Source organism: Vibrio mimicus CAIM 602, assembly GCF_000338875.1.
In the GTDB taxonomy this organism is placed as follows: Bacteria; Pseudomonadota; Gammaproteobacteria; order Enterobacterales; family Vibrionaceae; genus Vibrio; species Vibrio mimicus.
Genome location: NZ_AOMO01000048.1, coordinates 1 through 53,807, shown reverse-complemented (window position 1 = coordinate 53,807; position 53,807 = coordinate 1). Strand labels below are relative to the sequence as shown.

The 53,807-nt window shown below is 47.0% G+C and carries 42 protein-coding genes and 5 pseudogenes; 33 read left to right on the top strand and 14 right to left on the bottom strand.

Translation table 11 applies throughout. The annotated features are described in order from the left end of the window. The 3 genes and pseudogenes from D908_RS04550 to D908_RS04555 all read right to left on the bottom strand — a co-directional run. The coding region (locus D908_RS04550; RefSeq protein ID WP_005526201.1) for an Hsp70 family protein at positions 1–1,944 on the bottom strand (1,944 nt) is incomplete at its 3' end. A gap of 59 nt (positions 1,945–2,003) precedes the next feature. Beyond that, a pseudogene (locus D908_RS0119780) lies at positions 2,004–3,898 on the bottom strand (Hsp70 family protein). Further along, positions 3,898–4,530, bottom strand: coding sequence for a DUF2760 domain-containing protein (locus D908_RS04555; RefSeq protein ID WP_001017930.1), 633 nt, complete (start codon positions 4,528–4,530; stop codon positions 3,898–3,900). The pseudogene D908_RS0119780 and the gene D908_RS04555 overlap by 1 nt, the downstream one beginning before the upstream one ends. A 415-nt stretch (positions 4,531–4,945) precedes the next feature. Between D908_RS04555 and D908_RS04560 the strand changes: the two genes are divergently transcribed. Continuing rightward, the gene (locus D908_RS04560; RefSeq protein ID WP_005526198.1) at positions 4,946–6,523 is read left to right on the top strand and encodes a sensor domain-containing diguanylate cyclase; all 1,578 of its coding nucleotides are present in this window, start codon (positions 4,946–4,948) and stop codon (positions 6,521–6,523) included. Between the two features lie 17 nt (positions 6,524–6,540). After that, a complete protein-coding gene (locus D908_RS04565) occupies positions 6,541–7,071 on the top strand; it encodes a 3'-5' exonuclease (RefSeq protein WP_001108810.1) in 531 nt (176 codons plus the stop codon). 292 nt (positions 7,072–7,363) lie between these two features. Here D908_RS04565 and D908_RS04570 read toward each other — a convergent pair whose 3' ends face one another. Together D908_RS04570 and D908_RS04575 are read right to left on the bottom strand one after the other, a co-directional pair. Continuing rightward, a complete protein-coding gene (locus tag D908_RS04570) occupies positions 7,364–7,822 on the bottom strand; it encodes a tellurite resistance TerB family protein (protein WP_000481242.1) in 459 nt (152 codons plus the stop codon). Between the two features lie 42 nt (positions 7,823–7,864). Continuing rightward, positions 7,865–8,224, bottom strand: a complete 360-nt coding sequence (locus tag D908_RS04575) for a VC1380 family protein (protein WP_005518551.1) — start codon at positions 8,222–8,224, stop codon at positions 7,865–7,867. 212 nt (positions 8,225–8,436) lie between these two features. Between D908_RS04575 and hrpA the strand changes: the two genes are divergently transcribed. The 6 genes from hrpA (at position 8,437) to yegD (ending at position 18,844) form a co-directional block, all read left to right on the top strand. Further along, positions 8,437–12,366 carry an ATP-dependent RNA helicase HrpA gene (gene hrpA / locus D908_RS04580; protein ID WP_005526195.1) on the top strand — a complete coding sequence of 1,310 codons (3,930 nt, stop codon included), beginning with the start codon at positions 8,437–8,439 and terminating at the stop codon, positions 12,364–12,366. Positions 12,367–12,467: 101 nt separating this feature from the next. Continuing rightward, the gene (locus D908_RS04585) at positions 12,468–12,950 is read left to right on the top strand and encodes an outer membrane beta-barrel protein (protein WP_000751966.1); all 483 of its coding nucleotides are present in this window, start codon (positions 12,468–12,470) and stop codon (positions 12,948–12,950) included. 195 nt (positions 12,951–13,145) lie between these two features. Continuing rightward, complete coding sequence (locus D908_RS04590; RefSeq protein WP_005526192.1) at positions 13,146–15,551, top strand: beta-mannosidase; 2,406 nt, start codon at positions 13,146–13,148, stop codon at positions 15,549–15,551. 75 nt (positions 15,552–15,626) lie between these two features. Further along, positions 15,627–15,782, top strand: a complete 156-nt coding sequence (locus D908_RS04595; protein ID WP_005526190.1) for a DUF2256 domain-containing protein — start codon at positions 15,627–15,629, stop codon at positions 15,780–15,782. 200 nt (positions 15,783–15,982) lie between these two features. After that, a complete protein-coding gene (locus tag D908_RS04600; protein WP_005526188.1) occupies positions 15,983–17,389 on the top strand; it encodes an amidohydrolase in 1,407 nt (468 codons plus the stop codon). 102 nt (positions 17,390–17,491) lie between these two features. Continuing rightward, positions 17,492–18,844 carry a molecular chaperone gene (gene yegD, locus D908_RS04605; RefSeq protein WP_005526187.1) on the top strand — a complete coding sequence of 451 codons (1,353 nt, stop codon included), beginning with the start codon at positions 17,492–17,494 and terminating at the stop codon, positions 18,842–18,844. A gap of 47 nt (positions 18,845–18,891) precedes the next feature. On the opposite strand, the gene D908_RS04610 is transcribed toward yegD, so the two are convergent. After that, the gene (locus tag D908_RS04610; RefSeq protein WP_005526184.1) at positions 18,892–19,827 is read right to left on the bottom strand and encodes a LysR family transcriptional regulator; all 936 of its coding nucleotides are present in this window, start codon (positions 19,825–19,827) and stop codon (positions 18,892–18,894) included. An 87-nt stretch (positions 19,828–19,914) separates the two neighbouring features. Here D908_RS04610 and D908_RS04615 point away from each other — a divergent pair, with 87 nt between their 5' ends. The 5 genes and pseudogenes from D908_RS04615 (at position 19,915) to D908_RS04630 (ending at position 26,655) form a co-directional block, all read left to right on the top strand. Further along, on the top strand, positions 19,915–21,318 hold the full coding sequence (locus tag D908_RS04615; protein WP_005526182.1) for an MDR family MFS transporter: 1,404 nt from the start codon (positions 19,915–19,917) through the stop codon (positions 21,316–21,318). 122 nt (positions 21,319–21,440) lie between these two features. Next, positions 21,441–21,755 carry a DMT family transporter gene (locus D908_RS04620; protein WP_000312410.1) on the top strand — a complete coding sequence of 105 codons (315 nt, stop codon included), beginning with the start codon at positions 21,441–21,443 and terminating at the stop codon, positions 21,753–21,755. A gap of 436 nt (positions 21,756–22,191) precedes the next feature. After that, positions 22,192–23,879, top strand: a pseudogene (locus D908_RS0119765) (methyl-accepting chemotaxis protein). 108 nt (positions 23,880–23,987) lie between these two features. Further along, entirely contained in the window at positions 23,988–25,289 is a 1,302-nt protein-coding gene (locus tag D908_RS22980; protein ID WP_005526180.1) for a methyl-accepting chemotaxis protein, read from the top strand. A gap of 169 nt (positions 25,290–25,458) precedes the next feature. Then, positions 25,459–26,655 carry a DEAD/DEAH box helicase gene (locus D908_RS04630; RefSeq protein ID WP_005526178.1) on the top strand — a complete coding sequence of 399 codons (1,197 nt, stop codon included), beginning with the start codon at positions 25,459–25,461 and terminating at the stop codon, positions 26,653–26,655. A 142-nt stretch (positions 26,656–26,797) separates the two neighbouring features. Here the strand turns inward: D908_RS04630 and D908_RS04635 are convergent, their stop codons facing one another. Further along, the gene (locus tag D908_RS04635) at positions 26,798–27,616 is read right to left on the bottom strand and encodes a helix-turn-helix domain-containing protein (RefSeq protein WP_005511532.1); all 819 of its coding nucleotides are present in this window, start codon (positions 27,614–27,616) and stop codon (positions 26,798–26,800) included. Between the two features lie 238 nt (positions 27,617–27,854). Between D908_RS04635 and D908_RS04640 the strand changes: the two genes are divergently transcribed. The 8 genes and pseudogenes from D908_RS04640 to D908_RS04675 all read left to right on the top strand — a co-directional run bounded on the left by D908_RS04640 (position 27,855) and on the right by D908_RS04675 (position 35,913). Further along, the gene (locus D908_RS04640) at positions 27,855–28,994 is read left to right on the top strand and encodes an ornithine cyclodeaminase family protein (protein WP_005526175.1); all 1,140 of its coding nucleotides are present in this window, start codon (positions 27,855–27,857) and stop codon (positions 28,992–28,994) included. 42 nt (positions 28,995–29,036) lie between these two features. Further along, entirely contained in the window at positions 29,037–29,459 is a 423-nt protein-coding gene (locus tag D908_RS04645) for a RidA family protein (RefSeq protein WP_000196962.1), read from the top strand. Positions 29,460–29,496: 37 nt separating this feature from the next. Further along, positions 29,497–30,789 (top strand): NAD(P)/FAD-dependent oxidoreductase, encoded by a 1,293-nt coding sequence (locus tag D908_RS04650; protein ID WP_005526170.1) that lies wholly within the window; start codon positions 29,497–29,499, stop codon positions 30,787–30,789. A gap of 59 nt (positions 30,790–30,848) precedes the next feature. Beyond that, entirely contained in the window at positions 30,849–31,334 is a 486-nt protein-coding gene (locus D908_RS04655) for a universal stress protein (protein WP_005526168.1), read from the top strand. Between the two features lie 40 nt (positions 31,335–31,374). Further along, positions 31,375–32,316 (top strand): tripartite tricarboxylate transporter substrate binding protein, encoded by a 942-nt coding sequence (locus D908_RS04660; RefSeq protein WP_005521219.1) that lies wholly within the window; start codon positions 31,375–31,377, stop codon positions 32,314–32,316. 61 nt (positions 32,317–32,377) lie between these two features. Then, positions 32,378–32,971, top strand: coding sequence for a hypothetical protein (locus D908_RS04665; RefSeq protein WP_172462032.1), 594 nt, complete (start codon positions 32,378–32,380; stop codon positions 32,969–32,971). A 21-nt stretch (positions 32,972–32,992) separates the two neighbouring features. After that, positions 32,993–34,480, top strand: a complete 1,488-nt coding sequence (locus D908_RS04670) for a tripartite tricarboxylate transporter permease (protein WP_032467686.1) — start codon at positions 32,993–32,995, stop codon at positions 34,478–34,480. 27 nt (positions 34,481–34,507) lie between these two features. Then, positions 34,508–35,913, top strand: a pseudogene (locus D908_RS04675) (aldehyde dehydrogenase family protein). A 145-nt stretch (positions 35,914–36,058) separates the two neighbouring features. On the opposite strand, the gene D908_RS04680 reads toward D908_RS04675, so the two are convergent. Then, positions 36,059–36,304, bottom strand: a complete 246-nt coding sequence (locus tag D908_RS04680) for a DUF2798 domain-containing protein (protein WP_005526158.1) — start codon at positions 36,302–36,304, stop codon at positions 36,059–36,061. 151 nt (positions 36,305–36,455) lie between these two features. On the opposite strand from D908_RS04680, the gene hpaC reads away from it, so the two are divergent. Continuing rightward, a complete protein-coding gene (gene hpaC / locus D908_RS04685; RefSeq protein ID WP_000058237.1) occupies positions 36,456–36,962 on the top strand; it encodes a 4-hydroxyphenylacetate 3-monooxygenase, reductase component in 507 nt (168 codons plus the stop codon). A 56-nt stretch (positions 36,963–37,018) separates the two neighbouring features. On the opposite strand, the gene hpaR is transcribed toward hpaC, so the two are convergent. From hpaR to D908_RS04705, 4 genes are all read right to left on the bottom strand, one after another. After that, on the bottom strand, positions 37,019–37,444 hold the full coding sequence (hpaR, locus tag D908_RS04690) for a homoprotocatechuate degradation operon regulator HpaR (protein WP_001884743.1): 426 nt from the start codon (positions 37,442–37,444) through the stop codon (positions 37,019–37,021). 165 nt (positions 37,445–37,609) lie between these two features. Beyond that, positions 37,610–38,908: a TRAP transporter large permease gene (locus D908_RS04695; protein WP_000572964.1), complete on the bottom strand. Its 1,299-nt coding sequence runs from the start codon at positions 38,906–38,908 to the stop codon at positions 37,610–37,612. Then, the gene (locus D908_RS04700) at positions 38,909–39,436 is read right to left on the bottom strand and encodes a TRAP transporter small permease (protein WP_000012791.1); all 528 of its coding nucleotides are present in this window, start codon (positions 39,434–39,436) and stop codon (positions 38,909–38,911) included. 4 nt (positions 39,437–39,440) lie between these two features. Further along, positions 39,441–40,466 carry a TRAP transporter substrate-binding protein gene (locus D908_RS04705; RefSeq protein ID WP_005526154.1) on the bottom strand — a complete coding sequence of 342 codons (1,026 nt, stop codon included), beginning with the start codon at positions 40,464–40,466 and terminating at the stop codon, positions 39,441–39,443. Between the two features lie 476 nt (positions 40,467–40,942). Here D908_RS04705 and hpaH point away from each other — a divergent pair, with 476 nt between their 5' ends. The 9 genes and pseudogenes from hpaH to D908_RS04745 all read left to right on the top strand — a co-directional run bounded on the left by hpaH (position 40,943) and on the right by D908_RS04745 (position 49,388). Further along, positions 40,943–41,746 (top strand): 2-oxo-hept-4-ene-1,7-dioate hydratase, encoded by an 804-nt coding sequence (gene hpaH / locus D908_RS04710; protein ID WP_005526152.1) that lies wholly within the window; start codon positions 40,943–40,945, stop codon positions 41,744–41,746. Between the two features lie 8 nt (positions 41,747–41,754). After that, complete coding sequence (hpaI, locus tag D908_RS04715) at positions 41,755–42,558, top strand: 4-hydroxy-2-oxoheptanedioate aldolase (RefSeq protein WP_005526150.1); 804 nt, start codon at positions 41,755–41,757, stop codon at positions 42,556–42,558. A 31-nt stretch (positions 42,559–42,589) separates the two neighbouring features. Next, positions 42,590–43,237 carry a fumarylacetoacetate hydrolase family protein gene (locus D908_RS04720; protein WP_005526148.1) on the top strand — a complete coding sequence of 216 codons (648 nt, stop codon included), beginning with the start codon at positions 42,590–42,592 and terminating at the stop codon, positions 43,235–43,237. Continuing rightward, a pseudogene (locus D908_RS0119760) lies at positions 43,234–44,012 on the top strand (fumarylacetoacetate hydrolase family protein). Before D908_RS04720 ends, D908_RS0119760 begins: the two are co-directional and overlap by 4 nt. A 9-nt stretch (positions 44,013–44,021) precedes the next feature. Next, entirely contained in the window at positions 44,022–45,542 is a 1,521-nt protein-coding gene (gene hpaE / locus D908_RS04725) for a 5-carboxymethyl-2-hydroxymuconate semialdehyde dehydrogenase (RefSeq protein ID WP_005526146.1), read from the top strand. 68 nt (positions 45,543–45,610) lie between these two features. After that, positions 45,611–46,006, top strand: coding sequence for a 5-carboxymethyl-2-hydroxymuconate Delta-isomerase (locus D908_RS04730; RefSeq protein ID WP_005526145.1), 396 nt, complete (start codon positions 45,611–45,613; stop codon positions 46,004–46,006). A 30-nt stretch (positions 46,007–46,036) separates the two neighbouring features. Then, positions 46,037–46,936, top strand: coding sequence for an AEC family transporter (locus D908_RS04735; protein WP_005526143.1), 900 nt, complete (start codon positions 46,037–46,039; stop codon positions 46,934–46,936). 139 nt (positions 46,937–47,075) lie between these two features. After that, positions 47,076–47,933: a 3,4-dihydroxyphenylacetate 2,3-dioxygenase gene (gene hpaD / locus D908_RS04740; RefSeq protein WP_005526141.1), complete on the top strand. Its 858-nt coding sequence runs from the start codon at positions 47,076–47,078 to the stop codon at positions 47,931–47,933. Between the two features lie 3 nt (positions 47,934–47,936). Continuing rightward, complete coding sequence (locus D908_RS04745) at positions 47,937–49,388, top strand: NAD-dependent succinate-semialdehyde dehydrogenase (RefSeq protein ID WP_005526139.1); 1,452 nt, start codon at positions 47,937–47,939, stop codon at positions 49,386–49,388. On the opposite strand, the gene hpaA is transcribed toward D908_RS04745, so the two are convergent. Next, positions 49,385–50,311 carry a 4-hydroxyphenylacetate catabolism regulatory protein HpaA gene (gene hpaA, locus D908_RS04750; protein ID WP_005526137.1) on the bottom strand — a complete coding sequence of 309 codons (927 nt, stop codon included), beginning with the start codon at positions 50,309–50,311 and terminating at the stop codon, positions 49,385–49,387. The genes D908_RS04745 and hpaA overlap by 4 nt on opposite strands. A gap of 187 nt (positions 50,312–50,498) precedes the next feature. On the opposite strand from hpaA, the gene D908_RS0119755 reads away from it, so the two are divergent. Then, positions 50,499–51,539 (top strand): flavin-dependent monooxygenase, encoded by a 1,041-nt coding sequence (locus D908_RS0119755; protein WP_235047373.1) that lies wholly within the window; start codon positions 50,499–50,501, stop codon positions 51,537–51,539. 224 nt (positions 51,540–51,763) lie between these two features. Here the strand turns inward: D908_RS0119755 and D908_RS04755 are convergent, their stop codons facing one another. Beyond that, positions 51,764–53,251 (bottom strand): carboxypeptidase M32, encoded by a 1,488-nt coding sequence (locus D908_RS04755; protein ID WP_005526135.1) that lies wholly within the window; start codon positions 53,249–53,251, stop codon positions 51,764–51,766. A gap of 302 nt (positions 53,252–53,553) precedes the next feature. Between D908_RS04755 and hcp-2 the strand changes: the two are divergent. After that, positions 53,554–53,807, top strand: a pseudogene (hcp-2, locus tag D908_RS04760) (type VI secretion system effector Hcp-2); the annotation flags it as partial.

The following is a 53,807-nucleotide window of genomic DNA, read 5'->3' as shown; positions in this document are numbered from 1 at the left end:
TTGTTGGTCGGCATTGGTTTTGTTGGCGCTGTAGATCTTGCTGATCAGCGCTTTGGCTTCCTGCAACTTGGGAGAAATCGACGAGTTCTCACTCAATCCGTCTTCATTCGTCAAGTTCTGGCGAATCTCAAACTCCACTTGCCAACGCTGATTTTCATCCTCTGGGTTCACACACACCATTTGCAGAGTACCGACTTCGGTTAACTGACAAGCCAGTTGCACCTCGACTCGCTGCTTCTGATTGGCGGCGAGTGGGGCTGCATCGAGAGCGGGCAAGGTGAGTACATAAGGCGGTAAGGGCTGGAATTTATCGGGATCGATAGGCAGCAGCGTACCATTTTGTACCTTCTGTTCGGGCACGATGTGATCGTGAGTTGAAGTTAGCAGATTAAAACGAACAGGCTCACCCACCGTCAGTGAAAAACGGCGACTGGTTAAGCGGATCTCTTGTCCTTCTTCGCTGCCTTTGGCCAATAAACACAAGGCTTTACCGAGCTTGTTTTTTTCCTGCAAATGCAAGAAATAAGAACGAGCAGAACCGCCACCAATTTTAAGCTGAGCACCACGCCTTGCTTTGGCATACGCCACCGCGCCCAAAGCGACAGACCAATCTGGATGAGGGTTATCGAGCAAAGTAATGGGTCGCCCTAACCAGTCGCTCAGCAGTGTGATCAGCCGTTGAGTAATCAACTCGCTATTAAACACACCACCATTGAGCAGCAACCCCGTCGGTAATGCTGAGTTATTTTTTTCAGTAGCTAACGAACCTTGTGCAGCCCCTTGGTGATGGCTGAGAAATTCTGCAATGTGTTTGCTGACAGCGGGATCGGCCGCATAGGGCAGGCCAAACTCAACGACAGCTCGGCGACGTTTCTCTGGTAGCACGTCTTGTTCAGTCAGCGGGAAAAATCCGTCAAGTGCAATACGGTGTACTTCATCACGATGTAACGCCACACTTTGGGTTCCGCCCAGTAACTTCGAACCACTGCCCAACAAGGTGATTTTCATCTGTTCAGGTGCATTTGCCGAAAGCAGGCTCTCTTTGGCTTGGCGCGTTTGTTGGATGAGCTTGGATAAACCCGCAGCGCTGAGTTTTTTATTTTGATTGAAACGGCTTTCGGCTACGTGAGCCAAAGCAAGGTCGATGTTGTCGCCACCCAGCATAAGATGATCGCCCACGCCAATCCGGTTGAGTTGCAGCGTTTCTTGCTCATCAAATTGCGCGGCAATCAGGCTTAAATCGGTGGTACCGCCGCCCACGTCACACACCAATATCAGCGGTACGTCTTGCAAGATATCGTTCGCTTGAGTTTGGTGACGATGATGCCAGTCATAACAAACCGCTTGCGGCTCTTCGAGCAGCATGATTTTTGGCAATCCGGCCAGCTGAGCGGCTTCAAGAGTCAGTTTACGCGCACCTTCATCAAATGAAGCAGGAACGGTGACAACCACTTCTTGTTGTTCTAACGGGTTTAAAGGATGGCGATGATTCCACGCTTGGCGGATATGGTTGAGATAGCTGGCGCTGGCAATGATAGGAGAAACTTTTTCGACATCCTGCGCTCCCGCCCACGGCAAAATGGGTTGGCTGCGATCCACGTTCGGATGTGAAAGCCAGCTTTTGGCACTAGAAACTTGTCGGCCTTCTACTTTTGCGCCTAACTCGCGAGCCCATTCGCCAATAATCACTTGGGGCAGATCGCCATTTACCCGTTGTGATTCCCAAGGCAGGGTTAAATCAGAATCGGTGAATTGTCCGTGTGAAGGGTGGTAGCGGAAAGAAGGAAGAAGTGGGCGGCGAACCACTTCGCCAGGGCCAACCAATTGATCAACAGGGAAAATCTCAACCGGAGATTGTTCAAGCGCATCATTGAGTTCACAAAAGGCGACCACGGTATTGGTCGTGCCCAAATCAATGCCAACCAGAAAACGTGGTGATGACATGCGATACCTCGTATTCATAAAGGATGAGCGGCACCCCGAAGGATGCCGCTGTAGTCTTGTTAATGTTGCTGTGGTGCAGGCTCGTCTTGTGGGTTGTCACGCACATCAAATTCCACATGCCATTTCTGACCATTATCGGCGGCGATCGCTTCGAGATAGAGCGTACCGACTTCCGTAACACGTGATGCCAGCGTAACCGGAACCACTTCACCTGCACGGCGACCTTCAGAAACAGGCAAGGTGATCTGAATGGTGGGCAGATCTTCCAGCTCATCATTTGCCCAATCGACAAGGTGAGTACCCGCGACATCATCACGGCGTACGGTTGAACCATAGAATTGGAAGTGCACAGGCTCACCAATCACTAGGCCAAACTGGCGATCCGCGACTTGCGCGCTTGAGCTTCTTCCATACCAAATGGAGCAACACAGAGCGCTTCCATTGGCGGTGACATGCCTGGAATGGCAGGCATCGCACTTTCAATCCCGACATAGTAAGCCGAAGCTATACCACCACGGATGCGTACACCTTGACCTTGACGCACAACACCGTAGTAAGCAGCGCCGCGTGCCACTGCCAGATCCAAATCCACTCCAGTGAGGAATTTGGCAGGAGACGCATTCGCCTGAGTTAGCCAAGCATTGATGGTTTCTAGCAAACGATCGGCAAGCAAAGTGGATTTCAGCACACCGCCGTTAAGCAAAATGGCGCTTGGCTTAATGAAATCGGCTTGTGGTGCGGCCATACCCGGAATGCCGGCCATCGCGAAAGGCAGACTTTCGGTTTGGCCTTGCGCGTTGGCTTGTTTGCTTAAAAATGCGGCGATATGGCGAGTAATGCCGGCATCTTGCGCGTAAGGCAAACTCATCTGAGTCAGTGCGCCGCGCATTTTTTGTTGAGGGTGTTCATTGATAGACACCGCAGGGAAGAAACCATCGACCAGCGTTTGCTGAACTTCTTCACGAGTCAGTTCAGTTTTCAGTGTTGCGCCGAGCAGTTTAGAACCACGGCTTGGTACCACGATTGGTACTGCAGCCAAATCCGGTTGGCTGAGTAGTGCTTCTTTCGCATCACGACAAGCGTGCGTCATGGCTTGCACTTGCCACATTTGCAGCTCTTTACCTTCCTGCGCCAATTTCATTTTCAGACGATAGGCGAGGGCGAGATCCATGTTATCGCCACCGAGCAGAATATGTTCGCCAACGGCAATACGTTTGAGGGCAAGGTTACCTTCTTCTTCGGTCACTTCGACCAGTGAAAGGTCAGTGGTGCCGCCACCGATATCGATCACTAAGACCACATCGCCTACGTTTACTTCATTGCGCCATTGCTCATGGCGGTTATCAATCCAACTGTAGAGTGCTGCTTGTGGCTCTTCGAGCAGCGTAAATTGCTGCAAACCGACATTGCGTGCCGCTTCGGCGGTTAAATCACGGGCAGCAGGATCAAACGAAGCTGGGACGGTAATGGTGACATCTTGCTCTGCCAATGGAGCATCAGGATGAGCGTGATCCCACGCAGCTTGCAAGTGCTCTAAATAAAGCTCTGTTGCGCGCAGTGGAGAAATTTTGCTGACGTCTTCAGGACTGCCCGATGGCAAAAAGGCTTCGCGACGATTCACGCCTGCATGGCATAACCATGATTTGGCGCTTGCGACTAAACGAATCGGGGTTTTGGAGCCCAAATTACGCGCAATCGCGCCTACCAATGCGGTCGGTTCACTGCTCCAAGGCAAACGGCGTGAAGCGGTAGCCATTTCATGTTCATGCGGCTGATAAACGAAAGAACCAAGCTGGTTGAGGTTTTCTACTGTGCCCGGCGCCGTCATTTGCGCAATCGACATCACTTCAACACGACTCTCTTCACTCTGTACATCTTGATAAGCTAGTACGCAGTGGGTAGTACCAAGGTCGATGCCCACACTGTATTTGGCTGAATGAATTGGCATCTCCATTACAGTTCTACCTCCGCAGGAGCAAGAATCGAGGTGTCGTAATTGTCAGCCAGTTTTGGCAGGGTGATGGAATCCGCGCGCCAACCTTTGTGGATCAGAGTGCCAACGAATGGCGCTTGGCCGGTAACTTGTCCTGTCAGGCGAATTTCTTGCGCATTGAAGCCAGCTTCAACGTTAATGCGGCTCTCTTCTTGTTCGCTACGAATTGGCGATAGAGTGAGGTATTCGCGCAGCACTTTTTGGCCGCCGCTATGAATCACGCGAGCTGCTGCGCCCACTTCTTCATCCGAAAACTGGCTGACTTCTTCTTGTAAGAAGTCGATTAAACGAGCTTCTTTTTGCAGCAGCGCTAAAAGTTGCAGTGCTGAATCGGTCGAGGCGGTCGCGAGTTTTGATTCCACCTCAACGACTTTTTCCACCACTTTCTCAACTTCAATGATTTTTTCCACTTCGATAATTTTTTCTACAGGCTTTTCAACCGTCACAATCTTTTCGACCGGTTTTTCTACGATCTTTTCCGTCACTGTGCCTTTGCGAGCAACAGCAACAATCAATAGCAGGAGAGAAGAAGCCGCCAGCCCCGCATGGAGCATATCAAAGGTGGTTGGAATCAGGTTTAAGTCGATATTCATGATGAATTCTCTTGTGTAAACCGAGCGTGGCAGAGGCACGACACCGGAAAAATATAATGTTATTGAGGTCAGAGATATGAACTACTTTTTGGTTTATGGTGTTTGAGAGATCTTTTTTCTACTCAAAGTACCTGATAGACCCAATAACTGTGGTGATAGACTAAGCTCAAAATAGGGGCGGATGTTACCATATTCAAGCGTAATGCGAGGAAGATAAGCCCTTTTAAAATAAGATTTGTGGTTTAACTGCCCATGTTTTGAGCGAAGTTCGTACTCATAATGTGTGATCTGGCAAATAACGTGCTAGATGTTTTAGAAATGCGACACATAGTGTCTAAGTTGTTGTACCGAATGGTTGACGATAACCGAATTACACGATAAACAAAGGGCTGAATTTTGACTTAGGAAGGACTGAATGCCGCATCGATTTCGTGAAATACTGCCGCATGTTGTACTACTTTCCTCATTGTTGATGGCGACTTTGATTGTTTACACTGCGTATTCACTACAAAAACGCTACAACGTCACGATTTTTGAGAACTTAGCGGATAGACAAACTCAGGCGTTACAACAGGTTGTTGAGAGTGACGTTCATTTTATTGGTTCGGTGGCCAATTTTTTTCAATCCACCTCGATGGATGATTGGGAGCACTTCCAATCTTTTGCTGCGCAAACGGTAAAAGACTCAAATAGTTTGATCGGCTTGCAATGGATGGCCAAAGTTGAGGCCAGTCAGTTACCTAAATATACCCAGAAAATCCGCACTTTATTCCCTGAGTTCACTCTGTATACGGTGCCGGAAGATGGCAAAAAAACCTACGGTTACATCCTGAATGGTGAGCCAGTTTATGTGCTTTCCGATATTTTCCCTTTAACGCCAGCGAATCGAGATTTGCTTGGTTTCTATTCCTCTCGTGAACGTTTTCAACATGTGATCGACAACATCACAAACACAGGCAAAGCCAACCTCTCTGATAAAGTCCGGTTATTGCAAGATGGTATCGACCGATCAATCAAAAAAGATGGAATGTTGGTTTATCACCCCGTGTTTGATAAAGGAAATCAAGAGCTGCTTGGTGTGATGATTGGGGTAGTTCGCCTTTCTGTGTATTTTGACAATTTAGTTCTAAAAACCGCTATGGAGCAGCAGCTACGTATTCAAGTGGTGGATAATGGATTTGATGCTGAGGACGATCCAATACTTTATCAAAGTGAAGGTTGGCAAGAAGGCAAAGGTGTACCCATGCAAAAGCGGGTACATTTGTCTAACCGTGACTGGACGATCAAATTTTGCTTGTTAGAGCCATTAACCCAAAATGACAAATGGATTCTGTTTGGTATGAGTTTGGGGGGCGTGATTATTTCGCTTTTATTGGGCTACATTACCCGGTTATTACTTGAAGAAAAAATTCGTTTAGAAGTGATGCTGGATGAGCGTACTGCAGAACTGCGTTATTTAGCCGAGCATGATAGCTTGACTGGAATTTACAATCGTCGCTCTTTCAACAACTTGCTCTCTAGCATGCTCAACTCAGGGCAACCCTTTACCTTGGTGAGTTTTGATATTGACTGCTTTAAACAGATTAACGATTCTCATGGACATTTGGTTGGAGATGATGCACTGGTTCATGTAGTGAATCTGGTGACGCAGAAATTATTACCTAACGATCATTTTGTGCGCATGGGCGGGGATGAATTTGCCATATTGTCTAACGTGGCAGAGCGTGAAACCTTATCGAGCTATCTGGAATCCATTCGTGCCACGGTCGAGCGAAATCCGCTGGCGATAAATCAAGGCAGCGTCGCTTTGACAGTCAGTATTGGAGCGAGCATCAACGAAGGCCTCAATGAATCCGAATTGCTTCATAGTGTGGATGCACAGCTTTATCTTAGTAAAACTTTAGGGCGAAACCGGGTGTCGATTGCGGAACAATGCAGCAAGGCAGAATCGAATTTTGCCGTGAAATCAGGTAGGATGTTCAACTTTATGTAAGCAGAAAAAGGCCAAGAATGAATTACAACCGTGTTGTGTGCTTCGATTTAGAAATGTGTTGTTGGAACGAAAACGGAGTGGGAACCACGGGTGAAATCATTGAAGTTGGTTTAGCGGAAATCGATCTGTCAGCCGGAAAAATCGTCAAACGTGCGCAATATTTCGTCAAACCTGAAAAAGATGAAATCTCACTGTTTTGTGCCGAACTCACCGGAATTACACCGCGTAAAATTGAGAAGCAGGGTCGACCACTGGTTGAAGTGCTGCAATCCATGGTTAAGAACTTTGGCGGCTCGAATAAGATTTATGCTTCTTGGGGACGTGATGATCTTATTTTGATCAACGAGTGCCGAGAAAAAGGCATTCCAGTTCCTTTTCAAGAGTTTCTCAACCTCGCCACTTTGTACCGAATTCAACATCGTTTAAAAGACAAACGTATTGGCCATCGCGCAGCTCAGGAATCGCAAGGTATTGAATGGGAAGGGCGTCAGCATTCAGGTTACGTGGATGCCTACAACTTGGCTAAATTAGCGTTAACCATGCTGTAATGTGATATTCAGCAAATTGTTATGCAACGCTATGGTTTTTGTTCTAGGCTTTTGTTTGGTTGTCCACAAAGCCGAGTACACGAATGGAAAACTTCCTTTATGTCTGCTGGCTGGTGAATGCGCTCAGTTGTATCGCTGCTGTGCTGTATTGGCGAATGACACCACCACTCTAGTGCCTTTTTTCGAGCCGTAAACTAGATGAAAGCCTCAAGCAAACTCTAATAGAAAAGCGCGAAATTCGCGCTTTTTGTCTTTCTGTAAGAGTGACTTTGGGGAAGAGGTAACTGGTGCGTTATTCCGCTTGTGGGTCTTTGTCCGCAGCCATTAATTTGGCGCGAATGAATTGACTATGGTCGACATACAACAGCTCGGCGGCTTTGCGAATCACGGCATCTTCCAATGGGTCAATTGTGCCATCAGCGTTGGCTACTTCCCACATCGCTTTGACGAGTTCAAACCGTTGTGTTTGGGAAAGATTACGTAGCTGCGAAGTGAAATCGTACAAAGACGCGGACTGCTTCACCTGTTGTTCAGCACGAGCCAATAGAGCAGCCGCTTCTTCATCATCAATACTCAATAGATGCTTTAGAAGGGCAGATTTAGCTTGCTGCTCAGGCTGTGAGATTTGGTGATCTGCACCTGCCACTTCAGTCAGTAAACAAGCGATCGCCAGCTCGGGAGAAGCTGCATTTTTCGCTAAATCTTGGCCTTCAAGTAACTGCTTAAAGAGAGAAGTAATTGCGTTAAACATGATTCGCCTTGCGGTTTGGAGTTCAGTGATTAAACAATGAGGTTAGGATGACAACTCTTCAACCATTGAGCCTAAAATTTCGATAAATTCTGAGCTGGTTCGTTCATGGGCAAGCGTAATTAAAGCCAGCAGCGCCTCCGCTTTGGTTTTCGGGCCACTGTCATCGGCAAGAATATTCAAAATCTGTGCGCGGATCAGTTCAATTTCATGCTCGACAAAGCCACGCCCTTCTTCTTCACCTTCTCCCTCTTCAGGGGCATTATCAAAGGTTAGAAACAGCATCTCGTCATCGAGTTGAGCCTCAACCAATCGCTCTGGAAGCCAGACTTCACCCATCACTACATCAGGGTCAAGATCGTTAGGGAGCTGGTTTAAAATAGTTTTGAGTTCAGAGACTTTCACAATTGCTTCGTTTCCTAAAGGGTCTATTTTCATTTTAGCGGCCAATTGTCATGAAAACGAAGCTTCTTTTTCGGTAAGACGGTATTAACTGATGCTTCTGTAGACAAGTTGAGGGTCTCAAAAGGTTTGGATGATCTTCTCATGGGCGTGTTGCTAAAACTCTGTGGTACAATCCGCGCAGTTTTTTTGGAAAGATAACAATAGGAAATGCTTTGACTTCGTCACAGCCAACACCCGATTCGGCAGCTCAGCCAAAAGCCAATAGCGCTGCCAGTTTAAAGAAGGCGCTCGGACAGTGCCTAATCAAAGACCGTTTTCGTTTCAGTAAACGCATTGATGGCGCAAGCAAAATCAAAAATGAATCTGCGCGCAATGCGGTGTTTGACGAAATCGCGCTCGATATTGCTCAATCCATGATGGTGGTGGAGCAGCGTAAGCAACAAATGCCCAAAATCGAGTATCCCGCTCTGCTGCCTGTCAGCCAAAAACGCGATGATATTGCGAAGGCGATTGCTCAGCATCAAGTCGTGATCGTGGCGGGTGAAACCGGTTCAGGGAAAACCACTCAGCTACCGAAAATTTGCGCAGAATTAGGCCGTGGTAAATATGGTTTGATTGGTCACACTCAGCCGCGCCGTCTTGCTGCACGCTCAGTGGCGAACCGCATCGCCGAAGAGATGGAAACCGAGCTCGGCGGCTTTGTGGGCTATAAAGTTCGCTTTACAGACCAAATCTCGGATCAGACCCAAATCAAATTAATGACCGATGGTATCTTACTGGCGGAGATCCAAAACGATCGTTTCCTCAACCAGTACGACACCATCATTATCGATGAAGCCCACGAACGCAGTCTGAACATCGATTTTATCTTGGGTTATCTCAAGCAGCTTTTGCCGCGTCGTCCCGATCTCAAAGTCATCATCACGTCGGCCACCATCGATCCAGAGCGCTTCTCGAAGCATTTTAGCAATGCGCCGATCATTGAAGTCTCTGGTCGTACTTATCCGGTGGAAGTGCGTTATCGTCCTCTGGCGGGTGATGATGACAGCGAAAGCGATCGCGACCAACTGGAAGGGATTTTCCAAGCCGTGGATGAGCTGTGCGATGAAGGTCTGGGCGATATTCTGATCTTCATGAACGGTGAGCGCGAAATTCGTGATACCGCCGATGCACTTTCAAAACGCAATCTGCGTGATACGGAAATCGTCCCGTTGTATGCGCGCTTGTCGGCCGGTGAGCAGAACAAGATTTTCCAACCTCATGCAGGTCGCCGAATCGTGCTGGCCACCAACGTGGCAGAAACTTCGCTGACGGTACCGGGCATCAAATACGTTATCGACCCGGGTACCGCGCGGATCAGCCGTTACAGCTATCGCACCAAAGTGCAGCGTCTGCCGATTGAGCCGGTTTCTCAAGCCAGTGCCAACCAACGTAAAGGCCGCTGTGGACGTACCGAAGAGGGGATCTGTATCCGTCTCTATTCGGAAGAGGATTTCTTGTCGCGTCCAGAATTTACTGATCCTGAAATTCTGCGTACCAACTTAGCCTCGGTTATTTTGCAGATGACGGCGCTTGGGCTGGGCGATATCGAAGCTTTCCCATTTGTTGAAGCGCCAGATAAACGTAATGTTCAAGATGGTGTGCGTCTGCTCGAAGAGCTGGGCGCGATCAACGATCAAATCAAAGACCCGAAAAAGCGCCTCACTGAAAGTGGTAAGCAGCTAGCACGTTTGCCGATTGATCCGCGTTTGGCGCGCATGGTGCTCGAAGCGTCTAAATTCGGCTGTTTGAAAGAGGTGATGATTATTGCTTCCGCGCTGTCGATTCAAGATCCGCGTGAAAGACCGAGCGACAAACAGCAATCGGCTGATGACAAACATCGCCGCTTTAACCATGAAGACTCAGACTTCCTGACCTTAGTGAACCTTTGGCATTACATTGCTCAGCAGCAAAAAGCGCTGACCAGTAACCAGTTCCGCCGTCAGTGTAAACTCGACTATCTAAACTATTTGCGTGTGCGCGAATGGCAGGATGTGTATACCCAACTGCATCAATCGACCCGTGAAATGGGCTTTAAGCTCAATGATGAACCGGGCAGTTACCATGCGGTGCACAGTGCGATCTTGGTTGGTTTGTTGTCGCACATCGGTATGAAAGATCAGGAAAAGAACGAGTACCACGGTGCGCGTAATGCGCGTTTCAACATTTTCCCTGCCTCTGGCTTGTTTAAAAAGCAACCGAAGTGGGTGATGTCGGCTGAGCTGGTGGAAACCTCGAAACTGTGGGCACGCGTGGTCGCGAAAATCGAACCAGATTGGATTGAGCCACTGGCGAAGCATCTGATCAAACGCAGCTACAGTGAACCGCATTGGTCGAAGAAAAATGCGGCGGTGATGGCGTATGAAAAGGTGATGCTGTATGGCATCCCGATTGTGCCGAAACGCTTGGTCAACTATGGCAATATTGATCCTGTGCTCAGCCGCGAAATTTTCATTCGCAGCGCGCTGGTTGAAGGGGATTGGGAAACCAAACACGCCTTCTTCAAACAAAACCGCGCTCTGTTGGCAGAAGTGGAAGAGTTAGAACACAAATCTCGTCGCCGCGATATTCTGGTTGATGATGAAGAACTGTTCCAATTCTACGACCAACGTGTCGGCACCGAAGTGGTGTCTGGTCGCCATTTTGATGCGTGGTGGAAAACCGCCAGCCGTAAAACGCCGGATCTGCTCAGCTTTGAAAAAGAGATGCTGTTCAAAGGTGATGCCAGCCACATTACCGATTTGGATTACCCGAACTTCTGGCATCAAGGCAATCTGAAACTCAAACTCAGTTATCAGTTTGAACCGGGTGAAAACAGTGATGGTGTGACGGTACACATTCCGTTGCCGATCTTAAACCAAGTCGAGCCACACGGCTTTGACTGGCAAATTCCCGGTTTACGTCATGAGTTGGTGGTGAGCTTAATTAAATCGTTGCCGAAAACGCTGCGTAAAAATTTCGTCCCCGCGCCGAATTACGCTGACGCTTTTTTGGCGCGAGTGACACCGTTTGAGATGCCGCTGCTCGATGCTTTAGAAAAAGAGCTGCGCCGTATGACGGGTGTGACGGTACTGCGTGAAGATTGGAAACTAGATCAGTTACCATCGCATTTGAAAATTACTTATCGCGCGGTGGATCATCGCAATCGCAAGCTCAATGAAAACTGTGATCTGCATGAGTTGAAAGAGAGCTTGAAAGAGAAAGTTCAAGAGACACTTTCACAAGTCGCGGATGATGATATCGAACAGCGCGATCTGCATACGTGGTCATTTGGCGAACTGCCGAAAGTGTATCAACAAAAACGCGGCGGTTTTGAAGTCAAAGCGTATCCGGCCTTGGTGGATAAGAAAGACAGTGTTGAAATCAAACTGTTTGAGACGGAGCAAGAGCAACTTGGCGCAATGCGTGCGGGTCAACGCCGCCTCATTCTGCTTAACGTACCATCGCCGATTAAATATCTGCACGCCAATCTGCCGAACAAGTCTAAACTTGGCTTGTACTTTAACCCGTATGGCAAAGTGCTGGATTTGATTGATGACTGCATTGCCTGTGGGGTTGATAAGCTGATTGAAGAACGTGGCGGAATGGTGTGGGAGCCGCAAGCGTTTGAAGCGCTCAAAGAACATGTGCGTGCTGAACTGGGTGATACTGTGGTGGAGATTGCCAAACAAGTTGAAACCATTTTGACGACTGCTTACAACATCAATAAGCGTTTGAAAGGCAAGGTGGATTTCACTATGGCGTTTGCGCTTTCTGATGTGAAAGCGCAAATTGAAGGGCTGATTTTCAGTGGCTTTGCGACCGAATGTGGTTGGAAGCGTCTGCCGGATATTCTGCGTTACATGCGCGCGATTGAGCGCCGGATGGAGAAATTGCCAGTCGATCCAAACAAGGACCGACTGCATATGCTGAAAATTGAATCGGTCACGACCAAATACAAAGAACTACTCAACAAAATCCCGAAAGGGATGGCGATTCCTGACAACGTGAAAGAGATCCGCTGGATGTTGGAAGAGCTACGTGTGAGCTTCTTCGCTCAGCAGTTGGGTACGCCGTATCCGGTGTCGGATAAACGAATTATTAACGCGATTGAAGCATGTTAGGTACAATTTTTGCTTAACATGCTGAGATGACGGAATTTGCACTCAATGTGGCAACGATTGGCCGCCGTCACCGTTGTCCAACTATTTTAAGAAGGTTAATTATGAAAAAGACATTACTTGCTCTGGCATTACTGGGTGCCTCTTCAACCGCGATGGCGGATTCATGGATCTATGGCGGTGCGTCAGTAGGTCAGTCTGATTATGAAGGCAAAAACGGTACTGCATACACACTGCATGCTGGTACAGGCATTCTGCCATTCATCGGCTTAGAAGCGGGTTACGTTGATCACGGTGATTTTGAGATCAATGCGACTCAAGAACTTTCAGCTACATCACTTTATTTCGCTGTAAAGCCAAGCATTGATTTCGGTCCACTGCACGTTTATGCCAAAGGCGGCCTGCACTCATGGGACAAAGATATCAACGGTGGCAAAATCGATGATGGTATCGACGTAATGTACGGTGTTGGTGCAGAGTACTTCATCATGGGTCCTGTTTCTGTTGGCGCAAGCTACATGAACTACACCATGGACAGTACTGATGTCGGCACTTTCTCTTTCAATGCGACTTTCCACTTCCTGTAATTCAAGTTTCAGCGTATTGAATTAATAAAAAGCCAGCGTAAAGCTGGCTTTTTTGATCATCGAGTTTGATTCGTGCCACAGCTTGTCAGTTTTTAACCATTTTATTCGTGTGGTTAATGGGGTTTTGGGACTACAGTTCATAGCGTTGCTTACCTATTTCCAACACATACCCATTTCCAACAAAGGTACTTACCTATGACTAGCTGTAATCTTAATGGTCAATGGCGATTAACCTCACCACAACGCCCAGAACTCTCGATTCCAATGACTATTCCTGGTGACAATGTCACGGCTTTATTGGCAGCCCAATGCGTTCCTGACCCTTATTGGGGTGGCAATGAAGCGAAAGTGCGTTGGATTGAAGAGGTGGATTGGCAAATCAGTCGTGAAATCTTAGTCAGTGAATCTCTGTTGAGCTTTAAAAAACTGTGGTTAACGCTCACCCGGGTGGATACGTTCGCCTCACTCTACATCAATGAAGTGCTCGCCTTGGAGTGCGGTAATCAGTTTGCCGCATATGAGTTGGACATTAAGCCTTACCTGAAATTGGGCAGTAATAGTCTGCGCATTGTCTTTCGTCGAGTGCTCCCTGAAGCAGAAAAAAGAGCGGCGGCATTGCCATTTCCTATTCCATCTGCCATGGGTAACAACCAATTACCCTATATGAATTTGGTGCGTAAAACGCAGTGCCACTCGGGATGGGACTGGGGGCTTTGTTTGATGGTATCTGGCATTTACGACCCAATAGTTTTGCAGCCCATCGAACATACCCGACTGAAACATTTGGCGACAGAGCAGCAGTGGCAGAGTGATGGCAGTGTCAAAGTGATTGTTGCGACGGAAGTAGAAACCGACAGCCCAGTGAACCTGACGTTTTCTGTGGCAGATGAAAACCAGACCGTGATGGTGACGCAAAGTGGTTGTGTGCAGTGTGAATTTTTAATTACTCAACCACGACGTTGGTGGCCAAATGGGTTAGGCGAGCAATTTTTATATGAGGTGAGCGTTGCCAGTGCGGAGCAAACCTTGCAGCGCAGAATCGGATTACGTCAGCTTGAGTTGAATACGGCAGCCGATGAGCGTGGTTCTGCAATGGAGTTTGTGATCAACGGTTTCCCAATGATGTCCAAAGGGGCGAATTGGATACCGATCGATGCGATGCCAGCAGGTGAAAATGAAGCGTGCTATCGGCAGCGGCTGCAAAGTGCGGTGGATGCCAATATGAACATGATACGCGTGTGGGGTGGTGGTCAGTATGAGAGTGAAACCTTTTACAACTTGTGTGATGAGTTAGGCTTACTCGTTTGGCAGGATATGATGTTTGCATGTTCGCTCTATCCAAGCCACGCTGATTTTCAGCGCGAAGTGGAGCAAGAATTGCGTTGGCAGATCCCAAGATTGAGAGAGCATCCTTCGGTTGCACTCTGGTGTGGTGATAACGAAGTGCTTGGCGCGATTGGTTGGTATGACGAATCCAAAAATAATCGAGTGAAATACACGGTTAATTACGACCGCTTAAACCGAAAAATTGCTGAAATTATTGAATCGCTCGATGATCAACGCACCTTCTGGCCAAGCTCCCCCTGTAATGGTGAACTCGATTTTGGTGATGCGTGGCATGACGACAATAAAGGCGACATGCATTTTTGGGATGTATGGCATTCCGGCAAGCCGTTCAGCGCGTATCGTTCGGTGAACCCAAGGTTCTGCTCTGAATTTGGTTTCCAATCTTGGCCTTCTCTTGCTGAAGTGAAAACCTTCACACCAGAGCAAGATTTTAATATCACCTCACACACTTTTGAGCAGCACCAGAAAAATCCGCGTGGTAATAGCATCATCACTGAAATGTTTACACGCTATTTCCGATTTCCGACTGGGTTTGAGCAGATGCTTTATCTCAGCCAAGTTCAGCAAGCGATGGCAATCAAAACCGCCGTTGATCATTGGCGGGCGATTTCGCCAATCTGCCGTGGCATTCTTTATTGGCAATTGAACGATTTGTGGCCGGTGAGTTCATGGTCGAGTATTGAATACAGTGGCCGTTGGAAACAGTTGCATTATCACGCTAAACGCTTTTTCGCTCCCCAATATCTGGTGTTTTCTGAGCATAGCGGAGCATTGACCTTGCACGGTTTGAACGACAGCCGTGAATCAGTAGAGATTGAAGGGCGAGTGTGTTGGCTAAACTGGCAAGGTGATGTGTTAGAGGAATGGCCGATCACCACTACTTTGTTCCCCAATCACAATCATATGGTATGGCAAAAACCGCAAAACATAATCCTTGGCAAAGAGGGCTTTCTCTATGTGGAAGGCGTCATTAAGAACAGCGGAGAATCGTTAAGCAATATCTGGTTTGGTACTGAGGAACTCAAATCACTGCCGATGGAAACGGCACAGATTGAGATGCAGCGGGAAGGGCGTTTTATTACCTTGAGCACGGACAAACCTGCATTTTACGTGCATTTAGAATATGACGGTGTCGGGCGGTTTAGCGATTCCAGCTTTACTTTGCTGCCGGGGCAAAGTGTGACCGTGGAATACTTGGGAGACGATGAGCCGGCACTGGAGACTTCGCTGCGGGTATATCATCTTAACATCTGAATTTGACGATTTGACTTGAACGATTGTCGGTCGAGCCACGTACACCTTTACAACGCAATAACTTAAGGATGGAACGTGGCTCAACACAAGAAAGCCCATTTGACACAGAAGATGTGTCCTGTTTGTTTACGTCCATTCGCATGGCGCAAGAAATGGCGACTATGCTGGGATGAGGTGATCTATTGTTCCGAGCGCTGTCGGCGTCACCGTTCCTGTATTGGCAAGTCATAAGAGCACGCACTCACTTGTGTATTTGCAAAATCAATGCGTTGCCAGTTGGTATTTTTGAGCTTTCTACTTTTCATCCAGTTTGTTTACATCTCCGTGCAAAGATCACAGAAGCGTGCAAACATGCAAGCAAACGTTTGCATTCCTCTCTCATTCTCTTACTATCGCGGCAAACATACCGAATCCTGTTCTAAGGAAAATATATGCTGAAACGTAATTTAATTGCTGCTGCGATGGCAAGCGTGAGTTTGTTTGCTCCAATGAGCTACGCAAAGACGCAAGCTGATCTGATGATTACCGATGCCATGGTGCTTACCATGAATGGCGACAAAACGGTTTACCAAAACGGTACCGTAGTGGTGAAAGAAAACAAAATCATTGCCGTTGGTGATGCTGAGTTAGCCAAGCAATATCAAGCGAAACAGATGCTTGATGTGGATGGCGATATCGTGATGCCAGGGCTTATCAATACTCATACGCACGTTTCGATGACGGTGTTCCGCTCTTTGGGGGATGATGTGCCAGATCGTCTACATCGTTACATCTTCCCGCTAGAGTCGAAATTGGTGTCACGCGATATGGTACGCATTGGCGCGAACTTAGGTAACGTGGAAATGCTAAAAGGGGGCGTTACCACTTATGCCGACATGTATTACTTCGAAGATGAAGTGGCTAAAACAGTTGATCAGATTGGTATGCGCGCCGTATTGGGTCAAAGCGTGATTCAATTTCCGGTTGCGGATGCAAAGAATGCTGAAGAAGGGATTCAGTATGCGATGAACTTTATTGAGCAGTATCAAAATCACCCGCGTATCACCCCTGCGTTTGCTCCTCATGCTCCTTACACCAACACGACCGAAACATTGCAAAAAATCGCCAAGCTTTCGTTAGAAAAAAATGTACCTGTTCTTATTCACCTCGCTGAATCCACTCGTGAGCAAGAGAAGATTGCGGAACGTTCTAACGGTTTGTCTCCCGTACAGTATATGCATGAAATTGGTGCTTTGAACGCGAACTTAGTCGGCGCACACATGATTTTGGTGGATGACAAAGACATCGAGCTGGTGAAAAAGTCAGATATGGGCGTGGCTCACAACATGAGTGCCAACATTAAATCAGCGAAAGGTGTTGCGCCGGCACTCAAGATGTATGACGAAAATGTACGTATCGGCCTAGGCACTGACGGGCCTATGTCTGGCAACACACTCAGTACCATCGATGAATTCAACCAAGTGGCGAAAGTGCATAAGCTGGTCAATCAAGATCGCGCGGCGATGCCACCGCTGAAAGTGATTGATATGGCAACCATGGGTGCGGCTAAAGCGCTGCATATGGAAGACAAAATCGGTTCATTAGAAGTCGGTAAGTTGGCCGATATCATAGTGATTGATACCAAAGCTCCAAACATGGTGCCGATTTACAACCCATACTCTGCACTGGTTTACTCTGCAAGCAGCGGCAATGTTCGCCATGCAATTATTGATGGCAAACTGGTGATGCAAGATCGCCAAATCAACACGGTGAATGAAGAACAAATCCGTCAGGAAGCTCTCGCTTTCACAGAAATAGTTCGTAAGAGCGTGCTGGATTCTGGCGAAGAGATCCGCTAACTGCGTGAAAGCTGCATAGAAAATAACAATTTCTGCTAGAGATAAGAAAAGGCTTGCGGTAGTATCGCCGGCCTTTTTTCGTTCAAGAGTAGGAGTATGCAGATGTTCATCGGGTTTGATTACGGCACGGCTAACTGTTCGGTGGCCAGCATGCAGGGTGATGATCCAGTGCTGATCCCTCTTGAGCGTGACAGTCTTTATATTCCCTCAACACTGGCAGCACCAACCCGAGATTCGGTGCCTGAGCACTTATTCCGTCATCGTCAGATTTCGCCTGCGGATGCGCTGGGCGAGCAATTACTGCGTCGTTCGGTAGCGGCTAACCGCGATGAAGGCATCGACTTGCAGTTTGATGATGTGGTGTTTGGTCAGGCAGCGCTCGATCTCTATTTATCCGATCCGCATGAAGTCTATTACGTGAAATCGCCAAAATCGTTTTTAGGTGCGATGGGGCTGCATGATATTCAGTTGAGCTTTTTTGAAGATCTGGTGTGCGCCATGATGGCGAACATCAAAGCGCAAGCGGAAGCACGCTCCAACGCCGTAATTGATGATGCCGTGATCGGTCGTCCGGTGAACTTCCACGGCCGAGGCGGGGAAGACTCTAACCGTCAGGCAGAAAACATTCTGCGCCGTGCTGCAACCCGTGCCGGGTTTCGCCATCTTGAGTTTCAGTTTGAGCCAGTGGCCGCAGGGCTTGAATACGAAGCGACACTGACCGAAGACAAAACCGTGTTGGTGGTGGATATCGGCGGTGGTACTACCGACTGTTCATTGATTCAGATGGGCCCGTCATGGCGCGGTAAAGCGGATCGCACGCAAAGCCTCATTGCGCATACGGGTCAACGAGTGGGCGGTAACGATCTCGATATTCATCTCGCGTTTAAACAGTTGATGACGCCATTTGGCTTTGGCAGTCAAATGCTCAGTGGATTGGACATGCCGATCACCCAATTTTGGAACCCGATCGCGATTAACGATGTCAGCGCGCAAGCCAAATTCTTTTCGCGTGAAAACCTTGTGGATTTAAAGCGTTTACACAAAGAAGCGCGTGAGCCGGAGAAACTGACGCGTCTGCTTGCGGTGTACCACGATACGCTCGGCTACAGCTTGGTGAAGAAAGCCGAAGAGGCCAAGATTGCGCTTTCAGACACCGCTCTGGTTACCGCTCAAATTAAAGTGCTATCGGAGTTGCTGGAAGTCGAGATTCAACGCGAAGCCATGATCGAAGCGATTGATGTTCCTAAGATCAAAATGATTGAGCTGGTCACGGAAGCGGTCACTTTGGGTGGCGTGACGCCAGATGTGATCTTTATGACTGGCGGTAGTGCGCGTTCACCGATTTTACGTTCTGGTGTTGAGCAGGCTTTGCCGAATGTGCCAGTAGTCAGCGGCAACTACTTTGGTTCGGTCACGGCTGGCCTTGCGCGTTGGGCACAGGTCTGTTTTCGCTGATGTGAAGTTGTGCTCAGAGCGGTGTCGGTGCAGCGAAACCACTTTGGCTAAGGCTTGTGCCAGTAACTGAATGCCACTCGCGCCCAATGCGTAATCATGTAATCAATTAGAGCTTGAGTACGCTCAGGTAAAAAACGTCTCTGCGGATGGAGTAAATACACATCCGCACCTTCAATTTCCCATTCGGGAAGTAACTCGACCAATTGCCCATCATCCAATAAGGGGGCCATCAGGCCTCTTGGCAATCTTGCGATTCCCATACCTTGCAAGGTCGCTTGCACTATGGTGTCGAGTTCATCAGAAGATAAACGCGCAGATGGAATGAATTGCACTTTTTGATCGGACTCTTTACTGTGAAAAATCCACGGTAGCTTGTGATTCAGACTGAGTAGTGGGTAATGATTGAGCTGTTGAGGGTGGGAAAGCGAAAGGCTGGCTGCAAACGGAGCACACGCACAGAGCACCGAAGGATTGCGGGCAAGCTTGTGTGCGACCCAATCTGATTCTGGTTGCGAGCCAAAACGCAGCGCGATATCCAAATCTCTTTGTGTGAAATAGTCGAGCCCCGAACCCACTTGCATACGCAAAGTCACGTTGGGGTGCAGTTCAGAAAACTCCAACGCCAACGGAGTGAGTTGGTGACGCAAAGGCAAAACCGGAGCACTGATGGCGATTTCACCTCGGTAATCCCGCTTAGCTTGCTCGACTTGATCCTGTTTTCGCTCTATTTCCGCAAACAGTTCTGCATAAGTGTGAAACAATTGTTCACCTTCTTTGGTCAACACCAGCTCTTTACTGCTGCGGATCAGTAATATGCTGCCAGTATCTTGTTCAAGTTGCTGAATCCGTCGGCTGAGAGTGCTCGTCGACATAGATTTTTGTTTGGCTGCTAAAGCAAAGCTGCCACAACGAACCACGGTTAAAAACAGTGCCAGATCATCGAGTTTCATGCTCAATCCCATTTTTGCAATTTTGCGTCCCATTCTATCCTATTTTCGGATAGTGGCTATTTGGTTATCTTGTGCGGCAAAGAAACGTTTCGTTACTACTATCGACCACCAAGAGAACTCATGCATTCCGATTCAACGCATTTACCCGCGCCTAATCCGCGCATTATTTTTGCCAGTGTGGCCTTAGTGATAGCACTTGGTTCTTTGGAAAAAAGTATTGTTACCACGCCACTTGCTCTGATTGGGCAAGAACTCTCTGCTGGGAGTGCCTTAACTTGGGTGATCACTGCTTACTTGTTGGCGGCAACTGCGGTATTACCTGTGTATGGCAAACTCAGCGATCTGTTTGGTCGTGTACGCATGCTGAATATCAGTATCGGCATTTTTATTGTCGGTTCTGCACTCTGTACTTTTGCTTATGATCTGCCGACTTTGATTGGCGCACGCGTGATCCAAGGGATTGGAGGCGGTGGTTTGATCGCCTTAGCATTTACAGTGATTGCCGATTCGATTCCCGCTCGTGAAGTGGGTAAATATCAAGGTTATATTTCAGCGGTGTATGCAGTTTCCAGCATTGCAGGCCCGTTATTAGGCGGCTATTTTGCTGACCATCTGAGCTGGCGTTGGGTATTTGGTATTAACTTACCGCTTGGGGTTGTGGCGCTGTACATGGTTAACCGCCATTTGAAACATCTCAATCAAAAACGTCAGAGCCGATTTGATTGGTTAGGGGCGGGGCTTCTCATGCTCTCTACAACCTTGCTATTGCTTCAGCTCTCCTCACACACGTTCTTGCCTGCAGGTTGGGGGGCATTTGCTCTGCTGGTGTGTTTTGGTTTGTTGATCCTAGTTGAAAGACGAGTCAGCGATCCGATTTTGCCTGCGCGTTTGGCTCGGTTACCGAGTTATCTCACCGCAATCAGCCTCATCATGGCATCACAAATGTTGATGTTTGCTTTACTGGTTTACATGCCATTGCAACTGCAATGGGAAAAAGGATTTTCGCCTTCGCAAAGTGGCTCAGTCATGGTGATCTTTATGTTCAGCATTACAACGGGAGCTTATTTAGGCGGTAAATGGGTTGCGCATTCTGGTCGTTATAAAGCACTGGTAGTCGGGGGATTCATCCTTGCCGCTTTAGCCATATGGCAAATTCATTATGATCTTTGGGTGCATTTATCTCTGGGCCTTGCCGGTATTGGGCTTGGCTTTACCTTGCCTTCACTTGGGGTAGTGGTACAAAGCGTGCTGCCAGCGCGTGATCGCGGAATCGGTATGTCGCTGTTTAACTTTGGCCGAGAACTGGGGGGAGCACTTGGTGTGGCATTTTGCTCGGCGCTGTTTTACCTGCGCGTACCACAAACAGTGACGGTCAGTGAACATGCTAGCCAATCAGTATCAGCTTCTCCGGAAGTGCTCGCCCAAGGTTTTAGTTTGGTTTATATCGGTATGAGTGTATTGGCATTACTCGCCATGGTGATGACAGTATGGCGCTTACGTCGTGATGCATTGAAAGCAGAATAGTACAGGCTTTTAAGCTAGCCAGAAGCAGCGAGCTTAGGTAGCATACGGGCTTCATTAGGAAGTGAGGACGACCTCACCGCTCCAGTTCTGTTCGGGGACGACCCCATATAAGAGGTTTATATATGGCGTGGTTAACCCTATTTCTCGCCGGTATCTGTGAAATTGTCTGGGCTATAGGCCTGAAATACAGTGAAGGTTTTAGCAAGCCACTGGCTTCAGCGATAACCTTATCGGCTCTTGTCGTCAGTTTTGTTTTACTGGGTTTAGCTTTACGCACTTTGCCTTTAGGTGTCGCTTATGGCATTTGGGTGGGTATTGGTGCAGTAGGGACAGCGATTGCAGCGGCTTGGTTGTTTGGTGAAACCCTCACCTTGATCAAGCTTGTCAGTTTATTGTTGATAATCTCAGGCATTGCCGGGCTCAAAATGAGCGCTTAATCGTAATAGCAATTAAAAATCAGAGCCGTTCAATGCTATAACGGCTCTGACTTCTGCAAGATTTTTTAGCCATTTCTCTAACTGCATAGTTGCGTCTTTCCTCCAATCTTTCTTTACTGCTCTTCGCTCAATAATCTTTTCCCAACAAACGAAAATGCAAACATCAGACTATCTCAGACTAAAGGAGTATCACTTATTTATCTTGAGAAAACAGAGTGATAGGTGTGTTTATAAGATTGGCCTTAAATCAGTGGAATTTCATCGTCTAGACTAATTAAGCAAAAGCTTATATTTGAAACAAACAAAACGTCGATTTTGTACTACGCGATTGCAACAACGTCTTGGTCAGAACGTGTGTCTATCTACTTTGTGTGGGTTACGACATTTTTGTCCATACTGTATGGCATGGAAGCAAATAGTTTGAGGTCGCGTAGTGATGAAATGGTTCATGAATATTTCGATCACCCAGAAAATGATCGCTCTAGTCGGATGCTTGTTGATTTTAACTTTTACGGTGTCTGCCTACTCTATATCCAAAATGAAAAAAGTCGCGGTCGAGATAGACGCGATTGCAAATGACAATATTCCTCTAGCTAAGTTGATGACCGATATGACAGTGCACCAACTGGAAGGGGCCATTACGCTTGAAAAAGTATTCCGAGCTGCTGGAATTGAAAGTAAAGAAGGCAAGCAACAGCAAGAGCGATACGAAAAAGAGCTGCTTGATTTAGTGGGCTCCTTTAAACGTGATTTCACTCAGGTTCAGCAGCGACTCAACAAAGCTATTCAAGATTCCACTTCTCCATCCATCCGCAAAAATTTAAATAATTTGAAGCAGGATTTAGATTCACTTGCGAATGAACATGGGAAGTTTGAAAGAAATCTTGATGTCCTGCTGAATGCGCTTCGCACAGGAAAAGAGGCGCAGCAGCTTTCCGAACTTGCTCATCAATTAGAACAGTCTCAGATGACGCTAGACCAGCAGCTCAGCGACATCTTACGCAAGATAGAACAAGCGACGGAACAATCCGTCATTGTCACCGAACAGGAAGAACAAGAAGCTTTTTGGGAATGGTTTACTTAGGTGGATTCTCGATCCTCTTTGGTTTAGTTATCGGGTTTGCTTTTAGTAAGCAAATTGTGGTCGCGATAGATCGTGCTCGTAAACTCGCCACGGAAATGGCTGATGGAAATTTCAGTAAACGGGCGCAAGTGACGACAGGCGATGAGATTGGTCAGTTGATCACAAGCATGAATACTATGGCGGAATCACTCAGCCACACCATGGCAGAGGTCATTGACCGAGCAAACACCATTGCTTCAACGGTGACACAACTGGCCTCGGCAGCAGAGAGCAATAAGCAATCGGTGCAAAGGCAGCAAAACAATACCGAAGTGGTTGCTAGTGCAATGACCCAAATGGCAACGACGATTACCGAAGTGGCAAGTAGTGCGGAAGAATCCTCAAGTGCGACAGCTAGGGCACAAGAAAATGCTCGTCAAAGCTGCCGCATTCTTTCGCAAACTCAAGCGGTCTCCAGTCAATTGGTTGCTAATGCTCAGCAATCTCAGAAAATGATTATGGAGCTGGAAGCCAGTACTCGGCAGATTGAAAGCTTTGTGTTGGTGGTGGAAGGCATTTCTGAACAAACCAATTTGTTAGCCTTGAATGCAGCCATTGAGGCAGCTCGTGCCGGAGAACAAGGTCGCGGATTTGCCGTAGTGGCTGATGAAGTGCGTGCTCTGGCTTCACGCAGTCAACAGGCCACACATGAGATCAAAGGATTAATTCAAACTTTGGTTGAACGCGCCAAAACGGCGAGCAAAATGATCGATTCAAATGATAAACAAATAGAGGACAGTTTTATCTCGATTTCAACAGCCAGAAATCAGTTGGATTCTATCGATCAAGCTTTGCTGGAACTGACGTCAGCCAATACTCAAGTCGCTGCGGCGAGTGAGGAGCAGTCTGTGGCAGCTAACGAAATCAGCCATAACATGACGGATATTCGTGATGCCGGAGAAACCATCATGCTCAGCGCACAAGAAACGGCTCAAGCCAGCGAAGATCTTGCGCAGCAAGCCCAAGGGCTAAAACTATTAATGGGACGATTCGTGATTTAATGAAAGGTTTTTGTGTCAATGCTGGTAAACTCCTGTTACTGATAACAATATAAAATGAAATCGGTTGATCATTTCTTAGAACTAAAACCGATAAACAGGAAGCAATTTATGCCATTTTGGAAAAAGACTGCCATCAAATCGGACAACGAACTTCGCCAGAACCCAGACCACGATCTCGTCTTAGCACTTAAACAAAACCTGGCTTATATCGAGTTTGATCTCCAAGGCAACATCTTGGAGGTGAACTCTCTTTTCTTAAATACGATGGGCTACAGTCAGAAAGAAGAACTGGTTGGCCAACATCATCGACTATTTTGTGATCCTCGATTAGTGAGCACTCTGGAATATTCGAATTTTTGGAAAAATCTGGCTCATGGTCAAACGCAGCGCAATACCTTTCAGCGCCTGAAGAAAGATGGTTCAGAGATCTGGATTGAAGCGACCTATATGCCGATACGAGAACGCTCTGGCAAAGTCTATAAAGTCGCGAAAGTGGCTTACGATGTAACTAAAGAAAAGAACAGCGCGGATAAACAAAATGCGGTATTCATGGCGCTGAATCGTTCATCCGCCGTTATCCGTTTTACCCCTGATGGTCATGTTAAAGATGCCAATGACAATTTCCTCAAAGCGACGGGCTACCGACTTGATGAAATTGTCGGTAAGCATCACCGTTTATTCTGTGAAGACTCTTTTTATAAGGAAAATCCTCACTTTTGGCGTGAATTAGCCAAAGGCGAGTTCAAATCTGGCCTTTTTCATCGTCGTACCCGTCAAGGGCATGATCTCTGGTTAGAAGCGACTTACAACCCAACGTTTAATGAAGCCGGAGAGGTAACACAGGTTGTTAAATTTGCGGCGGATGTGACCGAGCAGGTATTAAAAGCCAAAGCCACCAAAGAAGCTTCGCAAATGGCGCAACAGACCTCCGCTGAAACAGTACGTGTGGCAGAGTCAGGCCGAGACAGGATTGATGAAGCCGCAACCATTGCAAACGGCATTAAAGAATCCATTATCGGAGCCAATGCTTTGATGACGGATTTGTCTTCTCAATCGCAAAGAATTACTCAGATCGTTACTACGATTAACAAAATTGCTGAGCAGACGAATCTACTCGCCTTAAATGCGGCGATTGAAGCGGCCCGAGCCGGAGAGTATGGCCGCGGATTTGCAGTGGTAGCGGATGAAGTGCGTAGTTTGGCCTCCAATACGAGCCAAGCCACCTATGAGATCGACAATATTGTTAAGCGCAACAGCCAGTTGACCGACCAATCCAGCCAGACTATGGAACAAATTCAAGCCAAAGTGACGGAGTTTAACAATATGCTTCTCCAAACTCAGGCGTTGATTGAGCAAATTCAACATGCAGCTGAAAACGTGCAGCAAACGGTCAGCGAAATCGTGGATTGATTCATCAATAAGATTTTCCAGCCAACCAGTTTGTTGGCGAGTTTTAAAATGGCTGTGGTGTGAAAAAATTCCGCAGCCAATGTCGGGTTGGTGGTAGAATCCAACCCTTCAATTTTAGGTTGAGCCAGTGTTGGCTCAGCAGTTAAGTTCCATCATTTCGAGTAAATACATGCCTTTTTCTCAACTTGGATTAAGTGACGTCCTGACCCAAACTGTGGCGCGACTTGGTTACCAAACACCTACCCATATTCAAACCCAAGCCATTCCGGTGATCTTGCAAGGTCGTGACCTGATTGCGGCGGCGCAAACGGGCACCGGTAAAACTGCCAGTTTCGTATTGCCGATTCTGGAGAAGCTCCGTCAGGGGCAAACGCAACGTAAGAAGCGCGTTCGTGCACTGATTTTAGTGCCAACCCGTGAACTGGCGATGCAAGTGGCTGAAAAAGTTGAGCAATACGGCAAAGACACTGGCTTAAAGAGCCTTGCAGTGTTTGGCGGCGTGGATGAACAGGCACAAAAGCAGCGTTTGATTGACGGTGTCGATGTGCTGGTGGCAACACCGGGACGTTTGATGGACTTGTATGGTCAACGCGCAGTCTATTTTGAAGAAATCGAAATGGTGGTGCTGGATGAAGCCGACCGCATGCTGGATATGGGCTTCATTGAATCGATCAATAAAATCATTGATTGCCTACCAAGTGAAGTACAGTTCTTACTGTTCTCCGCGACACTGTCACGTAAAGTGCGCGAGTTGGCCAAAACGGCGGTGAATGATCCGTACGAAATCAGTATCGCCGCCAATCAAGCCTCAAAAAGCAATATCAGCCAATGGCTGATCACGGTCGATAAGGACACCAAATCCGCATTGCTGAGTCATTTAATCAATGAACAGCAGTGGGATCAGGCGCTGATTTTTATTGAAACCAAACACGGCGCAGCCAAACTGGTTACGCAATTAGAAAAGCGTGGCATTCAAGCCGAGGCCTTTCACAGTGGCCGTAGCCAAGCCATCCGCGCTCAACTACTGGAAGATTTTAAGTCAGGAAAAATCAAATATTTGGTGGCAACAGGTGTCGCTGCGCGTGGTATTGATATTGACCAACTTTCACGTGTGGTTAACTACGATTTGCCATTTCCAGCCGATGAATATGTACACCGTATTGGCCGAACTGGGCGCGCTGATGCAGTCGGTGAAGCGATCTCGTTTGTTTCAAAAGACAACTTCAAAAACCTGTGTATGATTGAAAGCCGTTTGGGGCACCTAATCGAAAGACGCGTAGTGGAAGGGTTCGAGCCGAAAAAGCCAGTGCCGATTTCTATTCTGAACTATGTGCCGAAACACAAGCGCGTGCAGCAAGAACAGTAAGTCAAGGGTTTTACTAACTCGTACTTAACCAGCTCAAAATAGAAAGGGCGTGATACGGTATTCAGTATCACGCCCTTTACTTTATGCAGAGATAAATATGCGGTTCTAATGTGTGATAGAGGAAACGACTAATGCCGTTCGATTATGGTTTCTCTGACTTGGTGAGTGATTGGTAATCCATTGGCGTGACACTGACCAATTTTTTAAACTCACGTTGGAAATGTGCTTGGTCGCTAAAACCTAAGTCAAAAGCGAGGTCTGATAAAGGCAATTGGTTATTGTGGCTGATTTTATACACCGCAGACTGGCAACGAATGGCACGGCTGAATGCTTTTGGTGTTAAGCCTGTGTCATTTCTAAAAGTGCGTTGTAGCGTTCTGGCTGAATAGCCAGTGTCATTCACTAAGTCTTGTATCTGAATGTTCCCTCGGGCTTGTGTCACTCGCGCGATAACTTCCATCGTGAGGTGAGAGCAAGGGCGGCAATCAAACTGGCTGACGAAGTCATTCACTGCACGCGCTTTACTTAAGAAATCACCAGCCTTACAGACTTGTTCCAGAATGCGGTCTGCGCCATACAGCAATTCACTTAAATCCAATCGATTTGAAATCACTTCTTCGACGTCTAGATTGAGCAAATCGGGTACTACACCCGGTCGAAAACGAACGCCTAAATAATAATGTCCCTTCTTAAAATCTGCTTTAAGTGCTTCCAGTGGAGAACCACAAATGTAAGCTTTGGGCGCATCGGCATCGCAGTCAAAAAGTAAGTCGATACAACCATCAGGAATCGCGATACTCGAATCATGGTTGTCGCTGGCATCAAATGAATAAAAGTGAGAAGTGAGGGGGCTTTCTGGTGTCAGTAAGGAATTAAAACGCTTTGCTCCGAGTACGAACCAAGGCTGGACTGAATGTAAGGAGGCTATTTTAAACTCCAGATTAGCGTTGGGCATACTCATTGACTCATTCAACAACAGAACTTCAAATTCCCACCTTGTTAATCATTTGTAAATTTATATTGTTTATATGTTAATCATTTTTGTGATGTGACCCATGAGATGTGTCGCAAAAATTCAATATCAATGCGTGGCTTCACTCTAGTATCTGCCGTAACAGATAAATCACTCAGTTGATTGAAAGTGCTTAAGCAAGCCTTACAAAGCCAGCTGGGATAAAAACAGGGAAGTAGGAACACGTATGTCTAGTAACACAAAAATCGATTTCATCTACCTATCTGAACCAGACATGATTAAAGCTGGCGTGACGGATATGTCGGCATGTGTGGACACAATGGAAGAGATGTTCGCACTACTGCATCAAGGCGATTACCGCATGGCGGGGCCGAATAATGATTCTCATGGTGCCATGATTACGTTTCCGCAAGAGTCGCCCATTCCAACCATGCCCAAGCCGACCGCAGACCGTCGCCTGATGGCGATGCCAGCCTACTTAGGGGGAAATTTTGGTACCTGTGGCGTGAAGTGGTATGGCTCGAACATCGCCAACCGTGAGAAAGATCTTCCGCGTTCTATCTTGATGTTCATTCTAAATGACATCGAAACCAGCGCGCCCTTGGCAATTATGTCGGCCAACTTACTGTCGGCTTACCGAACTGGTGCAATTCCAGGAGTGGGGGCGCGTTACCTCGCACGTAAAGATTCCAAGGTCATTGGCCTGCTAGGGCCTGGTGTGATGGGGAAAACCACCGTTGCCGCATTTATGGCTGCGTGTCCAAAAATCGACACCATCAAAATCAGAGGTCGTGGTCAAAAGAGCCTCGATAGCTTCCTTACTTGGGTTTCCGCGACATTCCCACAAATCACTCATGTCGACGTTGTCGATACCATTGAAGAAGTGGTTCGCGGTTCTGATCTCATCACTTACTGCAATTCAGGTGAAACGGGCGACCCAAGCCTTTATCCCGAAGTGAAACGTGAATGGGTTAAACCGGGGGCTTTTTTGGCGATGCCAGCCAGTTGTCGTCTGGATGAAGGGATGGAGCGGGGCGATGTACGTAAAGTTCTCGACAATACCGGCCTGTACCAAGCGTGGTATGAGGAAGTACCAAAACCAGCACATAACACCATTCCTCTGGTTGGCGTGCGCTTTATGGACATGCTCGAAGAAGGAACGCTCACGCTCAATGATCTTGATGATCTCGGTTCAATTGTGGCTGGCGAGACACCAAAACGCCGAAACGATGAGGAAATCATCATTCTCTCGGTCGGCGGTATGCCAGTCGAAGATGTGGCATGGGCAACCAAGATTTATCGCAATGCCAAAGAGAAAGGAATTGGTGTCAGTCTCAATCTTTGGGACAAACCCGAACTCAAATAACAACGCAGAAAACTAGGTAAAAAACGGAAAAGGAAGTTCTTCATGACACGTATCGTAAAGGTAAAAACCGGCTCAAAGCTGGAAGAGGTTGCTAGCTACTCACGAGTAGTGGCTGTCGATAACTGGATTTTTGTTTCTAACACCGCAGGCCGTAACCCTGCAACGGGTGAGATGCCAAAAGATGTCTTTGAGCAGACAGAACAAGTGTTTACCAATATTGAAGTCGCTTTAGCATCGGTAGAGGCAAGCTTGAAAGATGTCATCAGCTCAAAGGTATTTATCCAAAACCCAGATAACGTTCCTGCTGTGATGGAGTTTATTGGCACTAAGTTTCGTGGCGTAAACCCCACCACGACAGTGACGTGCCCACCGCTGGGTTCCTCAATTTATGAAGTAGAAATTGAAGTGACGGCGTATCGCGGTGCATCACAAGCGGACGTTGAGGAAATAGTACTCTCAAGATAATGGTTTGCACCTTATTAAGACGAGTGAGGGTTTTAGGATGACAAAAAATATCATACGGCTTGAAACATCCAACGTTTTGCCCAAGTCCACGGGTGTGGTGATTATCGGCGGTGGCATTGTTGGCGCAAGTGCGGCGTTAACCTTGGCTGAGAGTAATGTGCCTGTGGTTTTGATCGAAAAAGGTTATGTTGCGGGTGAACAGTCATCAAGAAACTTAGGTTGGATTCGCAAAACCAGCCGACACCAAGAAGATGTTCCCTTGGCGTTGGCTGCGGACAGATTGTGGGCAGAGATGCCGCAAAGGGTCGGGCATGATCTTGGTTATAAACAGGCTGGGATTATGTTTCTTGCGGATACCGAGCAACAAATGGATATCTACCAAGACTGGTTAAACTCAGTGGACTCTTTGGATCTTGACTCCACTTTGCTGAGCAGTAGCAAGATTAATGCGATGCTTGGCAGTAGTCATCGCTCTTGGAAAGGCGCGATTTACACCCCTTCAGATGGCCGAGCTGAACCTTGTATCGCAACCGTGAAAATCTTAGAAAAAGCCGTTGAGCTCGGTGCTCAGGTCGTACAGTTTTGTGCGGTGCGTGGCCTTTCCATGTCCGCGGGGCGAGTCAGCGGCGTGGTAACAGAGAAGGGGGAAATAAACTGCGATCAGGTTTTGTTAGCTGGTGGTGCGTGGTCAAGACGCTTCTTGGGTAATCTGGGTGTTTCTTTGCCAACGTTACCTTTGATCTGCTCTGTCATGAGAACCAAGCCGATGGACGGCCCGACGGATATTGCTGTAGGCGCGTCTAACTTTTCATTTCGTAAGCACCACAATGGCGGTTTTGTCATTACTCAACGTGGGGCACTGGATGCACCTGTCTGTCTTGACCATTTGCTGATTGGTCACCGTTACCTAGAACAGCTTAAGCATCAACGCAGCTTTCTACGAATCAAACTCGGCAAGCACTTTGTGGATGATTTAAGAATGCCGCGCCGCTGGAAAGCGCAAAGCGAAACGCCGTTTGAAACCGTGAGAACGCTCAATCCCAACCCTAACCCAAGTTTGAACAATGAAGCGCTGACCAATTTGCGTCAAGCCTATCCCATGTTTGAAAAAGCTGAAATAGACGAAGCATGGGCAGGGCTGATTGACGTCACGCCAGACTCTAATCCGGTCATTGATCATGTCGCAAAGATTCCCGGTTTAACACTGGCAACCGGATTCTCTGGTCATGGCTTTGGTACTGGTCCCGCTTCAGGGCATTTGGCGGCAGACTTAATCATGGGGAATGTCCCGATTGTCGATCCGACCCCTTATCGGTTTAGCCGATGGTGAATTGAGCTGCTGAATGGAAAGGTACTCGTACCCAGTTGTTGAATAGGTAGGAAATGGATATGGCAGTGAATATTGACGCAATTGTTTATGCATCAGATGCAAATAATGGAAGCCGTAAAGTTTTTGAAGCGGCGATTAATCAAGCAGTAAAGCATGGTTCAAAAATCATCTATGTGCATGCGGTAAATAAGGCGGATGTGATCACGCCAGACATTTCCTATTCCTACTTGCCTAGTGATATGGAAAAGCTGCACTCCACTCAGCACAAAAAAGAACTTATTGAAAAGCTTAAAACGCGGATCCATAGATACATCAATGAAAAACTGACGGATTTGGATATTCAGGTTCAGTTTTCGATATGTGTTCAATTTGGCAATCCAGAGGAGGTGATCATCAACACAGCCAAGCAGTTTAATGCCGGATTGATTGTTATGGGCAATCGAAAATCGAGCGAGCTGTCCAGAGTATTTCTCGGTTCTACAGCGAATAAAGTTCTGCAGAAAAGTGAAGTACCCGTATTGATCGTACCCATAGCAAAGAAATAGAAACGCTGGACATCACCAGCTTCAGAGTACAAAAGGAATCATGATGAAAAGGACTAAATTGATCACTGCCATCGCACTGGCATCCATTTTTGCACCAATGACCAGTATCGCAGCCGATTACCCCAATCGCCCGGTAAAATATGTTGTGCCATGGCCCCCAGGTGATTTGGAAGACGTATTGACGCGCCTGATTGCAGAAGAGATGTCGAAAGAAACAGGCAAGCCAGCCACAGTGGTGAATAAACCCGGCGGTGCGGGAATCATTGGCGCGGCGGAAGTTTCCCGAGCGCGTCCAGATGGGCTGACGATTGGATCGTTTGTTGCCGATATTCTTACTACGCACATCCTTTCAGGTAACGCGCCTTTTGATCAAACCACCTTTGAGCCAGTGGGGATCTTTCTTGATTATCCTTTTGTGATTGCTGCAAAAGCTGATGCGCCATACAACAACTTGAAAGAGCTGGCGGATTACTCACAGAACAATAATGTTTCGCTGGCTCATTTCGGTTATCAAGCCCTTCCCACGGCAATTACGTTTAAAGCGGCGGATCAAATCGGGCTTAAATTTTCCTCTAATGCTCCGTTTGATGCCATTAACTGCTCGACACTCGCGAATGGCGATGCAGATGTCATTAACACCGTTACGCAAACCATCCTGTCTTGTTTGAAGTCTGGAGAGGTCAAGATCATTGCTTCTATTACTCACGACCGTTTAAGCATCAGTCCTAATGTGGCAACGCTGAAAGAACAAACAGGCATAGCGCAAACTACGTGGAATGGCTTGTTCGTGAAAAAGGGCACTCCAGACAACATTAAACAAGTGATTGCAGATATCGCTCAAAAAGCGTTGCAGACCGACAAGGTAACGGCCTTGAGTGAGAGCACGGGAGCCAACGTGTTTTGGATAGGCAGTAAAGATGCGCAGCAAATTATTGATAATGACTTTGCCAGTGCTAAAGAGTTGCTCAGCTACATGAAGTAAAACCAATGAGGTGAGTAAGCTTCCCCTGCTCGCATACTCACCTCATTTTTCTGGGAGTCGTATGAATATGACGATTGAAATCAATGAAGTGATTCTGGAACAAGAAGAAAGAGCGGTGCTTGCGACGGAAAATCTTCCATCCCACTACTATTTCTATTTGCTGTCATTTATTGGCTCGATTGCACTCATCTTATTGCAACCCAGTCAGGCTGGAGAGGTGCAAAATGCGCATGGTTGGTTTTCTCAGCCCTATGTCGCGCCTTTGCTAGGTTTAAGCATCATTGCTCTGTTTAGTGGAATTTACCTGTTGGTGAATACGATAAAGCACTTTGACCATCTCAAATGTATTAATCCTATCGAGTTAACCTTCAGTGCCATCAGTAAATATCGCACTGCCGTCATCATTAGCGGGTTCTTTTCTTTATATATCTTCAGTTTGTCGATCATCGGTTTTGCGTTATCGAGTTTTATCTTGGTGCTCACCATGCTTTGGATCAGCAATCTGTTTACCCGTTTTTGGATTGCGACTTCTTTTTTCGCCATCGTCCTTATCGTACTGGTGTTTAGAGTGGTCATTGCATTGTGGTTGCCGGATGTGTGGTTATTTTCATTGCTCCCTGACTCCATGGCTGACTTTGCCAATAGGTACTTGTAGTAAATCGGACGCGGTATAGATATGGACACTATTTTTCTCGGAATACATGAAATACTCACCATGCAAGTGGTTCTCGCCATTGTGTGTGGGGCGATTTTAGGCGTATCGATCGGCTCCATCCCAGGGTTAGAGCCAGCAGGCGTAATGGCCATTCTTTTGCCTATGACATTCAATATGGATCCGTTACCAGCGGTAACACTGTTGCTCGGTGTTTATGGTGGAGCATGGTACGGCGGCGCTATTCCGGCGATATTGATGAACACGCCCGGTACCCCCGTTGCCGTGCTGACGACCTACGATGGTTACCCTATGACGCAAAAAGGCGAGGGGAAACGTGCATTGTCGATTGCCTATTCGTCTTCTTTCTTCGGTGGCATGGTGAGTGTGTTGTCACTGGTACTCTTAGCGCCTTTATTATCGAGAATTGCTATGCATTTTGGCTCGGCAGAGTTTGCGATGTTAGCGGCACTCGGGATGATTTTTGTGGTCATGGCGCACTATAAACAAGCGTTCGCCGCAGCAATGATGTTAGGACTGGGAATTTTTCTGGGCACGATTGGCATCGACCGTTCATACAACACCATGACCTACACCTTCAACCAAGAATGGTTGTTTGGTGGTGTGCCGTTGGTTCCTACTGTGATTGGTTTATTTGCGATGTCGCAAGCCTTCGTTTTGTTATCACAGAAAGGAAACGATTCACAGGTAACCACATACAAAGGGAAAGGGCGCTTTTCCGGCATGCTGGTGGTGATGAAACACAAATGGACAGCAATACGCTCGGCGATTCTGGGGGTGATCATGGGATTATTGCCCGGCGTAGGTGAATTTGGTTCGCAGTTTTTCTCGTACACGTTAGCGCAGAAATTATCTAAACAGCCCGAGAAATTTGGGCAAGGCGCTGAAGAAGGATTGATAGCTTCTGAAACATCCAATAATGCGGTGACCGCTTCCGTCATGGTGCCTCTGCTGGCTTTCGGTATTCCTGCCGATGCACTGATGGCCATGGTGCTCTCTGTGTTTATGGTTCACAACTACATACCCGGGCCGACGCTATTCGCTGAACGACCAGAATTTATTTCGGGCTTATACATCGCGCTGTTTTTAATCAATATTGTGGCGTTCATCTACTTAACTTTCAGCAGCAAATGGATTGTTAATCTGACACGAATTCGTGGCCGATTCATCGGTGCATTGATTCTGGTGCTCGGTTTCATTGGCAGTTACAGCCAAAACTATCAATTTACGGATGCGCTTATCGCGCTTGGTTTTGCCGTGTTTGGTTACATTCTCAAACGCGAGCAGATTCCAGCAGTACCCATCATTTTAGGTTTAGTACTGGGTCCGGTATTTATCGCGCGTGCCAAGCAAGCACTTGGAGTGTCTAACGGCGATTTCTCAATTTTTTGGGACAGACCAATCAGCCTAACTTTGCTCAGCATGATCGTCATTTCTATTGGCATCTTTGTTTACAGCATGGTTAGAGATAATCAAACAAAAACACAATAACGAACGTCGAAACGAAAGGAACTCACAATGAACCTATTTGGAATGACTATTGGTGGTCAAACTGTACAAGGTGAAATGCCATCAAACATCGTGCTCAATCCAGCCAATGAACAAGCTGCTTTTTCTGCTCCCGTGGCCTCTATCGCTCAGCTCAATAAAGCCGTTGAGAGCGCCAAAGCGGCGTATCCGAAATGGAGTGCGCTAACCCAGGCACAGCGTGATGGATACATCAACCAGATCGCGGATGCGATTGAACAACACGCGGGTGAATTGGCGGATATCATTGTCAGAGAGCAAGGTAAGCCCATCCAGCTTGCACATATGGAAGTGGGAGGCGCAGTGGCATGGACAAGGCATACCGCGAGCATTGAAATTCCGGTCGAAGTGTATGAGGACTCTGATACCAAGCGTATTGAAGGGCGCAGAAGGTCAATCGGAGTAGTAGGTTCCATCACTCCTTGGAACTGGCCTCTGATGATAGCTATTTGGCATATCATTCCAGCGCTGCGCATGGGTAATACCGTCGTGCTTAAGCCTTCGGAGCTGACACCGATTAATACGCTTAAGTTAGGGCAATTACTGCAAGCTGTGTTACCTCCAGGTGTACTGAATGTGGTATCCGGCGGTGGTGATATTGGCCGCGCAATGAGTAAACACAAAGACATCAACAAATTGGTGTTTACTGGTTCAACGGTGACGGGGCAACACATCATGCAAGCCGCGGCCGCCAACCTTAAACGTTTAACGCTCGAATTGGGTGGAAACGATGCTGGTATCGTACTTCCGAATACGGATCTTGATACCATCGCAGAAGGTTTGTTTGCCACTGCCTTTATCAATATGGGGCAGACCTGCGCAGCATTAAAACGCCTCTATGTTCATGAATCTCAACACGATGCACTGTGTCAAAAACTGGCGGAAATAGCAGAGAAACAAGTTGTGGGTGATGGTAGTGAACCTAGAGTCACTTTTGGCCCAGTACAAAACAAACAACAACTGGAGAAAGTGAGTTCGATCGTCGAAGAGGCGAAACAGCAAGGTGCGACGGTATACTCCGGCGGTTATCGCTCGATAAGCCGGGCTACTTTTTCCCACCAACAATTATCGGGAACGCGCAAAGCGGCATGCGAGTGGTTGAAGAAGAACAGTTTGGCCCTGTGCTGCCTGTGATTAAGTACGCCACAATTGGTGATGCGATTGCCGCAGCCAACAGTGTTGAAGTGGGCTTAGGTGGGTCGATTTGGGGAGAGGTCGAACAAGCCACTGAGCTCGCTTCCCAACTGGAATGTGGTTCAGTATGGATTAACGGTCACGCCGAAGTATTGCCACATGCCCCGTTTGGCGGCTGTAAAATGTCCGGCTTTGGCGTCGAGTTTGGCCTTGAAGGTCTGCTTGAAAACAGCCTGCTACAAGTCGTTAATATTAATAAGTAACAGTAATTACATGAGCCTCCTTTTATTTGTTGAAAGGGGGCTTAATTATATCGGCACGTTATTCACGCCATTCAAAACCATGCACCTCTATTCTTTTCTTGTTTTATCCAAGCCGCTCTTACAATGTAGGGGGGATCTCGTCATTTTATTGATTCTCACTGGATTTATCCGCACCTAAATAAGCAAGCCAATGGGCAACACGGCGGATCTTCGGCATCACAGTAAGGTTGAGAGCAAATGCCACTGGCCATGCGACAAAGAAAGAGTCACGCCACGCACTCAGCCATTGAAAGTTAAGTCCCGCCTTGCTCAAAGAGATGACACCAGACATCATTAATGCCATAAATAGCGAGCCTAAAATCGCTTGAATTAGAATCTCTTTTTTACTCATTTCTCATCTCTGATCTGCTACGAAAAGTGCAAGTGATTACCACAAGTGTCTATTCATTCCTGAGTTTCTTTTTTGCATTATTATCCCAGCTTCAAAGCGAACAGATAAATACAACGATAAGTCAGCACTCAACATAAATAAGGAATTTACTATGTCTCTACAACAGGATTTTCGCGATGCAATGTCTAAGCTTGCTGCTGCAGTGAATATTGTTACGACAGGCGGCGAAGCCGGTACTGTTGGTATTACTGCAACGGCGGTTTGTTCGGTCACTGATTCCCCTGCGACCGTTCTGGTTTGTATCAATCGCAACAGTGCATCTAATGCCATCTTTAAGCAAAACGGCAATGTGTGCATTAACGTTTGTGCCAGTGAACACCAAGAAATGTCTATGCACTTTGCTGGAATGACTGGCCTTGCAATGGAAGAGCGTTTTGCCTTAGAAGGCTGGAAAAACAATGCTGATCAGGTTCCTGTTTTGCATGGTGCGCTAGCGACATTGGAAGGCAAAATTGCCTCTTGTCAGGAAGTCGGAACGCACACCGTGTTCTTTATTGAGCTACATACCATTCACACCACCAACAAAGATGGTTTGATCTACTTTGATCGTAAGTTCAAAAATGTGGAAGTTTATGAAGCCGTTGCCGCAGTTGCTTAATGCAGTGATTAGCTAAATATCCAATAAAAAACACCCACAATGTTGTGGGTGTTTTTTTATTTAGACTGAATGGCGATAAGTTCGTTGAGCAATTCTGATAACTGCTGATATTTACGATCGCCTAGTGCTTCTTTTAACGCTACGTATTGCTGTTCAATCTGGGGTCTTAGCTGTTCAACTAACGCAGTGGCTCTCTCTGTCATATGGATGTAGAACTGGCGACCATCCTGAGCAGACTTCTGTTTGGTGACAAGCCCTTGTATTTCTAAACGGCTAATGATCCCGGTCAAACTTGGGCTGAGGATGCATGTCTCTTTTGACAGGGTAGATAAGTCCATAGGTCCTTTGGTATCTACCACTCTTAAAATGCGCCATTGTTGTTCGGTTAGTTCATTTTCCGCCAGAATCGGGCGAAAGAAATGCATGGCAATATCACGTGCTTTAAGCAGTTGAAGGGGCAGGGAATTTTCGTATTTAGTCACGTACCTATCCTTGTTTATACTCTTTTTAGCCAACATCGCTGGATAATAGGATTCGTCAATGCGCATATGCTATTACAAGATATAACCTCGGTCTAATAGTTATGGCGGCGGTATTTGTCTAACTTAATAAAAAAGCTCTTTAACCAGTTAAAGAGCCTTCTAACATCAATAAAGCAGATTGGGGAGGTAGAGTGCGATTGCTGGTACCAGCACAATGAATGCTAGTCGCACCATATCGGCAACCCAAAATGGAAAAATCCCCCTAAAGATAGTGGCTGTGTTGATGTCCTTAATCAGTCCAGAAAGAACAAACACGTTAAGTCCTACCGGTGGCGTGATCAAACTGATTTCTGTTACCACAACAACAATAATGCCAAACCAGAGAGGGTCAAAGCCAAGTTCGACAATGACAGGGTAGAAAATGGGTACAGTTAACAACATCATCGACATGCTTTCAAATACACAACCCAGAATAATGTAGATCAGCAAAATAATGCCTAGCGCCATCATGGGTGTCACATTGGCGGTTTGGATTAGCTCTACCAGAGCGGTTGGCAAACCTGCGCGATTAACGAAGTTAGATAAGATCAGCGCCGAAATCACAACAGCAAATAATGAAGCAGACGTTTTTGCGGTATCGATGAGGATTTCTCGCAGTACAGTGTAATTTAGCGTGCCACGCATTGCCGCTAACGCAAAAGCACCACAAGCCCCAATGCCTGCCGCTTCGGTTGGTGTAAAAGCACCAATGTAGATACCGCCCATCACAATCACAAAGAGCAATAATGTGGAGAAGATGCCTTTCAGTGCCAGCATGCGCTCTTTCCAACCTACTCGATCACCCGGTGGTGCACTTTCAGGCTTACGGTATACGACCCATTGTACGGCGAGGAGATAAAGCACGATGCCGAGCACACCGGGTAAAAAGCCTGCGGCAAAGAGCTCGCGAATACTGGTTTCGGTTAACAGACCATAAATTACCAACATCACGCTGGGGGGAATCAAAATTCCCAATGTACCGCCCGCTGCGATAGAGGCTGATGCAAGCCCATCAGAATAGCCATATTTACGCATGGGGGGCATAGCAACTTTGGACATGGTAGCGGAAGTGGCAAGGCTAGATCCGCAAATTGCAGAGAAACCGCCGCAAGCGAGGATGGTTGACATTGAGAGACCACCACGACGATGGCCAACAAAGGCATTACACGCTTTGTATAACTCGCTGGATATTCCTGCTTTCGTGACGAAGTTGCCCATCAAAATAAACAGCGGAATAACTGAAAGTCCATAGTCTTGCCCCGTGTCAATAATGCGTCTTGCAGCCATCGACATAGCCGCCGACCAGTTGTAATCATTGATGTACCAAAAGCCGATAAACCCGATCACACCCATGGCAAAGGCCAAAGGTAAGCGCAGCAAAATCAGCGTAATCAGCACGGAAAATCCAATAATAGATTCAATCATTTAGGCCTCCTTGCCTTCAATGCTGACTTTGGATACGGAAGGATTCCCGATGAACATCTCTTTAGCGTATCGAATGGCATTGAATAGAGTTAAGGCGCCCCCGATAAAGCCAGTGATTGAAATCAGGTAAGTGACATAACCAAGGGGTAGTTCTAGGATCTCGGTGACTTCTTCGTATTCGAGAGAACGTTCAGCGAGTTTCCAGTTGGTGATCGCGACCAATATCAACGAACAAGCACAAATGAGATTGATGATGATCTGGCGCAAACCAATCCACTTGTTTGGGAAGTAGTTATCAAGTAAATCAACGCAGATGTTCTCTTCCTGCCATGACACTAATGGAAATGCCATAAAAACCATGATGGCGAGCAAGACTTCGATCATTTCTGTTGCTCCAAGAATGGGCGCATTCAACATGTTTCGTGACATCACATCAATAAAAGTGACGACCATCATCAGGAATAAGCTCAAAGCAGCGAGGGAGCCAAGCCCTCGCTCGATGGCTTTAGAAAAACGAAAACCTGACATCGTGTTACATTCCTTTCGTTAGCTGTTCGCTGAAGAATTGATAAGCCTCGGGACCATTCACTTTGCGTTTCTCAGCAATTTTGTACCAATCTTGAATGAGAGGCTCGCTGGCACGTTTTAACTGAACGATCATCTCTGGAGTGGCAGGAGTAAAGATATGCCCAGCTTGTAGAGCTTCTTGATAAGCGCTTTGGTCTGCGTTATCCCACATCTGCCCAAACAAACGAGATAGCTTTTCCCCTGATACGGAACGAATAGCTTCTTGGTCTTTCTTTGAGAGACCTGCAAAGGTGTCGCGGTTCATAATGATGGCAAAGCTGCCGCGATATAGACCACCGGGGATGACAAGGGTGTTGTTTGCTACTTCGGCTAAACGGAATGAACTGAGTGCTTCAAAAGGCAAATATGCGCCTTCTACAACACCTTGTGATAGAGATTCGTAAACTTTGTTGGTCGGAATAAATACGGGCGTAACTTTCATGTCTTTTGCCAGTATCGAGATAACTCCACCTCCAACACGGATCTTTTTACCTTCAATGTCTTTGAGCGAATTCACTGGATTTTTAGTGATAAGTTGACCTGGTCCATGAACACTTAATCCCATCACTTCAACTCCGCGATGTTCGAGACCGTTCTTCAGGTATTTTTCGTAAGTGCGCCAGTACGCCATTGACATCAACTCTGAGCTGCTGCCTTCGACAAAGGTAGGAATTTCAGGAAGCTGGGTTAATTGGAAACGGCCGGCTTTATGGCCATGAAAAATCCAAGTGACATCACCAACACCATCGGTAACGACATCAATTTGGGTGTGGGGAGGGGCAAGGTCGTACTCAACTTTTAGGCCTACACGCCCTTCGGTCGCTTCTTCAATCCATTGACCCCAAGTTGGCCATACGACGCTGTTGATGCCATGGTTTGGTGATCCCCAAGTGCTGACCTTGATGATTTTTTCTGGTTCCGCATGTGCTGACATAGAGCTTATTAGCAAGAGTGTAGAAGCAGCAATTGAAGCAATTTTATTTATTCGCATGACGCTAATCCTTTTTCGTTCACGTTAAGTAGGGTTGCTCACTGGGTGAGTCATTATTGTTTAATTAATATATTAACTAAACAAAGGTAAACACAAACAGGGAATGTTAACGAAACGAGTCAAATGTTCTTAATGTGTTAATTAGATCAATTTATGGAAAAGTATTTACTGGTTTATCTCATCTGCTTGGCTGCGACCGTTCCGAAAAGCCTCTTTAAAACACTCAATAACGTGATTCAATCTGCATATTTCATGTAATTAAAAATTTTAATTTTCACAAATAAAAGAAAGAAACAGATAACCTTTTGATATTTAAGATTTAACGACTTTTCAATTAAAGCTAGACATTACTTAATATCTTAAATAAAGTATTTAACATGTTAATCAAAATGACCAGTAAATAGCTCCCCTTGCAGTGTTCAGAATGAGCAAGTCGCAGTACTAAATCTTGGGCGATATAGAAAAAGGAATACAGAATGTTAACAAAGGAGCAGTTGCAAGACGCGGCTGAATGGCTGTACCACGCGGAGAAACAGCGTGAGCAAATCTCTGCGCTCACGTTGCAGTACCCAGAAATGACAATGGATGATGCCTACCAAATTCAGAGCGAATGGGTAGGGCGCAAGGTAAGCGAAGGAGCTCAAGTTAAGGGTTATAAAATCGGCTTAACGTCTCGTGCTATGCAGATGGCAGTCAATATTGATCAACCAGATTACGGTGTGCTGCTTGACGATATGTTCTTCCCTGATGGCGCACAAATCAAAGCGGATGATTTTCTGGATCCACGTATCGAAGTGGAACTCGCTTTTGTCTTGAAAGATAAGCTTGAAGGTGACGATGTCACTATTTTTGATGTGCTCAACGCGACGGATTATGTCGTACCCGCATTAGAACTGATTGCGGCGCGTTGCCATCGTACCGATCCGAACACGGGTTACACACGCAAAGTCTTCGACACCATCGCGGATAATGCGGCGAACGGCGGCATCATCTTAGGTGGTAGACCAGTAAAACCCACCGAGTTTGATTTGCGTTGGGCTGGGGCAATTCTTTACCTCAACGGCCGAATTGAAGAGACAGGTTTGGCGGCTGGCGTACTAGGTCATCCTGCTAACGGTATCTGTTGGGTATGCAAACGTTTTGCGCCACATGGTGTTTCACTTGAGCCGGGGCAAGTGATTTTGGCTGGTTCATTCACAAGACCCGTCGCTGTTAAAGCGGGCGACACAATCCACGCCGACTTTGGTCCACTTGGCGGCATCTCAGTGAGCTTTGTTTAGGAGTGCCTATGTTACCAATCAACCGATTTAAACAGCAGCTTAAACAACCTCAAACTCTCTGGGGATTGTGGTTGGGGCTTCCCGACACCAGTTGTGCTGAAATTTGCGGCAGTGCGGGTTTTGACTGGGTATTGATTGATGGTGAACACGCTTCTTTCGATTTAACCAGCATCAAACTGCATCTACAGGCGCTTGCGCCACATTCGGCTTCTCCGATTGTGCGTGCTGAAGAAGCGAATCCAACGCTGATCAAACGCTTATTAGATATTGGCGCGCAAACTCTACTGTTGCCGATGATCAATACCAAGCAACAAGCCGAGCAGGCAGTTCGTGCGGCTTATTACCCTCCAATCGGGGAGCGTGGCATCGGGGCTGCGTTGGCTCGTGCATCGCAGTGGAATCGAATTCCCAATTATCTGCACCAAGCTAACGACCAAATTAGTGTGCTGTTGCAAGTTGAAACACAACAAGCGATAGACAACATTGAAGAGATTGCTGCGGTAGAAGGCGTGGATGGCATCTTTATTGGTCCTTCGGATTTATCTGGTTCGATGGGGCATATCGGTAATCCATCGCACCCAGAAGTGGTAGCGGCGATTGACCACGCGATTGAAGTGATTCAAGCCCACGGTAAAGCAGTCGGGATTCTGAGCCTAGATCCGGTGCAAGCACAACGATATGCCAAGCGTGGAGTGAAGTTCATCGGAGCAGGTATTGATACCTTGTTGCTTAGAACGAGCGCTGAGTCTCTCGCGCAGTCACTCAAGCAGCCGTCATCCAGCTCGAACAAACTCATTAACAACGTTTATTAATTTTGTAGAGTCAGAAACTAGAGAACAAAGAATGAATACACAACTACAAGGAAAAGTGGTGTGCGTGGCGTTAAATGATGCCGAGCAGTTGCAGCAAATGCAGGCCACCTTTGAGCAAACGCCATATAAAGCGTTACCGACTCAACCAGTGCTCTATTTTAAACCTCATAACACATGGAATCAGAACCAGCAGCCGATCGTGTATCCAAAAGGAGAAGAGTTGGTGGTTGGAGCAAGCGTCGCACTGATTATGGGTGAACGTTGTTGCCGAGTGAAGGCTCAATCTGCATTGGATTATGTGGCCGGCATTGCTCTGCTGCATGATTTTTCTCTGCCAGAAACCAGCTACTACCGCCCGGATATTAAGGGTAAGTGTCTGGACAACTCGGCAACACTCAGCCAAGCGGTCATGGTGTCTGATATTGGTGATTTATCGCAACAGACGGTGACCACTTATATCAATGACAGACTGGCACAATCTCTGCCGTTATCGCGCCTTGAACGTTCAGCAGAAGAGCTGATTGAGTTGATTTCACACATCATGACACTCGAAAAAGGTGATGTGATTGCGATTGGTTTTGCAGGAGAAAGAGCTAAAGTCGCGCTGGGTGATGTGGTGCTCTCTCAGCTTGGTGAGTCAGTAACGTTAAAGGATCAAGTAAAAGGAGAGGCAGCATGAAACGCGCACGTATTGAATATTTGGGAGATGTGCTGTCCGTTACAATTGGCGATGGTGACCATGCGATAACCGCGGATGGGCACACGATTCCATCAGGTCAATTTACTTGGTTATCACCTATAGAAAATCCAGGAACCATTTTCGCGCTGGGTTTGAACTACGCAGATCACGCTTCTGAACTGGCGTTTGAGCCACCAAAAGAGCCACTTGTGTTTCTGAAAGGAGCCAACACGCTGACTGCGCACCAGCAACCGTCATACCGTCCGAATGATATTGAGTTCATGCACTATGAATGTGAATTGGTAGCGGTAGTGGGTAAAGAAGCGCGCAACGTTAAACGTGAACAGGCGATGGAATACATCCAAGGTTTCACTATCTGTAATGACTACGCGATTCGAGATTATCTAGAAAATTACTACCGTCCCAATCTGCGTGTGAAGAGCCGTGATTCTTTGTGTCCAATCGGACCTTGGATTGTCGATCGTGATGACATTGAAGACATTAACAATCTTGCGTTAACCACTCATGTTAATGGTGAACTGACTCAACAGGCAATACATCAGACATGATTTTCGATGTGCCGTTTTTGATCGAGTATCTCAGTAGCTTTATGACCTTGAAACCGGGCGATTTGATTGCGACCGGCACACCCAAAGGTCTTAAAGACATCCAACCGGGTGATGTTGTGCGCTGCACCATCGAAGGGGTTGGTAGCCTTGAAAATCCAGTGTTATCGGAAGATGACTTTTACGCGCGCCGTACAGTAGAACAGTAAGGAAGTGACATGACTCAACAGCTTGAACAGAACTTAGCGACTGCGCAGCGATACCTAGCGCGTTTTCGTGATAACACACTTGGCCACTTTATTCATGGTGAGTGGACGTTGGGCTCAAAAGGCGAAACCTTCGATAATCTCACGCCGACCGACAATACCTCGCTCGGTAAAGTGGTAAAAGGAACGGCCGAAGATGTAGACGCAGCGTGCCAAGCCGCGCAACAAGCGTTTCCCGCATGGGCAGCAATGTCGGGTTCAGAGCGTAAGAAGATCTTACATAAGCTTGCCGACAAGATTGAGCAACGTGCGGAAGAGATTGCACTGGTTGAATCGATGGATTGTGGTCAGCCACTACGCTTTATGCGTCAGGCTGCGATTCGAGGCGCTGCGAATTTCCGTTTCTTTGCAGACAAATCACCTGAAGCGAAAAACGGTTTATCACTGCATCAAGATACGCACACCAACTACACCATTCGCACTCCAATTGGTCCTGTCGGGGTGATTACTCCGTGGAACACGCCGTTTATGTTATCTACGTGGAAGATTGCACCAGCACTCGCGGCGGGTTGTACCGTCGTTCACAAACCCGCTGAGTTTAGCCCACTTACCGCTGCGATTTTGGCTGAGTGCGCCAAAGAAGCCGGTCTACCTGATGGTGTTTGGAATCTTGTTAACGGTTTTGGTGAGGTGGCGGGAAAAACACTAACAGAACACAAAGCGATCAAAGCGGTAGCGTTTGTCGGTGAAACGGTGACAGGTTCGATGATTCAAGCGCAGGGCGCACCGACACTGAAACGTGTGCACTTTGAGCTAGGTGGCAAGAATCCAGTAATCGTCTTTGATGATGCTGACTTTGAACGCGCACTGGATGCGGTTGTATTTATGATCTACAGCCTGAATGGACAGCGTTGTACCAGTTCAAGTCGTCTGCTTATCCAAAACGGCATCAAACCGAAGTTTATTGAAGCATTGAAACAACGCGTTGAAGCATTACGTGTTGGTCATCCTTTAGATCCAGAAACGGAAGTCGGTCCATTGGTTCATCAATCTCATTACAACAAGGTAATGAGCTACATGAAGGCCGCAGAAGAAGATGGCGCAACGATCGCAGTGGGTGGTCGAAAACTGCCAGAGAAAGGGGCAGGCAACTACCTAACTCCGACTCTATTTACGGATGCAGATAACACGATGCGAATTGCGCGTGAAGAGATCTTCGGTCCGGTATTGACCTGTATTGGTTTTGACAGCGAAGAAGAGGCGCTAGAGATAGCTAACGAAACTGATTACGGCTTGGCAGGTTATATCTGGACCTCCAACACAGGCCGAGCAATGCGCATGGCGACCAAAGTGGAAGCGGGCATGATCTGGGTGAACTCAGAAAACAATCGTAACCTGCCTTCACCATTTGGTGGCGTGAAGATGTCCGGTATCGGTCGCGATGGCGGTGACTGGAGCTTTGATTTCTACATGGAAACTAAGAACGTTTGTATCGCTCACGATCTACATCGGGTGCCAACTCTGGGTAAATAACCAGCTTTGTGAGTTGAAGAACAATCGGATTCCGGGCTCTGAAATGGAGCCCGAAAGGAGTGAAGAAAGTGCCACATTTTATTATGGAATACTCGCCTAACGTCGAGTCGGACATCGACATTCCGGCATTGATGCAGGCGATTCACCGTGAAGCAATAGATACAGGCGTATTCCCCAAAGGGGGTATTCGCACTCGTGCAATCAAGTGTGATTACTACTTGGTTGCTGATGAGGATCCAGAAAACCGCTTTATCCACCTCACAGCAAAGGTTGGCGTTGGGCGAGATATGGAAACCTTACAGAAAGCCGCACAGCGAGTATTTGATGTGTATTGTGAATTCTTGTCGGAAGCATTTGAGAAGCACTATCTCAGCATTGGCTTTGAAATGGTGGAACTTCATCCGCAACTGAATTTCAAGAAGAACAATATTCACCAAAAACTGGTTCAACAGGCTTTGCAGTAGTGATTTAAGGTTGAGTTTAGGAAAAAGCAGATGAACCAGCTTAGCTACGTGGTGATGACAATACTGCCTGTTTTTCTGGTGATCGGTGTGGGTTATGTTGCCTTTAAACGAGAAATTATTCCCCACAATGGCCATAAAAGCTTAGCGGCGTTTGTGTTTAATTTTGGTCTGCCAGCGGCGATTTTTAGTGCACTAAGCAGTAAGCCGCTGGAACAGATTTGGAACACGGATTACGTCATCGCGTATACCTTAGGCTCGCTATTAGCATTTGGTTTGGTCGCGGCGATTGCGTTATTGAAGCTGAAAAAATCGCCTTCTCATGCTGTGATTTTGGGTTTGGGCGGCAGCTTTTCCAACAGCTTATTGATTGGTTTTCCAATCATCTATTTTCTGTTTGGTAACAAAGCTTTGATTCCATTTTCACTTACGCTGGTGGTCGAAAACCTCATCATGCTGCCTTTGTTATTAACGTTGGCTGACATGTCGAACCGAGAAAGCAAAGGCAGCCTCAAAAGAACTGTCATAGAAACAACGAAAAACTTGGCTAAGAACCCCATCGTGATTTCGATTGTGCTCGGCATGCTTTGCTCTGGGCTTAACTGGCGCACACCCGAAACGGCGGTACGCATTATCGATATCTTAGCCAGCACCGTCACTGGGGTAGCGCTTTTTACCATTGGCGGGGGCTTGGTTGGGGTCAAATTATCAGGCATGAAACAAGAGATCAGTCTGGTGATGCTGGCGAAATTGGTACTGCATCCGCTGATCGTCATGTTGTGTTTAATGGGGTGGTTTGAACTCGACCCGACGATGAGTGCTGTCGCGGTAATTTTGGCGAGTATGCCGATGTTTGGGGTGTATGCCGTCATCGGGCAAAGGTACAACTTGGAGGTATGTGCGCTGCTGTGTTACTACCGACCACTCTGTTAGCGATGGTGACCGTGAGTGTTATGACCACCTTTGCGCTGACACTATTTCAATAAGATCAATATATTGGAAGATCGAAACAATAACGAAGCATTGAGTAAGCGACATCACTAACAATGCACTAAGTAGAAGGAAATCAACAATGGGTAAACTCTGTATCGCGGCGAAAATTACGCACGTCCCGACCATGATCCTGTCAGAACAACCAGGCCGTTTACACGGTTGCCGTCAAGCCGCTATTGATGGTCATAAAGAAATTGCCAAAATGGCGAAAGAGGTGGGGGTTGATACCATCATAGTGTTGGATACGCATTGGTTGGTTAACGCGGGTTACCATATCAACTCGAATGAGTCGTTTTCGGGTAACTACACCAGTCACGAGTTTCCACACTTCATCCAAAACCTTAAATATCAGTACCGTGGTAATCGCGATCTGGGTGATCTTATCGCAGAGAAAGCGACAGAAAAGGGCGTGTTTACCCTCTCTCATCAAGTGGATTCACTCGACCTAGAGTACGGCACGTTAGTGCCCATGCGCTTCATGAACCAAGACAACCATTTCAACGTTGTCTCGGTCGCGGCTTGGTGTACGGTTCACAACATTGAGTCGTCACGTATTCTTGGTGAGGCGATCCGTGAAGCGGTTGAACAAAGTGACAGCCGAGTGATGTTATTGGCTTCAGGCTCGTTATCTCATCGTATTTGGGATAATGACAAATACGAAGCCAACAATGGCACATTTACGATTTCAAAAGAATTCAACCGCCAAGTTGACTTACGCGTGCTCGAGCTGTGGCGTAACCGAAATTACAAAACCTTCTTAGAAATGCTTCCAGATTATGCAGCACTGTGTTCAGGCGAAGGTGGCATGCACGATACAGCGATGTTATTTGGTGCACTAGGCTGGGATAAATATCAAGGTGAAAGCACGGTGATCACCGAATATTTCCCAAGCTCAGGTACTGGTCAGGTTAACGTTGTCTTTGAGGTTACGGAGTAAGATATGAACTTAAATTACTCAGAACTGTTTCAGCAACGCTGTTATATCGATGGGCAGTGGGTTGCTGAGCAGGGGCGTACTCAAGCCGTCACGAATCCTTCGACAGGTAACACCATCGGTGAAATCCCCATGTTTGGTGAGCAACAAGCGCTGCAAGCCGTCACTGCCGCACAATGTGCCTTTGAGCTGTGGAAAAAGACCACCGCCGATCATCGAGCGAATCTCTTGCGTAAGTGGTATGAGTTAATGATGGAGCATATCGATGATTTAGCGACCATTTTAACGTTAGAGCAGGGCAAGCCATTTACTGAAGCGAAAGGTGAAATCACCTATGCGGCGAGCTTTGTTCAGTGGTACAGCGAAGAAGCGCGACGTGCTTATGGCGAAATAATCCCAAGCCACCGTGAAAACGGCAAAATTGTGGTGACTAGGGAACCGATAGGGGTAGTCGCTGCGATTACGCCATGGAATTTTCCAGCCGCCATGATTACCCGTAAAGCCGCCCCCGCTTTTGCAGCGGGTTGTTCAATGGTGTTAAAACCCGCACAAGAAACGCCGTTTACCGCGTTAGCATTGGCTAAGTTGGCGGAAGATGCAGGACTACCAAAAGGCTTGTTTAACGTTATCACGGGGGACTCACGGGCAATTGGCGGTGTGTTTACCAGCGATAAACGAGTGCGTAAGGTATCTTTCACTGGTTCGACTAATGTCGGCAAAATCTTGATGAACCAGTCTGCTTCAACCATCAAAAAGCTCGCATTAGAGCTGGGAGGAAACGCCCCATTTATCGTGTTTGATGATGCTGATATTGATGCGGCAGTTGAAGGCGCGATGATCGCCAAGTTCCGTAATGCGGGTCAAACTTGTGTCTGCGCCAATCGCCTGTTTGTCCATGATGCTGTGTACGATGAATTTGCTGAGAAACTGACCAACCGAGTTAAACAGCTAAAAGTTGGTGATGGCTTTGCTGAAGGCGTTTCAATCGGTCCTTTGATTAACCGCAGTTCGGTGGCAAAAGTACAAGAACATGTTGAAGACGCAGTTGCGAAAGGTGCAAAAGTGCTGTGTGGCGGCGTGGTAGATGACGAGCAATTGTTCGTTGTACCTTACGTGTTAACCGACATGACTGACGACATGCTGATTGCAGAGGAAGAGACGTTTGGCCCAGTTGCACCGCTATTTAGATTTAAAGATGAAGCAGAAGTGCTTGAACGCGCCAATAACACGGAATCCGGTTTAGCTGGGTATTTTTACACGCGTTCACTGGGGCGAGCATGGCGTGTAGCTGAAGCATTAGAAGTGGGAATGGTAGGAATCAACGAAGGTTTGATTTCAACCGCAGCGGCACCTTTTGGTGGCATCAAAGAGTCAGGACTGGGGCGTGAAGGTTCTCGTCACGGAATGGAAGAGTTCTTGGAGATGAAATACATGTTCATGGGGGGGCTGGATCGTTAATCCTCCCCAGCTCTTTGATGTATCAATCGAGATAACGGCTTAGTCGTTATCTCTTTTTTATTGAATCGAAAATCAGACGCTGTCTCTCCGACTTGCTTTTTGAAAAAACGCGCGAAGTAGGCAGGGTCTTGATAACCCAGTTCATAGGCCACTTGAGACACCGCCATTGGCGTGAGCAGCAGCAAGCGTCTCGCTTCTTGCATTACACGTTCTGCAACCAATCGCTTTGATGACAAGCCACTGATCTTCCTGCATATGTCATTGAGCCTAGCCGTAGTTAACCCCAGTTGTTCTGCATATTCTGGCAACGTCAAGTGCTGTTTATAACTCATTTCTATCATCTGGTTAAAGCGATTAAAAAGTGCCACGTCCGCACTGCGGAATAGGCTTGATACAGGTCGGGTATTGGCATGGCGCATTACATCGATCAGTACCAATTGAAGCAGAGCTTGATTGGCGACATCACTCATAAATTCGGTTTTGTCCTGCTCTTTCATCAGCATTTCTAGTAGTGAAATCAGCTGAGAAGGATTTTCTAAACGGGTACAAAAGGGCTGTAGTGCAGTAGAAGCGACATCGTTTCTGCCGATTTCAATATCTAATAAACGCCAGACCAGTGGTTGGCTAGCGGTAATTACATAACCGTTGGCATCGTCATCAGTAACAAAAGAATGGGGGACGGTCGGTGGTGTAAAAAACAGTGTGGTCCCTGTTTCTGAGTAGTGTGCTTGATCAAGCAGTACGTGGGTTGTCCCTTCGAGAATAATATGCAGTTGGTAATAGCGATCGTGGTAATGGGTAGGCATGTTACGCCCAAAAAACAGCGCCAAACTGTCAAGCCTTTCAATGTGAAAATCACTGTTGTTGTATCGAGAGTCGTAGACTTTTCCGATATCTAAATTGGGTATTGCCACTAGCTCCATGTGTGCTGCCCTTGCTTATTTTCCTGCCTTGAACCCAAGCATATCAAAGAATAGTTAATACATTATCTATATCTACGAAAAGTACAAGCGAAGATTGGTAACATCCATTTAACATCACGCCGAGTGTGGCAATAATGAACTTAATACCCGATGAAAACAACAACAGGGTCTATGTCAAAAGGAATCGATGATGAAACAACACAATCCTCTACTTGAAAAGTTAAATGCCATATTGCCAATCATTGCAAAGAACGCACAACAGGCTGAACAAGACCGTACTCCACCGGAAGAAAACATCCGTCTATTACGTGAAATCGGTTTTTTCCGCGCATTCCAACCAAAAGTTTATGGTGGCTTGGAAATCTCATTACCAGAGTTTACTGATTGCGTGGCCGCACTGGCAGGAGCGTGTGGTGGTACGGCTTGGGGCGCAAGTTTGTTGGCGACACACAGTCACCAAATGGCAATGTTCTCCAAACAAGCTCAAGAAGAGTTTTGGGGTAACAATCCGGAAGCCACTGCGAGTTCAAGCATCGCACCATTTGGTAAGATTGTTGAAACCGAAGGAGGCGTTATCATTAATGGTGACATGCGTTGGAGTAGTGGTTGTGACCATGCAGATTGGGCAATTTTAGGCTTCAACCGTTTTGATGATGCAGGTAACAAAATTTATTGTTTCGGTGTCGTACCGCGCCATGAATATAAGATCGTTGACGACTGGTATGCTGCAGGCATGAAATCGAGTGGTACCAAAACGCTGGTATTGGACAATGTGTTCATCCCTGAACACCGCATTGAAACGGCAAAAGGCATGATGGAAGGTCGTTCAGCGGGTTTTGGCTTGTATCCTGACAGTGATATTTTCTACACGCCTTATCGCCCATATTTTGCTTGTGGTTTTGCAGCAATCAGTTTGGGTATTGCCGAACGCATGTTGGTTGTGTTCGCTGAGAAACAGAAAAATCGGGTTCGTGCTTATACTGGTGCAAACGTGGGTGTTGCAACACCTGCACTGATGCGTTTAGCGGAATCCACTCATCAGGTTGCAGCTGCGCGAGCTTTGTTGGAAAAAACATGGGGTGACCATAAAGAGCACGGTGAGCGTAAAGAGTACCCTGATGCAGAAACTCTCGCATACTGGCGAACCAACCAAGCGTACGCTGTAAAGATGTGTATTGCTGCAGTTGATCGTTTGTTCGATGCGATGGGGGGGGATGGCTTGGTTTAGTGATAACGAAGGTCAACGCTTGTTCCGTGATTCGCACATGACAGGTGCTCACGCGTACACCGATTATGATGTTTGCGCACAGATTCTCGGTCGACAATTAATGGGCCTAGAGCCTGATCCTACTATGGTTTAGTGGGTTCAATTGATCTGAAGTTGTTCTTTTAGAACAGCGGATTTCTGTTCAAAACTAACCAGCGCAGACAATGGACTGCGCTGGTTGATAATCACTTGTTCAAGTAACGATTCATCAGATGTTGCTTAAAGTGTTGAGGATTTAAGCGCTCACCTGTTGCCTGCGTAACCAATTCATCGGTACTAAATAAGCTACCCTTACTCCAAATATTCTCAGACAACCAAGAGAAAATTGGCGAGAGATTGCCACAGCGGATTGCGCTATCAACATCCACGCTTTTCTTCATTGCAGCCATAAATTGTGCCGCATACATGGCACCTAAGGTATAGCTTGGGAAGTAACCAAAGCTGCCATCCGTCCAGTGTATATCCTGCATACAACCATTTTTGTAGTTATCTTTGGTACTTAGACCCAAATAAGCCTGCATCTTTTGATCCCAAAGCTCTGGCACATCAGTGTGTTTGATTTTGCCATTCATCAAATCACGTTCGATTTCAAAACGCAGGATCACGTGGGCAGGGTAAGTGAGCTCATCCGCATCAACGCGGATAAAATCTTTCTGCACACGGGTGTACAGCTTTTGAATATTCTCAATGCGGAAAACAGGATCATTCATCGCGGAAAAATGTTTCCCTGCCAGATCCGCTAAATGAGCAATAAAGGCTGGGCTACGACCAACTTGCATCTCAAAGAACAGAGATTGGGACTCATGGATGCCCATTGAACGTGCTTCTCCGGCGGGTGTGCCTGCCAGATGTTTGGGTAAGCCTTGTTCGTAACGCGCATGGCCAGTTTCATGCACAATGCCCATCAAAGACTGCACAAACTCGCTTTCGTTGTAGCGAGTGGTAATGCGTACATCGCTCGGTACGCCGCCACAGAAGGGGTGAACACTCTCATCAAGGCGGCCATGGTTAAAGTCAAATTGCAGCAGTTGCATCACTTCAAGGCCCAGGGCTTTTTGACTCTCCGCTGGGTAATGACCTTTTGGTGCAATAAAATTTTCACTGCTTTGTTTTTCGATCACCACATCGATTAAGCTTGGCAGCCATGTTTTGACATCACTAAACACGTGATTCAGTTGTTCAGTCGTGGTGCCAGGCTCGTAAAGTTCAAGCATCGCATCGTAAGGCGTTTTTCCTGTCGCCTCAGCGCGGATTTGTGCTTCTTCTTGAGAGAGTTTGACGACTTCAGCCCAATTTTTCTCAAAACCTGCCCAATCATTGTTTTTACGTTGGTCGCGCCATGCGTGCTCACATTTTGAACCTGCTAGTGATTGTGCCTCGACTAAGGCTTCTGGCAGAACCGTAGCTTGTTGCCATTGGCGCTTCATTTCACGCAAAGTCGCTTGTTGCTCAACATTGAGTGTTTCGCTTTCCGCTTCAGCAAACCAATCTGCCAATTGTGGCTGAGTCATTAAACCGTGAATATGCACAGAAAGCTCAGCCATGGCTTGCGAGCGTGCTTCTGCGCCGCCACTTGGCATCACCGCAGCTTGATCCCAGCCGACAATCGATGACAAATGATTGAAGTTAGAAATTTTTTTAGAATGTTTTACTAATTTATTGAATGCATTCATGGAAATAGCCTTCCGTGACGTTAAATGAAAGCGAAGTGTATCAATCTGGGTGCAGATAACCAAGTACTCTCAGTTACCAAGTAATACGCCGCGAGTTTTATCACCAAGATGAATGTTGCCTACCAAGCAAGATCTTGCTCAAGGACAGGCAGGTTTTTGCTTTATTGATGGAGATGATGAGATAACACATTGATTTTCAATGGTAAGTAAGTTGGCATCGACCTTGCTCCTTATCTGGTGACGGTGCGCTTAGCGCGTTAACGCTTTCATTTATTTAATGATTTTTTAGAAAGGAAATAGCCATGCCAACTCCATGTTATATCTCTATCGACGGCCAAACTCAGGGCCTTATCACTGCTGGCGCATGTACTGCAGACTCTATCGGCGATTCATTCGTTGAAGGCCACGAAGATGAGATGCTGGTGCAACAGTTTGACCACGTCGTGACCGTACCGACTGACCCACAATCTGGTCAGCCTTCAGGCCAACGTGTGCACAAGCCATTCAAATTCACTGTCGCGCTGAACAAAGCGGTTCCTCTGCTGTACAACGCACT

What these genes read in the sequence shown, in the direction of transcription:
- D908_RS04555 (WP_001017930.1), bottom strand. Translation starts at nt 4,530, where the DNA reads ATGAATATCGACTTAAACCTGATTCCAACCACCTTTGATATGCTCCAT.
- D908_RS04560 (WP_005526198.1), top strand. Translation starts at nt 4,946, where the DNA reads ATGCCGCATCGATTTCGTGAAATACTGCCGCATGTTGTACTACTTTCC.
- D908_RS04565 (WP_001108810.1), top strand. Translation starts at nt 6,541, where the DNA reads ATGAATTACAACCGTGTTGTGTGCTTCGATTTAGAAATGTGTTGTTGG.
- D908_RS04570 (WP_000481242.1), bottom strand. Translation starts at nt 7,822, where the DNA reads ATGTTTAACGCAATTACTTCTCTCTTTAAGCAGTTACTTGAAGGCCAA.
- D908_RS04585 (WP_000751966.1), top strand. Translation starts at nt 12,468, where the DNA reads ATGAAAAAGACATTACTTGCTCTGGCATTACTGGGTGCCTCTTCAACC.
- D908_RS04590 (WP_005526192.1), top strand. Translation starts at nt 13,146, where the DNA reads ATGACTAGCTGTAATCTTAATGGTCAATGGCGATTAACCTCACCACAA.
- D908_RS04600 (WP_005526188.1), top strand. Translation starts at nt 15,983, where the DNA reads ATGCTGAAACGTAATTTAATTGCTGCTGCGATGGCAAGCGTGAGTTTG.
- yegD (WP_005526187.1), top strand. Translation starts at nt 17,492, where the DNA reads ATGTTCATCGGGTTTGATTACGGCACGGCTAACTGTTCGGTGGCCAGC.
- D908_RS04610 (WP_005526184.1), bottom strand. Translation starts at nt 19,827, where the DNA reads ATGGGACGCAAAATTGCAAAAATGGGATTGAGCATGAAACTCGATGAT.
- D908_RS04615 (WP_005526182.1), top strand. Translation starts at nt 19,915, where the DNA reads ATGCATTCCGATTCAACGCATTTACCCGCGCCTAATCCGCGCATTATT.
- D908_RS04620 (WP_000312410.1), top strand. Translation starts at nt 21,441, where the DNA reads ATGGCGTGGTTAACCCTATTTCTCGCCGGTATCTGTGAAATTGTCTGG.
- D908_RS22980 (WP_005526180.1), top strand. Translation starts at nt 23,988, where the DNA reads ATGCCATTTTGGAAAAAGACTGCCATCAAATCGGACAACGAACTTCGC.
- D908_RS04630 (WP_005526178.1), top strand. Translation starts at nt 25,459, where the DNA reads ATGCCTTTTTCTCAACTTGGATTAAGTGACGTCCTGACCCAAACTGTG.
- D908_RS04635 (WP_005511532.1), bottom strand. Translation starts at nt 27,616, where the DNA reads ATGAGTATGCCCAACGCTAATCTGGAGTTTAAAATAGCCTCCTTACAT.
- D908_RS04640 (WP_005526175.1), top strand. Translation starts at nt 27,855, where the DNA reads ATGTCTAGTAACACAAAAATCGATTTCATCTACCTATCTGAACCAGAC.
- D908_RS04645 (WP_000196962.1), top strand. Translation starts at nt 29,037, where the DNA reads ATGACACGTATCGTAAAGGTAAAAACCGGCTCAAAGCTGGAAGAGGTT.
- D908_RS04650 (WP_005526170.1), top strand. Translation starts at nt 29,497, where the DNA reads ATGACAAAAAATATCATACGGCTTGAAACATCCAACGTTTTGCCCAAG.
- D908_RS04655 (WP_005526168.1), top strand. Translation starts at nt 30,849, where the DNA reads ATGGCAGTGAATATTGACGCAATTGTTTATGCATCAGATGCAAATAAT.
- D908_RS04660 (WP_005521219.1), top strand. Translation starts at nt 31,375, where the DNA reads ATGATGAAAAGGACTAAATTGATCACTGCCATCGCACTGGCATCCATT.
- D908_RS04665 (WP_172462032.1), top strand. Translation starts at nt 32,378, where the DNA reads ATGAATATGACGATTGAAATCAATGAAGTGATTCTGGAACAAGAAGAA.
- D908_RS04670 (WP_032467686.1), top strand. Translation starts at nt 32,993, where the DNA reads ATGGACACTATTTTTCTCGGAATACATGAAATACTCACCATGCAAGTG.
- D908_RS04680 (WP_005526158.1), bottom strand. Translation starts at nt 36,304, where the DNA reads ATGAGTAAAAAAGAGATTCTAATTCAAGCGATTTTAGGCTCGCTATTT.
- hpaC (WP_000058237.1), top strand. Translation starts at nt 36,456, where the DNA reads ATGTCTCTACAACAGGATTTTCGCGATGCAATGTCTAAGCTTGCTGCT.
- D908_RS04695 (WP_000572964.1), bottom strand. Translation starts at nt 38,908, where the DNA reads ATGATTGAATCTATTATTGGATTTTCCGTGCTGATTACGCTGATTTTG.
- D908_RS04700 (WP_000012791.1), bottom strand. Translation starts at nt 39,436, where the DNA reads ATGTCAGGTTTTCGTTTTTCTAAAGCCATCGAGCGAGGGCTTGGCTCC.
- D908_RS04705 (WP_005526154.1), bottom strand. Translation starts at nt 40,466, where the DNA reads ATGCGAATAAATAAAATTGCTTCAATTGCTGCTTCTACACTCTTGCTA.
- hpaH (WP_005526152.1), top strand. Translation starts at nt 40,943, where the DNA reads ATGTTAACAAAGGAGCAGTTGCAAGACGCGGCTGAATGGCTGTACCAC.
- hpaI (WP_005526150.1), top strand. Translation starts at nt 41,755, where the DNA reads ATGTTACCAATCAACCGATTTAAACAGCAGCTTAAACAACCTCAAACT.
- D908_RS04720 (WP_005526148.1), top strand. Translation starts at nt 42,590, where the DNA reads ATGAATACACAACTACAAGGAAAAGTGGTGTGCGTGGCGTTAAATGAT.
- hpaE (WP_005526146.1), top strand. Translation starts at nt 44,022, where the DNA reads ATGACTCAACAGCTTGAACAGAACTTAGCGACTGCGCAGCGATACCTA.
- D908_RS04735 (WP_005526143.1), top strand. Translation starts at nt 46,037, where the DNA reads ATGAACCAGCTTAGCTACGTGGTGATGACAATACTGCCTGTTTTTCTG.
- hpaD (WP_005526141.1), top strand. Translation starts at nt 47,076, where the DNA reads ATGGGTAAACTCTGTATCGCGGCGAAAATTACGCACGTCCCGACCATG.
- D908_RS04745 (WP_005526139.1), top strand. Translation starts at nt 47,937, where the DNA reads ATGAACTTAAATTACTCAGAACTGTTTCAGCAACGCTGTTATATCGAT.
- hpaA (WP_005526137.1), bottom strand. Translation starts at nt 50,311, where the DNA reads ATGGAGCTAGTGGCAATACCCAATTTAGATATCGGAAAAGTCTACGAC.
- D908_RS0119755 (WP_235047373.1), top strand. Translation starts at nt 50,499, where the DNA reads ATGATGAAACAACACAATCCTCTACTTGAAAAGTTAAATGCCATATTG.
- D908_RS04755 (WP_005526135.1), bottom strand. Translation starts at nt 53,251, where the DNA reads ATGAATGCATTCAATAAATTAGTAAAACATTCTAAAAAAATTTCTAAC.